Raw genomic sequence first — 56,361 nt, 5'->3', positions numbered from 1 at the left:
GGTTCCCCCAGGACTGGAGCGAGATCGCCACGCCCTGGCCCGGGTAGGGGCTCATGAGGGAGTAGTCGCGGCCCTGGATGAGCAGCGCCAGCGCGTCCACAGCGGCCTGGTCCAGCAGCTCGGGGTCGTAGGTCAGCCACACCGCGCCGTGCTCCATCGAGTGGACCGCGTTGCCGTCGACGATCGGCGCGTCGTACACCGAGCCCGTGCACGTCTGCCACGCGCTCAGGTGATTCCCGCCGGCCGGGGGCTTGAGCTCGTACTCCGGCGGCGTCCCGTCCCAGTCCGCGGCGATGTCCACGTGCTCCTGCTGGGCCACCCACGGGTGCTCCAGCTCCTCGGCCGTCACCTCGCCGCCCTGCATCACGGTCATGAGCGTCGCGAAGTCGCCGTACTCGCCGTAGAAGCTCTCCACACCCGACAGGTCCGCCGGCCCCGCCGAGACCGGGTCGTTCGCGGCGTACCCGTCGCCGCCGAGGACGTCGGAGGTGCAGCCGCCGAGGGCGGCCAGGGCGAGGGTCGCGGCGAGCGCGGTCCAGCGGTGGCGGAGCGGGCGCATGGTCGGGCCTTCCTTCTCGGTTGCCCCTCAACCTACCGACCGGGCCCGCCGCCCCGGCGCACGCACCGGCGCGACCCGCCACAACGACCTTTCTCCGTCGCACGGCCCCGAGCGGGGCGTCTACCATTACCGGGTGACTCCTGAGACGCTCGCAGAGAAAGTGCTGTCCGCTACGCGCGACGCCTTCGAGGCCCTCGGCCTCGACACCGCCGTACTGCCCGCCGCGACGGCGGTGGAGCGACCCAGGGACCCCTCGCACGGCGACTACGCCTCCAACATCGCGCTCCAGACCGCGAAGAAGGCCGGCACGAACCCCCGCGCCCTCGCCGAGCGGATCGCCGAGCACCTCACGAGCACCGACGGCGTCGCCAAGGTCGACATCGCCGGGCCCGGCTTCCTCAACATCACCCTCGACGCCGCCGCCGCGGGCGAGATCGCCGGGAAGATCGTCGCCGCCGGACCCGCCTACGGCGACAACGGCTCCATGAGCGGCCACGAGGTCAACCTCGAATTCGTCTCCGCGAACCCCACCGGTCCCGTCCACGTCGGCGGCACCCGCTGGGCCGCCGTCGGCGACGCCCTCGCGCGCATCCTGCGCGCCTCCGGCGCGAAGGTCACCTCCGAGTACTACTTCAACGACGCCGGCTCCCAGATCGACAACTTCACCGCCTCCCTCCTCGCCAGCGCCAAGGGCGAGCCCACCCCCGAGAACGGCTACGGCGGCCCCTACATCGACGAGATCGCCGCCGAGGTCGTCGCGCGCCGCCCCGCCATCCTCGACGCCGAGGACCCCCAGGAGGAGTTCCGGCAGGTCGGCGTCCAGCTCATGTTCGACGAGATCAAAGCCGATCTCGACTCCTTCGGCACGCACTTCGACGTGTACTTCAACGAGAAGGAACTCCACGACAAGGGCGAGCTCGACGCCGCCGTGGCGCGCCTGACCGCGCTCGGCCACATCTACGAGTCCGAGGGCGCGGTCTTCCTGCGCACCACCACCTTCGGCGACGACAAGGACCGCGCGCTCAAGAAGTCCAACGGCGAATGGACCTACTTCGCCGCCGACTGCGCCTACTACCTCGACAAGCGCGAGCGCGGCTTCGACAAGCTCGTGTTCATGCTCGGCGCCGACCACCACGGCTACGTCGGCCGCATGCAGGCCATGAGCCGCGCCTTCGGCGACGAGCCGGGCACCATGGAGATCCTCATCGGCCAGCTGGTGAACCTCGTGCGCGACGGCAAGCCCGTCCGGATGTCCAAGCGGGCCGGCACCGTGATCACCCTCAACGACATCGTGGAGGCCGTCGGCGTCGACGCCGCCCGCTACACGCTGGCGCGCTACTCCTCGGACTCCCCGATCGACCTCGACGTCAACCTGCTCACCTCGCACAAGAACGAGAACCCGGTCTACTACGTGCAGTACGCGCACGCCCGCACCGCCTCGGTCATCCGCAACGGCGCCGAAAGGGGCGTCGAGACCGGCGACTCCTACGACCCGGCCCTCCTCTCGCACCCGCGCGAGTCGGACCTGCTCAAGGCGCTCGCGGAGTTCCCAGCCGTCGTCGCCACCGCCGCCGAGCTGCGCGAACCCCACCGCATCGCCCGCTACGCCGAGGAGCTGGCCGCGGCCTACCACCGCTTCTACCACGACTGCCGGGTCCTGCCCTTCCCCGACGAGGAGACCACTCCGGTCAACCTCGCCCGCCTGTGGCTGGTCGCCGCCACCCGAACCGTCCTCGCCAACGCCCTGGGCCTCCTCGGCGTCACCGCACCGGAGCAGATGTAATGCGCACCCACGAAGCCGGCGCCCTGCACGGCGACTTCGCCTCCCTGCGACCCTCATGGCTCGGCGTCCCCGAGGACGTCAACGCGATGCTCCCGCAGCTGTGGTCGGCCAACGTCGAGCGCGCCGACACCGGCGCCGTCCACGTCGGCGGCCTCTCGGTCGAGAAGCTCGCCGCCGAGTTCGGCACCCCCGCGTACGTCTTCGACGAGGACGACTTCCGCGCCCGCTGCCGCGCCTGGACCGAGGCCTTCGACGGCGCCGACGTCTTCTACGCCTCCAAGGCCTTCTGCTCCAAGGCCGTGCTCCGCGCCGCCGCCGAAGAGGGCCTGTTCGTGGACGTCTGCACCGCCGGGGAGCTCGCCGTCGCGCTGGCCGCCGGGCTCGACCCGGCCCGACTGGGCCTGCACGGCAACAACAAGTCGCTCGCCGAACTCCACCAGGCCGTGGAGATCGGCGTCGGGCGGATCGTCGCCGACTCGTTCCAGGAGATCGAGCGCCTCGAAGCGATCGCGAGGGAGCTCGGGAAGCGCCCGAACGTGATGGTCCGCGTCAACGTCGGCGTCGAGGCCCACACCCACGAGTTCATCGCGACCGCCCACGAGGACCAGAAGTTCGGCTTCTCCCTCGCCGACGACGTCGCCTACGAGGCCGCCCGCCGCGTCATCGAGGCGCCGCACCTGGAGCTGCTGGGCCTGCACTCGCACATCGGCTCGCAGATCTTCGACACCGCCGCGTTCGAGATCTCCGCGGCCCGCGTCGCCCGCCTCCAGGCGAAGCTCCAGACCGACTTCGGGGTCCGCCTGGCCGAGCTCGACCTCGGCGGCGGCTTCGGCATGGCCTACACGACCCAGGACGACCCGCAGACGCCCGCCGTCATCGCCGAGTCGCTGCGCCGCATCGTCGCCGACGAGTGCGCCGCCGCCGGGATCGACGTGCCGCGCCTGTCGATCGAGCCCGGCCGCAGCCTCGTGGGCCCGTCGATGTTCACCCTCTACGAGGTCGGGACGGTCAAACCCGTCACGCTCTCGGCGGGCGCGTCGCGCCTGTACGTCTCGGTGGACGGCGGCATCAGCGACAACATCCGGACCGCGCTCTACGACGCCACCTACTCGGCGACGCTCGCCTCCCGCGCCTCGGGCGCCGCGCCCGCACTCGCCCGAGTAGTGGGAAAGCATTGCGAATCCGGCGACATTGTTGTTAAAGATGAGTTCCTCCCGGCGGACGTCGCGCCGGGAGACCTGATCGCGGTCCCCGGCACCGGCGCCTACTGCCGCTCCATGGGCTCGAACTACAACCACGTGCCCCGCCCGCCCGTCGTCGCCGTCTCCGGCGGCGAGGCCCGGGTGATCCTGGCACGCGAGACCGTCGACGATCTGCTGCGCCTCGACGTGGGCTGATCGACGACACCGGCCACACCCACACGGAAGAGGGACACCAGCGATGAAACTCGCGCTACTCGGATGCGGCAACGTCGGCAGTGAAGTCGTGCGCCTCATGCGAACGCGCGAGGACGAGCTGGCGGCCCGCATAGGGGAGCCCATCGAGATCGTCGGCATCGCCGTGCGCCGCCTCGACCGCGACCGCTCGCACCTGCCGGTGGACAAGGCGATGTTCACCACCGACGCGCTCGGCCTCGTCAAGCGCGAGGACGTCGACATCGTCGTGGAGGTCGCCGGGGGCATCGAGCCCGCCCGCACCTGGATCACCACCGCCCTCGGCGCCGGCAAGTCGGTCGTGACCGCGAACAAGGCCCTCCTCGCCGAGGACATGCCCGCGCTCGCCGCCGCCGCGAAGACCGGCGGCGCCGACCTCTACTACGAGGCCGCCGCTGCGGCCGCGATCCCGCTCATGCGCCCGCTGCGCGAGTCCCTGCACGGCGACACCATCAACCGCGTGCTCGGCATCGTCAACGGCACCACGAACTACATCCTCAGCCAGATGACGCAGACCGGCGCCTCCTTCGAGGAGGCCCTGTCCGAGGCCACCGCCCTGGGGTACGCCGAGGCCGACCCGAGCGCCGACGTCGACAACTACGACGCCGCCGCGAAGGCCGCGCTCATCGCCTCGCTCGCCTTCCACACCCAGGTCGACCTCGACCAGGTCTACCGCGCGGGCCTGCGGGCCGGGCAGTCCTCCACCGGCGAGTGGACCAAGGGCGTCAGCGCCGCCGACATCGCCTCGGCCGCAGCCGAGGGCCGCGTCGTCAAGCCGCTGTGCATCGCCACCCGGGAGGCCGACGGCGTGTCCGTGCGCGTCCACCCGGCGATGATCCCGGCCACCCACCCGCTCGCGAACGTCAACGGCGCCTACAACGCGGTGTTCGTCGAAGCAGAGTCCGCCGGGCGCCTCATGTTCTACGGAGCGGGAGCCGGCGGCACCGAGACGGCCTCGGCCGTGCTCGGCGATATCGTGGCCGTGGCGCGCAACAAGCGCGGTGGGATCACCGCCTTCCCGCCCGAGGCCGCCTACCAGGACCTCCCGGTGAAACCCATCGACGAGGCCCGCACCCGCTACCACGTCAGCCTCGACGTCGTCGACGAGCCCGGCGTGCTCGCCCGCGTGGCGGCCACCTTCGCCCACCACGGCGTCAGCCTCGCCACCGTCCACCAGTCGGGCCGCGGCGACGACGCCCAGCTCGTGGTGGTCACCCACACGGCCGCCGACAAGCAGTTGTCGGACACCGTGAAAGAACTGTCGCAGCTGACGTCGGTGCACCAGGTCACCTCCGTCATGCGCGTCGAAGGAGAGTAGGACAACGCCATGTCCCTTGCCTCTGCCATGCGCCCCGGCTGGCGCGGCCTCATCGAGGAGTTCCGCGACCGCCTGCCCGTCACCGACGCCACGCCCGTCGTGACCCTCCAGGAGGGCGGCACCCCGCTGCTGCCCGCACCGACGCTCTCCGCCCGCACCGGCTGCGACGTCTACCTCAAGGTCGAGGGCCTCAACCCCACCGGCTCCTTCAAGGACCGCGGCATGACGCTCGCCGTCTCCAAGGCCGTCGAGGCCGGATCGAAGGCCGTCATCTGCGCCTCGACCGGCAACACCTCGGCCTCGGCCGCCGCCTACGCCGCCCGCGCGGGCATCACCTGCGCGGTCCTCGTCCCCGCCGGGAAGATCGCCCTCGGCAAGCTCGCCCAGGCACTCGTCCACGGCGCCAAGCTCATCCAGCTCGAAGGCAACTTCGACGACTGCCTCATGGTCGCCGACAAGCTCTCGCAGGACTACCCGGTCGCCCTGGTCAACTCGATCAACCCGGTCCGCCTCCAGGGGCAGAAGACCGCCGCGTTCGAGATCGTCCAGGTCCTCGGCGACGCCCCCGACCTGCACGTGCTGCCGGTCGGCAACGCGGGCAACATCTCCGCGTACTGGATGGGCTACAGCGAGGACGCCGCCGCCGGCAACGCCACCAAGCGTCCCCGGATGCTCGGCGTCCAGGCCGCCGGGGCCGCGCCGATCGTCAACGGCCAGGTCGTGGAGCACCCGCAGACCATCGCCACCGCGATCCGCATCGGCAACCCCGCGTCCTGGACCAAGGCCGTGGACGCGGAGAAGGAGTCCGGCGGCAAGATCATCGCCGCCACCGACCGCGAGATCCACGCCGCCTACATGCTGCTGGCCCGCTCCGAAGGCGTCTTCGTCGAACTCGCCTCCGCCGCGTCCGTCGCCGGCCTGCTCAAGCAGACCGAGGCCGGATGGGTCGAGCCGGGGCAGACGATCGTGTGCACCGTGACCGGCAACGGCCTCAAGGACCCCGACTGGGCCGTCTCCACCGCGCCGCAGCCGTCCACGGTCCCCGTCGACGTCGCCAAGACCGCCGCCGCGCTGGGGCTGTAGTTTGGGCGCCTTCCCTGTGCCAATTTACGGCTCCGCAAGCATCGCCGAGGGCGGGCCCCGCGCCACCGTGCGAGTCCCGGCGACCTCGGCGAACCTCGGCCCCGGCTTCGACTCGCTCGGCCTCGCCCTCGACCTGTGGGACGAGGTCACCGCCGAGACCACCAGCGGCACCGCCGTCACCGTCGAGGTCGAAGGCGAGGGCGCTGGCACCGTCCCCGACGACGAGCGCCACCTCGTGGCCGCCACCATGCTGCGCACCTTCGCGCACCTCGACCTCGCCCCGCCGGGCCTGCGCCTGAAGTGCCGCAACGCGATCCCGCACGCGCGCGGCCTCGGCTCCTCCTCGGCGGCGATCGTGGCCGGGATCATGCTGGCCGACGCGCTCGCGGGCGCGGGCATGACCCGCAGCGAGAAGCTCGTGCTCGCCGACGCGATCGAGGGCCATCCCGACAACGTGGCGCCGTGCCTGCTCGGCGGATTCACCATCGCCTATTCCACTGGGGACGGTGCGAGGGCGGTCCGGCTCGACCCCTCGCCCCGGCTGCACCCGTGGGTGTACGTGCCCGAGCACCGCGGCCTGACCGCGGTCGCGCGGGCGGCGCTGCCGGCCAAGGTCCCGCACGCCGACGCGGTCTTCAACCTGTCGCGCTCGGCCCTGCTCGTCGCGGCCGTCGCGCACCATCCCTCGCGGCTCTTCGACGCCACCGACGACCGCCTCCACCAGTCGTATCGGGCCGAGGGAATGCCGGAGAGCACGGCGTTGTTGACACGGTTGCGCACCGCCGGCGTCGCCGCGGCGATCTCGGGCGCTGGACCCACCGTCCTGGCCCTCGCCGTCGACGACGCGGGCGTCCCCGAAGCCCCTCCGGGCTTCGAGGCGTCGCGTCTGGACGTCGCCTCCGGTGCCGTCCAGGTCGCGACCTCCCCGAACGAGTGATCCTCGGGTCCGTTGTTGTCAATGGGAAGAGTGCGCTACCATTCCAGTAAGACGACCACCCGGTGTCGTGACTGCTCGAAGCCTTGCTTATGCTTGTAGTCACAACAGCTGCGGCGCATCCAGCGCACGCCTGATCTCTTGTTTGGGTCATCACCCTCAACCATGGATTTGTGACTTTGCATAGCTCCAGCGTGGCATGGCACGGTTTCGACCAAGGAACAGTCGCTGTCCGCTTGTGGCACCGGGTTTGCGCCCGGGGATCGCAAAAGCGAGGATCGCATTCAGCGGAAGTCGCCATCACGTGTCTCACCGTGCACGATCATTCTCCGCGAGCTGTCCAATCACAGGCCCAGAGGCTGTCACCACGACCAGGACCGTCTGCTCAGCGGACAGCCCAGGGGTGTTGCACCCGGCGTCAACCGTCGTCTTCGCCTCCGCCGCGGCCGTCCGGCCCGAGGCGGTCAGGGCGATGGCGGGACGCGGACCAGAACATCGGCATTGCGGCTATTTGAAAGACGCGGAAACTCCTCGAATTCACTTCGAAGTTCCGCCAGGGAAGGAATCCATTGAGCGACACCACCGGCACGACGTCGGACCGGATGAGCGATGCGGCGCCTGCTTCGGGTGAACTCCCCGAGGCCAAGAAGCGCCGCCGGGCAGGAACCGGTTTGGCCTCCATGCTGATGCCCGAGCTCCAGCAGATGGCGCAATCGCTCGGCATCACCGGCGTTGGCCGGATGCGCAAGAGCGAGTTGATCGCCGCCATCCAGGAGCGGCAGGACACGGGCTCGCAGCCCGGCGGTGCCAGCGCAGAACGGGAGGCCCCGCCAGTGCCTGACTCTGAACACACACCGATCGTCGAAGCGCCGTCGACCAATGTCGACGCCGACCACGGCGACAACGGCTCCGAAAGCGCTGAAGCCAAGGGCGGCACGGCCGCCCGCCGGGCCACCCGCCCGGCCGGCCCGCCGCAGCCGCGTCGCCGCCAGGACCAGTTCGCGTCCCGCGAGGGCGGCGAGTCCGAGCGTCCCGCCGAGACCGCCGACGCCGAGGCGCACGGCTCCGCAGGCGAGTCCGATGAGGACCGCCCGCAGCGCCGCCGCCGTGGCCGCGAGAACGGCCGTGACAACAACGGCCGCCAGGACGGCCGCGCCGAGCGTGCGGACCAGTCCGACTCCCGCGGCGACAACCGCGCGGAGCGCCGCGGCGGCGACGACGACTACGACGACCGCCAGCAGGGCGAGGGGGACGGCCGGCGCCGCAAGCGCCGCGACCGCTCCGACCGCCGCCGCAGCGGCGGGGGTCGCGAGGAGAACGAGCGCGCCGGCAGCGGCGGCGGGAGCGGCGTCCAGAACGACGAGCAGCTCGTGCCCGTCGCGGGCATCCTCGACATCCTCGACAACTACGCGTTCATCCGCACCACCGGCTACCTCGCCGGGCCCGACGACGTCTACGTCTCGATGTCGCAGGTCCGCAAGCACCGGCTGCGCCGCGGCGACGCCATCACCGGAGCGGTCAAGCCCACCCGCACCGAGGAGCCCGGCGGCCAGAACAACGGCAAGCAGCGCCGCGAGAAGTACAACCCGCTCGTGCGCCTCGACACCGTCAACGGGATGAACCCGCAGGACGCCACGAAGCGTGACGAGTTCTACAAGCTCACGCCGCTGTACCCGCAGGAGCGCCTGCGCCTGGAGACCGAGCCGAACGCGCTCACCACCCGGGTCATCGACCTGGTGGCGCCGATCGGCAAGGGCCAGCGCGCGCTCATCGTCTCCCCGCCCAAGGCGGGCAAGACGATGGTGCTCCAGGCGGTCGCCAACGCGATCACCACGAACAACCCCGAGTGCCACCTCATGGTGGTCCTCGCGGACGAGCGGCCCGAAGAGGTCACCGACATGCAGCGCTCGGTGAAGGGCGAGGTCATCGCCTCGACCTTCGACCGCCCGCCGTCGGACCACACCACGGTCGCCGAGCTCGCCATCGAGCGCGCGAAGCGCCTCGTGGAGCTCGGCCACGACGTGGTCGTGCTGCTCGACTCGATCACCCGTCTGGCCCGCGCGTACAACAACTCGTCGCCGGCCTCCGGGCGCATCCTGTCCGGCGGCATCGACTCGACCGCGCTGTACCCGCCGAAGCGCTTCCTGGGCGCGGCGCGGAACATCGAGCACGGCGGGTCGCTGACGATCATCGGCACGGCGCTGGTCGAGACCGGCTCCATGGGCGACATGGTGATCTTCGAGGAGTTCAAGAGCACGGGCAACACCGAGCTCAAGCTGGACCGGAAGATCGCCGAGAAGCGCACCTACCCGGCGATCGACGTCCACCAGTCGAGCACCCGCAAGGACGAGCTCATGATGAGCCCCGAGGAGCAGGCGGTCATGCTGAAGCTCCGCCGGGTCCTGTCCTCGCTGGAGCCGCAGCAGGCCATCGACCTGCTCATCGACCGGCTGAAGAAGACCCAGACGAACGCCGAGTTCCTGATGTCCATCGTCAAGAGCACTCCCGGCGAGTAGTCGCCCGGCGTGAGGCCGCCCTCTCTGAGAGCGGCCTCACGCCTTAACATTGAAGATCGGTGCGCAGGTCGCGCACGCCAGGGCGGGCTTTCGAGCCCGCTCGAAGTCCAGTGAGCGCCCCTCCCGGGGGGTCCGACGCGGTTCCGGTTCACGGCTGCACGCAGCCGACCCGGCGACCCAGAGAAAGGGAAGTCATGAAAGACGGGATCCACCCTGAATACGTCGTCACCGAGGTGACCTGTTCCTGCGGGAACGCCTTCACCACCCGTTCGACGGTGACCAGTGGCAAGATCCAGGCTGCGACCTGCAACAAGTGCCACCCGTTCTACACCGGCAAGCAGCGCATCCTCGACACCGGCGGTCGCGTGGCCAAGTTCAAGGCCCGCTACGCCAAGACGCAGGAGAAGGCCCAGGCCGGCAAGTAGCCGTGCTCAGCGGCGTTCGTGTCATTCGACACGGGCGCCGCTTTTTCATCCGTCGATTCGCCGCTTTCTAGGGAACGCACATGACGACCGCCGCCGACAACCGCCTGGCCTCGCTGCTCGCCGAGTACAAGGACCTCGAAGTCCAGATGGGCGACCCCGCCCTGCACGCCGACCCGGCGCAGGCCCGGCGGGTCGGCCGCCGCTACGCCGAGCTGTCCCCGATCGCCAAGACCGCCGAGGACATCGAGGCGGCCAAGGACGACCTGGAGACCGCCGAGGAGCTCGCCAAGGAGGACTCGGACTTCGCCGCCGAGGCCGAGGGCCTGCGCCAGCGCATCCCCGTCCTGGAGGAGAAGCTCGCCGAGCTGCTCGTCCCGCGCGACCCCGACGACGCCAAGGACGTGATCATCGAGATCAAGGCCGGCGCCGGCGGCGAGGAGTCCGGCCTGTTCGCCGGCGACCTCATGCGCATGTACCTGCGGTACTTCGAGCGCCAGGGCTACGCCGTGGAGACCCTCGAAATGGTCCCCACCGACCTCGGCGGCATCAAGGACTCCTCGATCGCCGTGCGCACCAAGGGCACCCCCGAGGGCGGCAACGGCGTGTGGTCGCGCATGAAGTTCGAGGGCGGCGTCCACCGCGTCCAGCGCGTGCCCGTCACCGAGTCCCAGGGCCGCGTCCACACCTCCGCCGCCGCCGTCGTCGTCATGCCCGAGGCCGAAGAGGTCGACTTCGAGCTGAACATGAACGACGTCCGCGTGGACGTTTACCGCTCCTCCGGCCCCGGCGGCCAGTCGGTCAACACCACCGACTCCGCGGTGCGCCTCACCCACGTCCCCACGGGCGTCGTCGTCACCAGCCAGAACGAGAAGAGCCAGCTCCAGAACAAGGAGGCCGCGATCAAGGTCCTGCGCGCCCGCCTCCTCGCCAAGCAGCAGGAGGAGGCCGCCGCCGCGGCCGGGGCCGCCCGCCTCTCGCAGGTGCGCACCGCCGACCGCTCCGAGCGCATCCGCACCTACAACTTCCCGCAGAACCGCCTCACCGACCACCGCGTCGGCTTCACCGCCTACAACCTCGACCAGGTCATGGACGGCGCCCTGGACGAGGTCCTCGACGCCCTCGCCGCCGCCGACCGCGCCGAGCGCATGGCCCGCGGGGCCGAATGACCTGGACCGAGGCGATCGCCGCCGCCGCGAAGCGACTCGCGGCGACGGGCGTCCACTCGCCGCGCAACGACGCCGAACTGCTCGCCGCCCACGTCTCCGGGCTCACCCGCGCCCGCCTCCTCATCGCCGACGACCCGACCGCGGCGCAACTGGCGGAGTTCGACGCGCTCATCGCCCGCCGCGCCACCCGCGAACCGCTCCAGCACCTCACCGGCTCCGCCGCCTTCCGCTACGGCGAACTCGCCGTCGGCCCCGGCGTGTTCGTGCCCCGGCCCGAGACCGAACTCCTCGTGGACTGGGCCCTCGAACACCTCCCCGAAGGCGGCACCGTCGTCGACGCCTGCTCGGGCTCGGGCGCGATCGCCCACGCCGTCGCCACCGAGCGCCCCGACGCCCGCGTCTGGGCCGTCGAAGCCGACCCCGACGCCTTCGAATGGCTCGAATCGAACCTCGAAGGCACCGGAGCGGTCCCCGTCCTCGCCGACGCCGTCGCCGCCTCCACCCTGAACGAACTCGACGGACGCGTCGACCTCGTCACCGCGAACCCGCCCTACGTCCCCTTCGACATCGAAGTGGCCCCCGAGGTCGACTTCGACCCCCGCGGCGCCGTCTACGCCGCCGAAGCCGGACTCGCGGTCATCCAGCCGCTCGCCGTCCGCGCCGCACGCTGGCTCGGGCCCGGCGGCTGGTTCGGCTTCGAGCACGACGACACCCACGGCACCGTCGCCCCCGAGATCCTGCGCGTCACCGGATTCACAGCGGTCGAGGACCACGACGACCTCGCCGGGCGGCCGAGGTTCGCGACCGGAAGGCTAGGCTTGGCGCCGTGAGGCTATTCAACGCCAGGAAGATCAAGGACCGCGCGACCGGGCTAAAGTCGGCAGCCAGGGCGGTGAGCGGCGGCAGGCTCGTCGTCATCCCCACGGACACCGTCTACGGCATCGGCTGCGACGCGTTCAACCACGCCGCCGTCAAGGCGCTGCTCGCCGCCAAGGGCCGCGGGCGCGACATGGCGCCGCCGGTGCTCATCGGATCGAAGCGGGCCCTCGACGGCATCGCCTCCGACGTCCCCGCCTCCGCCACCGAGCTCATCGAGGCCTTCTGGCCCGGCCCGCTCACCGTGGTCGTGCCCTACGCGCCCTCGCTCGCGTGGGACCTGGGCGACACCGACGGCACCGTCGCGGTGCGCATGCCCCTGCACCCCCTCGCGCTCGAACTGCTCAAGGAGACCGGCCCGATGGCCGTCTCCTCGGCCAACAAGCACGGCCTGCCCCCGGCCGAGACCGCCGCCGACGCCAAGGCGCAGCTCGGGTCCGACGTCTCGGTCTACCTCGAAGCCGGCGCGAGTGAGGACAACCTCCCCTCGACCATCGTCGACTGCGTCGCCCACCCCCCGCAGATCCTCCGCGAAGGCGCCCTGAGCCTCGAGCAGATCCGCAAGATCGTCCCCGAGACCCTCGACCGCGACGGCCGCGGCCCCGGCGAGGAGCCTGAGGTCGCCGAGGCTGAGACGGCCGAGGAGGAATCGGCCGAAGCCGAGGCAGTCCCGGACGCGGCGCCGCCCGCCGACGAGGAGACCACCGCGTGACCGCGCCCTTCGCCGTACTCCACGTGTGCACCGGCAACATCTGCCGGTCGCCCATGTCCGAGCGCATCCTCGACGGCCTCACCGGCGACGACGTGCTCAACCACGGCGCGGGGATCTCCGCCTTCCACGAAGGCGAGAACATGCAGCCCAACTCCGTCGGCGAACTACGCGCGCGCGGCTACGACGGCGAAGGCCACCACGCGCGCCACCTCACGCGCGCCCACGTTGAGTCCAGCGACCTCCTCCTCGTCGCCACCACCGGCCACCTCGAATACGTCGCCGAGCGCTTCCCCGAGGCCCTCCCCAAGACCTTCCTCGTGCGCACCCTCGGACGCATCGCCGCCGACCTCGACCCGGCCGTGCTCCCCGACGGCGACGCCGCCGTCCGCGGCAAGGCCCTCGTCGCCCTCGCCTACGAGCGCCGCGGCGACTACGAGGACGTCGACCTCGCCGACCCGTGGGGGATGGGCCAGACCGTCTACGCCCGGATCGCCGACCAGCTCGAAGACGCGCTCAAGCCCGTCGCGACCGCGTTGGAAGGCCCGTCGTGAGGGCCGCGAGGGGCTTCCTGAAGCCGTGCTTCGCCGTCGCCGGAATCGTCGCGGTGATCGCGGCGATCCTCGGGTGGATCACCGCGGGAGGGCCGGGCGCCTGGGGTGCCCCCGCAGGAGTAGCGTTGGCTGCCTTGGGCTTCGCCGGGTCGGTGCAAGCGGTCGCGGCAGCCGAGAAGGTTGACCTGCGTCTCACTTTGCCTATGGCCTTGATCACATACGCAATCAAGCTCATGCTCGCGTTCATTGCATTGTGGACGGTCCAGGCGACCGCTCCGAACGCCTTGCTCCCCTTCGCCTACGGGATCGTCGGCGGAGCGGTCGCGTGGCTCGCGACCCAGGCTGTCTGGGCATACAAGGCGAAGATCCCCTACATCGAGCTCGACCAGCCGTCCTGACGCGTTCTCGACGCCCGCTTCCGATGCGACACGCGGTGTTTCATGGAGGTTGACAATTACGCACCGATGCCTCTCGTCTCAGCGAACCCGCTGGGCAGTTCCTGTGTAGTAGCTGTTAGAGTTCAGCTCGACATGGCCGACAAACACCCCCCTGACCACAAACCGCAACCTGACGGTTCGGATATGGGCTGGCGTGCGCTGGGGTACCTCATTTCCGGAATCGTCTTTTGGGGCGGTGCCGGATTCCTCGTCGACCTGTGGCTCGATCTGCCCAGAGTCGGGCTCCTGGTAGGGATGCTTGTCGGTGCTGCAGCAGGAATGTACCTGCTCATCAAGCAGATGTCGCCGTAGTTTTTTGACCGACACTGACTGAGAGGCGTGGCTCGCGTGACCGACTCAGCCATCGTGCTGGCCGAAGGGGAGTCCCACTTCCCGCCCGGTATCCACAGCTTTGACTTTGCCGACTGGTTCTCCGGGCTCACCGGGACCGCGCTCGCCCACATGTTCACCACCATCACCCTCGGCGTGTGGCTGACGGTCGCGATCCTCATCGTCTTCTTCCTGTGGGCCTACCGCAAGCCCCAGGTCGTCCCCACCAAGAAGCAGTGGCTGGCCGAGTCCGCCTACGGCTTCATCCGGAACACCGTCGCCATCGACCTGATGGGCAAGAAGGACGGCGTCAAGTTCGCCCCGTACCTCGCGACCCTGTTCCTGTTCATCGTCCTCATGAACTTCTGGGCCGTCGTGCCCGGCATCCAGATCTCGCCGAACGCGCACATCGCGTTCCCGGCGATGCTGGCGATCCTCTCCTGGATCATCTACGTCTGGGTCGGCATCAAGCAGCACGGCCTGGCCAAGTGGCTGAAGATCACCGTCGTGCCGCCCGGCGCGCCGATGTTCATCTACCCCCTGCTCATCCCGATCGAGATCCTGCAGAACATCATCCTGCGGCCGGTCACCCTCGCCCTGCGGCTCTTCGCGAACATGTTCGCCGGCCACCTCATCCTGCTGGTGTTCATCCTCGGCGGGTTCGAGATGCTGAACTCCAGCAACTTCCTCATCCAGGGCCTGTCGATCTTCTCGTTCGGCATGGGCATCGCGATGACGCTCTTCGAGCTCATCGTCATCCTGCTCCAGGCGTACGTCTTCACGCTGCTGACGGGCATGTACATCCAGGGGTCCCTCGCGGAAGAGCACTAGAGCTCCCCGAAACTTCCACCCCCACCCACAGATTTCGCAATTGAACAACATCGTGCGCGTGACGGTCACGCCACGCTGACACCTAGGAGAAAACCAGATGGAAGGCTCCGTCAACGTCATCGGTTACGGCCTCGCCGCGATCGGCCCCGGTATCGGTGTTGCCCTCATTTTCGCCGCGTGGATCACCGCCACCGCGCGTCAGCCCGAGTCGGCCGGCATCACCCGCCCGATGCTCTTCATGGGCTTCGCCCTCGTCGAGGTTCTGGCGCTGTTCGGCCTCGTTCTCGCCTTCGCCCTCGGCGGCGCTAACTAACAACCCTTCAAGGGAGTCATCATGATTCACGCCGCCGAAGGAGGCGCCGGGATCCTCTTCCCGATCTGGCAGGAGATGCTGGTCGGCGCCATCGCCTTCGGTCTGCTCTGCTTCGTCCTCATCAAGTTCGTCTTCCCCCGCATGGAGAAGACGTTCGAGGAACGGGTCGACGCGATCGAAGGCGGCATCGAACGTGCTGAGCGGGCTCAAGAAGAGGCCAATCAGACGCTCGAGGAGTACCGCCGCAAGCTCGCCACCGCGCAGGAGGAGGCCGCCGCGATCCGCGACGAGGCCCGTGCCGACGCGGTGGCCGCCAAGGAGGAGATCCTCGTCTCCGCCCGCGAAGAGGCCAACCGCGTGATCGCGGCCGGCCACGCCCAGGTCGAGGCGTCTCGCCAGCAGCTCGTCCGCGAGCTGCGCAGCGAGATCGGCACCCTCGCCGTCGACCTGTCCGAGAAGATCATCGGGCAGCGCCTCGCCGGCGACGCCGACACGACCGCGACCGTGGACCAGTTCCTGGCCCAGGTCGCGGACGAGACCGCCGAGACGAGCGGAGCGCGCTGATGTCGACGACTGGACGCGAGAGCATCGAGGCCGGCCGGGCCGTGCTGGAGGCCTCGGCCTCCGGCACCTCGGCCGAGCAGCTCACCGAGTGCGGCGAACAGCTGCTGGACGTGACGCGGTTCCTCGTCGACCAGCCTCGGCTGCGTCGCGCCCTGTCCGACCCCGCCCGCGCGGCGGACGACCGGGAGGGCCTCATCCGCGGGCTCCTCGCGGGCCAGGTGGGCGCGGCCACCACCGACGTGGTGGCCACGCTGGTGCGGGGCCGCTGGGGCAGCCCGTCCGAACTGGTCGACGGCACCGAGCAGCTCGCCGTGAAGGCGCTGCTGCTCGCCGCCGCCCAGGACGGCACGCTGGCGAACGTCGAGGACGAGCTGTTCCGCTTCGGGCGGCTCGTCGACGGCGACGCCGAGCTGTCCTCGGTCCTCGGCGCCTCGGGCACCGACCCGAAGTCACGGGCCGTGCTGGTCGAGCGCCTGCTCGACGGCAAGGCCGAGCCGGTGACGGTACAGTTGGCGGCCGCCGCGTGCTACGGCATCGGCGGGCGCAGCTTCCACGCGTCGCTGGCCCACCTGGTCGAGGCCGCCGCCGCGGCCCGCGACGAGGCCGTGGCCTACGTGACCGTGGCGAGGCCGCTGGACGAGTCCGGCGAGCGTCAGCTCGGGGCGAAGCTCAGCCTGGTCTACGGCCGCCCGGTGGCGCTCAAGGTCACCGTCGACCCCGTGATCGTCGGGGGCATCCGAGTGCAAGTGGGCTCGGACCTGTGGGACGGCTCCGTCTCGCGCCGCCTCGACGAAGCCCGCCAAGCCTTGGCCGGACGCTGATCCAGCCGGTAACAACAGAAAGGTAAACGTTCAGATGGCTGAATTGACCATCTCCTCTGACGAGATCCGCAGTGCGCTCGACGCCTACGTCTCGTCTTACCGGCCGGAGATCACCCGCGAAGAGGTCGGTGTCGTCACCTCCGCCGGCGACGGCATCGCCGTCGTCGAAGGCCTCCCCTCCGTCATGGCCAACGAGCTCCTCGAGTTCGAGGGCGGCGTGATGGGCCTGGCCCTGAACCTCGACGTCCGCGAGATCGGCGCCGTCCTCCTGGGCGACCCGGTCAAGGTCGGCGAGGGCCAGAGTGTCAAGCGGACCGGCAAGGTCCTCTCGGTGCCTGTCGGCGACAAGTTCCTCGGCCGCGTGGTCGACGCGCTCGGCAACCCCATCGACGACCTCGGCGAGATCGAGGCCGAAGGTGAGCGTGAGCTGGAGGCCCAGGCCCCCAACGTCATCAACCGCCAGTCGGTGTTCGAGCCCGTCGAGACCGGCATCAAGGCCATCGACGCGATGACCCCCATCGGCCGCGGCCAGCGCCAGCTCATCATCGGCGACCGCAAGACCGGCAAGACGCAGGTCGCGATCGACACGATCATCAACCAGCGCGCGAACTGGGAGTCCGGCGACCCGAACAAGCAGCTGCGCTGCATCTACGTCGCGGTCGGCCAGAAGGGCTCCACCGTCGCGGGCATCAAGGGCATGCTCGAAGCCCACGGCGCGATGGAGTACACGACCATCGTCGCGGCCAACGCCGACGAGCCCGCGGGCCTGAAGTACCTCGCCCCCTACACCGGTTCGGCCATCGGCCAGCACTGGATGTACGGCGGCAAGCACGTCCTCATCGTCTTCGACGACCTGTCGAAGCAGGCCGAGGCCTACCGCACCGTGTCGCTGCTGCTGCGTCGCCCCCCGGGCCGCGAGGCGTTCCCCGGCGACGTGTTCTACCTGCACTCGCGTCTGCTCGAACGCTGCGCGAAGCTCTCCCAGGAGCTCGGCGGCGGTTCGATGACGGGTCTGCCGATCATCGAGACCAAGGCCGGCGACATCTCGCAGTTCATCCCGACCAACGTCATCTCGATCACCGACGGCCAGGTCTACCTCGAAGAGGGCCTGTTCAACTCCGGTGTGCGCCCGGCGATCAACGTCGGCACCTCCGTCTCCCGTGTGGGCGGCGCCGCGCAGACCAAGGGCATGCGCTCGGTGGCCGGCTCGCTCCGCCTGGACCTCGCCCAGTACCGCGACCTGGAGGCCTTCGCGGCCTTCGCGTCGGACCTGGACGCCGCGTCCCGCGCGCAGCTGGACCGCGGTCTTCGGATGGTCGAACTGCTCAAGCAGGGTGTGGCCGAGCCGCTCCCGATGGGCGAGGAGACCATCTCGATCTGGGCCGGCACCGCCGGCGAGCTCGACGACATCCCCGTGGGCGAGGTGCGCCGCTTCGAGTCGGAGTTCCTCACCTACATGCGGGCCAACCACAAGGACGTCGTCGCCCAGCTCACCGCGGGCAAGGACAAGGTCGCCGGCGACATCGAGGACACCCTCAAGCGCGCCGCCGCCAAGTTCAAGAAGATGTTCAAGGCCACTGCGGACGACCTGCACGTGACCGACACCGCTGAAGACGCCCTCGAAGGCGACGTGGATGTCGAGACCGTCAAGCGCGTCAAGAGGGGTTAGCCATGTCAGCGCAGCTTCGTAGTTTGCGGAAGCGGCTGAAGTCGACCCAGTCCATCCGGAAGATCACCAAGGCGCAGGAGCTGGTCGCGACCAGCCGCATCGCCAAGGCTCAGGAGCGGGTGGCGGCGTCGCTGCCGTACGCCCGCGCCATGACCAGCGTGATGACCTCCCTGGCGTCGAACGCGTCGATCAACCACCCGCTGCTCCAGCCGCGCGCGCGGGTGCGCCGCGCCGGGGTCCTGGTCGTGACGGCGGACAAGGGGATGTGCGGCGGCTACAACGCCAACGCCATCCGCACCGCCGAGCAGCTCGTGTCGCGCCTCGCCGAAGAGGGCAAGGTGCCGGTCCTGTACGTCACGGGTCGCAGGGGGGTTGACTACTACAACTTCCGCCGCCGCCCGATCGAGCAGTCGTGGACCGGGTTCTCCCAGCTCCCGAAGGTCTCGGACGCGCAGGAGATCACCCGGACGCTGCTCGCGGCGTTCATGTCCGGCGCGGACGACGAGGACGACGGCGCGGGAGCGGACGGTATCCTGGGGGTGGACGAGCTGCACATCGTGCACACCAAGTTCGTCTCGCTGCTGACGCAGACCCCTGAGCCGCGGCAATTGGCGCCTCTCGAAGTCGAGGAGGTGGAGGAGCACGAGCTCGAAGAGCACGTGCTGCTCCCGGACTACGAGTTCGAGCCGAACCCGGAGGCGCTCCTCGACGCGCTGCTGCCGAAGTACTTGACGACTCGCATCTACGCGGCCCTGATCGATGCGGCCGCCAGCGAGTTGGCGTCGAAGCGTCGGGCCATGAAGGCCGCGACCGACAATGCCGATGAATTGATCAAGACCCTGCGGCGGAGCGCGAACGCGGCGCGGCAGGCGGCGATCACGCAGGAGATCAGCGAAATCGTGGGCGGGGCCAGTGCCCTTTCCGCCGCAGGAAGAGAGTAACGATGACTGACACTCAAGGAGTGGGGCGCGTCGTACGGGTCATCGGGCCGGTCGTCGACGTCGAGTTCCCGCGAAACGCCATCCCGCCGATCTTCAACGCACTCCACGTTGACGTGACCTACGGGGCCGAACCCAAGACGCTGACCCTGGAAGTGGCCCAGCACCTGGGCGACAACCAGATCCGCGGCATCTGCATGGCCCCGACCGACGGCCTGGTCCGCGGCGCCGAGGTCACCGACACCGGCTCGCAGATCAAGGTGCCGGTCGGCGACGGCATCAAGGGCAAGGTCTTCAACGTCCTCGGCGACTGCCTCAACCTCCCCGAGGGCGAGGAGCTCCAGGCCGACGACCACTGGGAGATCCACCGCCACGCCCCGGCGTTCGCGCAGCTGGAGCCGAAGACCGAGATGCTGGAGACCGGCATCAAGGCCATCGACCTGCTCGCGCCGTACGTCAAGGGCGGCAAGATCGGCCTGTTCGGCGGCGCCGGCGTGGGCAAGACGGTGCTCATCCAGGAGATGATCATCCGCGTGGCCCAGAACTTCGGCGGGTCCTCCGTGTTCGCCGGCGTCGGCGAGCGCACCCGTGAGGGCAACGACCTCATCGCCGAGATGGACGAGGCCGGTGTGCTGGAGAAGACCTCGCTGGTCTACGGCCAGATGGACGAGCCGCCGGGGGTGCGCCTCCGCGTCGCCCTGTCGGCCCTGACGATGGCCGAGTACTTCCGCGACGTGAAGAACCAGGAGGTGCTGCTCTTCATCGACAACATCTTCCGGTTCACGCAGGCCGGTTCGGAGACCTCCGCGCTGCTGGGCCGCATGCCCTCGGCCGTGGGCTACCAGCCGACCCTCGCCGACGAGATGGGTGAGCTCCAGGAGCGCATCACCTCGCTGCGCGGCAAGGCCATCACCTCGATGCAGGCCGTGTACGTCCCCGCGGACGACTACACCGACCCGGCGCCGTTCACCGCGTTCACGCACTTGGACGCGACGACGAACCTGGAGCGGAAGATCTCCGACAAGGGCATCTACCCCGCGATCGACCCGCTGGCCTCGAACTCCCGCATCCTGGAGCCCGAGGTCGTGGGCGCCGAGCACTACGCGGTGGCCTCCACGGTGAAGCAGATCCTCCAGAAGTACAACGAGCTTCAGGACATCATCGCGATCCTCGGCATGGACGAGCTCTCGGAAGAGGACCGTCTCGTCGTGGGCCGCGCGCGCCGCATCGAGCGCTTCCTGTCGCAGAACACCTTCGCGGCGAAGCAGTTCACCGGCGTCGAAGGTTCGTTCGTCCCCGTCAAGGAGACCGTCGAGGCCTTCAAGAAGATCGCCGAAGGGGAGTACGACCACTTCCCCGAGCAGGCGTTCTTCATGTGCGGCGGCCTGGACGACCTGCACAAGAACGAAGAGGAGCTCCGCAAGAAGGGCTAGCCCTTCGGCACGGACGACTCAGGGCCCCGGAACCGCGCGGTTCCGGGGCCCTTCGCGTTCCCGTCAGCCGTCGTCGCCGTCGTCATCCGTGGCGTCGTCTCCGGCGGAGCCGAGCTGCGGGACGCCGCCGACGCACATGACGGAGTACTCCTCCTCGTCGGACTCGCTCTCGAACTCGATCTCGGCGTCCTCGCCCGGGGCGGTGTCCACATTGCTCACCTTCCAGCCCTGCGCGGGCGCCCACCACTCGATGCGCACCCGCGAGCCCTCGCACGAGGCGAGGAAGGTGCCCCCGTCGCCGCCGAAGACCTCCTCGCCGGTCTCGGCGCCCGCGCTCGGCGCGGACTCCAACTGCCCCGTCGGCTCGGGGGAGGCGGGCGGCGTGGACTCGGCGGCCGCGTCGTCCTGCGGTGCGGGCGTTGAGGACTCGGCCTCGGCGAGCGCGGAGAGCACGCTCTCCTCGGACATCGGTTCGGTCGGCGGGTCGAGGCTGCCGCTCTGCGCCAGCGCCACCGCGCCGATCCCCGCGGCCACGGCCACCGCCGCGGCTCCCGCCCATCCCGCCACTGCCCATCTGCGTTCCATGCCACCAGAGTGCCGGACCGGTGGTTAAGGCCGCGATAAGGGCGCTCTAAGCCTTCTCCGACGGGGCTCCGGGAGTGGATTCGGAGGCCCTCGGCCGCATAGAGTTCCGGCCATGGCCCAACTGCTGCTGATCGAGGACGACGAGCGCGTCCGCTCCGCCCTGATGCGCTCGCTGCGGGACCTGGGCCACCAGGTGTCCTCGGCGCCCGACGCGATGACGGGCCTGCGCGCGGCCGTCGACCACCGTCCCGACCTGGTCGTGCTCGACCTCGGCCTGCCCGACCTCGACGGCTCGCAGATGCTGCGGATGCTGCGGGGCGTCTCGGACGTGCCGGTGATCGTGGCGACCGCCCGCGACGACGAGGACGAGATCGTGCGCGTCCTCGGTTCGGGCGCCGACGACTACGTGGTCAAGCCCTTCACCGCCAAGCAGCTCGACGCTCGGATACAGGCGGTCCTGCGCCGCACCGGCGGCGCGCCCGCCGACCCGGCGGTGACGGTGGGGCCCTTGCGGATCGACCCGCGCGGCCGTTCGGCGCACCTCGAAGGGCGACCGCTCGACCTGAGCCCCAAGGAGTTCGACCTGCTGCACTACCTCGCGGCCCGCGCGGGCGAGGTCGTCGCCAAGCGGCGCCTGCTCACCGACGTATGGGACCTGCCGTTCGGCGGGGCCGACAAGACCGTGGACGTGCACCTCGCGTGGCTGCGGCGCAAGCTCGGCGAGACCGCGCAGGCCCCGCGGTTCCTGCACACCGTTCGCGGCGTCGGCGTCAAGCTCGTCGACCCGAGCGGGGAGGCGCGATGAGGGCCCGGTTGACGCTCCTGGTCGGCGCGACCGCCGCGCTCATCCTGCTGGCCTTCTCGATCCCCCTGGCGATCCTGCTGCGCAACAGCGCCGCGCAGGAGGCCATCGCCGCGGCCGAGCAGGAGGGCACGTTCCTCACGCCGATCGTCAGCTCAGGGGACGTGGCGCGCACGGAGACGGCCGTGCAGACCTACAACGCCCAGGCGTCCCACCCCGTCACCGTGTTCTGGCCCGACGGCACCGTCACCGGCGTCGACGCGCCGCGCTCGGACGCGGTCGAGCTCGCCTCGCACGGGCGCTCGCTGACCGCCGCGACGTCCACCGGCCGCGAGATCCTCTACGGCATCGGGCTTCCGGACGGGAACGCCGTGGTGCGCATCCACGTCTCCGACGAGCGGCTCACCGATGGCGTCGCGCGTTCCTGGCTCCTGCTGGGAGCTATCGCCTTGGCGCTGTTGACGTTCGGTCTCACCGTCGCCACGCTCTTCGCCGGACGGCTGCTGGTGCCGCTCAACGACCTCGCCGCCGTCTCGCACCGGCTCGCCGAAGGCGACCTCGCCGCCCGCGCCGACGCGGCCGGGCCCGCCGAGGTCCGCAACGTCGGCACGGCGCTCAACACGCTCGCCGACCGCATCCGCGAGCTCCTCGAGGGCGAGCGCGAGCGCGTCGCCGACCTCTCGCACCGCCTGCGCACGCCGCTGACGGTGCTGCGACTGGAGACCGAGGCGCTGTCGGACCCGACCGAGCGCGAGACGATCGAGCAGGCGGTGGGCGAGGTCGAGCGGGCCGTGAACGCCGCGATCCGGGACGCGCGCAACCCCGCGGGCGCGGGGTCCTGCGACGCCGCCGCGGTGGTGGCCGAGCGCGTCGAGTTCTGGTCGGCCCTCGCCGAGGACACCGCCCGCGAGTGCCGGGTGCGGCTCGCGCCCGGCCCGCTGCCGGTGCGGCTCTCGGCCCCGGACCTGGCCGCTGCGATGGACTCGCTGCTCGCCAACGTCTTCGCGCACACCCCGGACGGCACGCCGTTCGAGGTGCGGCTGACGCCCCGCTACGAAGGCGGGGCCACTGTGGAGGTCGCCGACGAAGGGCCGGGCCTGCCGAACCTCGCCGTGTTCGCCAGGGGCCGCAGCGAAGGCGGCTCCACCGGCCTGGGCCTGGACATCGCCCGCCGCGCCGCCGCCGCTTCGGGCGGGCAGCTCGTGTTCGGCCAGGGCCCCGGTGGGACGGGCGCCCTCATCAGGCTCGGACTCGGCTAGGAGCGGGTCGAGGAGCCCGCTCCGGGAATCTCGGCGCCCGCCGCATCGCCGGTGACGCCGCACCGCGGCATCCGTTGCGCCGCACCCGTGCGCCCCTCCGAGCCGGCGAATCGGACACCGTTCCGGCATCCGGTCCACCGCGATCCTCAAGCGCCCGTGGGAAAGCAGTCGCGCCGCGCCCGCGCCCACGGGTTCGCGCCGGTGCCCGGTGCGAGCACCGCGACCGCGAGGCAGTACTTCGAGACCGAGACCGGCCGCTGCCCGATCGCCCACAGGAGACGGTCCGCCGACCCGCCGGGCTTCGCCGCCTTGACCTCCACGAGGCACATCGGCCGTGCCACGACCGTGCCCCGGTCGGAGACGCACCGCAGGTCCTCGTCGCACGTGATGCGCACGCCCGCAGCGAGATGCACGAGCGTGTGCCGCCGGTAGTCGGTGCGCAGCCGCGCCTCCAGGCCGGGCGGGACCGCCATCCCGTACGCCTCCCAGAGCGTCGACGCCAGGTGCCCGGCGGCCTCAGGGGTGATGCGTGCGGCGTCGGCGGCGGCGTACGGCAGACGCTCCTTGACCGTGTCCTGCCGCGCCCCTTTGACCTTGACCTCGAACGCGCACTCGCCGGAGTCGGCGTAGAGCCGCGTGCGGACCTTGAAGCGGCGCCGCCGCCCCTGCCGGTGCTGGCGGTACGTCAGGAGGTCGGGGGTGTCGAAGTACACCGACTCGTACGCGAACCGGCGCCTGCCGCCGATGTCGAGGCAGGCCCACTCACCCCCGGCCGTGAGGTACCCGAGGAACCGCCGGTAGGCCTCGGGCTCCAGCAGGTACTTCGTGTCCACTCTGGTCTGGAGGTCGGCCGAAGCGACCACCGCGTCGAGTCCGGCGCCCGGCAAGTACTCCAGGGCGCTCATCGCGTCCTCGCCAGCGGCACGGTGCGCTCGGCGGGGCCGACCGGGGCGGGCAGCGGCCGGAACCGCACGTCCACGGTCATCGTCTCGCGCACGTAGTCGGTGTCGATCACCTCGAACTTGCGGACCGTCGCGTCCAGGCGGTGTTCCAGGTCGGCGTGCAGCCGGGACTCGTCGCGGTGGACGGTGTCGAGGACGACGATCCGGTGCCGCGACCGGTTCGCCAGGCGCGGATGGTCGGCCACGTACATCGTCGCGACCAGGAGCACGCTCAGCCCGATCATGACGGCGGGCTTGGACGCCCCGATCCCGTTGATGAGCCCCAGCGCGAGCGCCGTGAAGTAGTAGCCGACGTCGCGCTGGGAGATCTGGTCGGAGCGCAGCCGCAGGATCGACAGCACCCCGAACAGCCCGAACGCCAGGCCCAGGCTCACCTGCTGCGAGAGCATGAGCGCCGAGACGGCGAAGACGCCGACGTTCAGCGCCACGTAGGCGAGCGCGAGGTCGGTGCGGTGGTGGCGCCGGTAGTAGATCGCGCACGCGAGCACGGTGATCGCGAACAGGTCGACGGGCAGGGCGAGTGCGAGCGCGAGACTCAACGGGTCCTCCTCAGCGGATGCGCCGCCGGTTCCGGCGGCATGTGGAGAACCGTAGGCGCGCAGAGGTTAAGGCCCCGATAAGCCGTGAATAAAGGGCGGACAAGCGGTGAACACGAGGTGCACTAGTTGCGATCCAGGAGCATTGGGTGGGTGTCCGAGGTTCTGGTCGGCAAGCCGAACGAGAGCAACCCGAGTCGGGCGAGCATGGGACGAATCGAGTGACTGGATACTCACGCTAGGTCATGGTTCAGTGAATCATTCAGGTAAAACTTCTGCATCGATCGGAGTGTTGCTCAACACAGTCTTGCAATGATGTGCGATTATCGCACTATGGCAGTCGAAAGTGTGTGGAGCGAGATCGGCAATCGCGTCAAACAGGCACGGCTGGCGGCTGGATTCTCCCAGGAAGAATTGGGCGCCAAAACCCGGCTAGACCGAACGATGATCGTGAAGATCGAAGCGGGTACTCGGCGCATGGACGCGATGGAGCTCGCTCGGATCGGTGCATCCCTCCAGGTGCCCATCGACAGGTTGTTGCAGGACCCACCTCTGGTGGTTTCGCGCCGGAACGGTCTGGAGACCGAAGAGGTCGGTGTGGCCGAGTCGGCTGGGTATCGGGCTGACACCGTCCTCTTCTCGTGGTTGCGGGATGTTCGCCAGCTCATCGATATTCGCCAGTTGTGCGTCAGAACGGTACTGCAGTATCCAGGGGCGGTGAAACAGTCCTCGGACGCGCGGATCGCTGCGCAATGGCTTCGAGACCGACTCGACCTGGGAATTGGGCCCACCGGCAGTTTGATGACCGTGGGAGAGAGCGCAGGGTTGCTCTTCGCAGTCGAGCCGCTGAACGACCCGAAGGACGGATTTCACGATGGTGCGGCAGTACACGACGGCGAGGTCGCGGTATCGGTCGTCGACGTCAGGTCTGATTTCAACCGCCGCAGGACCACCGCCGCACATGAGCTCGGGCATATCGTGCTGGGCGACGAGTACGCGAGCGATATCGGCGTCCACGCATCGAAGAATGAACGCGAAGCCGTCATCGAGGCATTCGCCTCAGAGTTCCTCCTGCCTGGGGCCGCGGTTGCAGTGCCTGACGGGATCCTGCGCCGCTCGGCTCTGGTGAAGCTGGCGGCCGAGTACAAGGTCTCTTGGTCGCTGGCGGTGTTGCAGGCGGGGTTGACAGGTGTGCTTGATGAGCGCGAAGTACGTCGATGGCGCCGAGAGACGCCGACCCGCGCTGATTTCATGGACGCCCTCGGGTGGTCGCCGCAGCCGGATCTAGAGAAGGTCCGGGTTCCTCCGTCCGTGGCAAAGGGGATCATGGGGTCGTATCGCGAAGGGCTCATCACCAAAGCGCGTGCCGTCGAGATGATGCGCGGGCATATCAAAGAGCATGAGCTCCCCGACTTCGATCATGAAGAGGACGACGTCGAGCCGTGACTCGAATGGATGCGGGAACTATGCCCGAGTTGGTTTTCGATGCCACCCCGCTCATACATTTCGCTCGAGCCGACCGTCTCGACGTGCTCGGCGACCTCATGTCTCCACGACGCTGCGCCACCACGAGCGCAGTGAGAGAAGAGATCATGCATGGGGGCTCGATCCATCCGCACCTGCACGACGTGCTCGATCTGGAATGGATCGAGGTCCTCACCCTCGACGATCCGGCGCGGTTGCTGCGATTCTCTGACTGGATGCGACGCGTCGGCGTCACCGATTCCGGAAGGAACATCGGTGAGGCCAGCGTGTTCGCGATAGCTGAAGAGTTTCAGGCGACTGCCGTCGTCGATGATCGGGATGCGGTTCGGGTGGCGCGAAGGCATGGCGTCACGGTGCATGGAACAGTCTGGCTGCTGGCACGCGAGTGCAGCGACGGAAAGCTTACGGAGACCAACGCCTGCAATATCATCGACGCGCTCAAGGATACTGAGATGCGATTGCCGTGCACGGGGATGGAATTCCCCAGATATGCCGCCTCCCATGGACTGAAGAATTGGCGCTGAGAGGTCAGATGCCGCGGCCGCGGCGGTGCAGGGCCGCCATGACCGCCGGGACGCCGACGATCCCGGCCGCCGCGGCCGCGGCGACGGCCGCGCGCGGCTCGCCCGGGTTCGCCCTGGTGGCGCGCAGGGCCCACCGCAGGGCCTCCTTGCGGTCGCCGATCGCCGCGTGCCAGCACGCGATCTGCCCGTAGACCCGCGCGGCGCCCTCGGGGCTGCCGTGGATCTCGGGGTGGCGGTCGAGAATCCACCGCAGCGAGGAGATCTTGGTGTCCCAGCGGGTCTCGAAGTGCGAACCGGCCCAGTTGACAAGGGCGTACGGCACGTCGACGTGCGCGATGGGGCGGCGCCGCGAGGCCCGCAGGAGCATGTCCCAGTCCTCGTTCTGGCTGCCGGGCGCGTCCTCGGCGACGAGCCCGAGCCCGCCGAGGAGGGCCGAGCGGCGGAACAGGAACGTCGAGGAGTGGAGCATCATCATCCGCGACCTGAGCAGGTCGACGTGGCGGACGCTGGTGCGCTGCGCCAGGCGCGGGTTGCGCCGCCCCCGGTAGTCGACCTCGATCGCGGTGGTGCACAGCTCGGCCTCGGTGCCCAGCGCCGTGACCTGCGCGGTGAGCTTGCCGGGGAGCCATTCGTCGTCGTCGTCGAGGAACGCCACCAGATCGGTGTCGAGGGCGGTGATCCCGGTATTGCGGGCCCCGGCGAGCCCGGGGGTGCGGTCGTTCTTGACCACCGTCACCGGTCGCTTCCCGTCGGAGGCGAGCGCCTCCTCGGGCTTGGCGCGGTCGAAGACCACGACGACCTCGACGGCGCCGGGGTAGAACTGCGTCAGGACCGACCGCAGTGCGGCGCGGACCTGCTGGGGGCGGTCGTGGGTGGGGATGACGACGCCGATCGAGGGCCAGTCAGTCACGGGCGCTCACCTCTTCTCGCGCGGGCTCGTCGGCGACGGCCTCGTCCTCGGCGAGGTAGCCGTAGCGCCCGAGCAGGGGGCGGGTCAGGGTCGAGACCATCCGGCGGGTGCCGTCGGGCAGGTCCTCGGTCCAGGCCTCGTCGGGCCGGATGGGGATGCGGCCCACGGTGAACCGCATCGGGTTCCCGGCGGCGGAGTGGCTGGGGCCGAGGTCGGCCCAGCCGTCGCCGAGGAAGTTGAGGTCGGAGTCGGCCAGGTCGAGGCCGCAGAAGCGCGCGAGGGAGGCGATGACCTTGCGCGGGCGCTGGATGACCCGCTCGTAGCGCACGCGCCGCACCGGGACGCCGCGGCGGGCGAGCAGGCTGAACGCGGCGTTCTGCGCGTTCCACAGCAGCGCGGCCTTGGCGGGGGAGTAGCGGGTCATCTGGTCGCCGGTGGGCGACTCGGGGCGGCGCACCTGCTTCGTCCACGAGTAGGCGACGCCGCGCGAGTCGCGCACGACGTGCAGGACCCGCAGGTCGATCTTCGGCGACCAGCGCAGGCAGTAGGCGAGCGAGGCGTGCTTGGAGGAGTCGACCACGACGTTGGCGCGGGTGTCCTTGGCGGCGGCGGTGTAGATCTTCTCGAAGTACTCGGCGTACTCGGTGACCAGCTGGTGCTGGGCGGGGGCGAGCTTCTTGGAGGCGAGCGCGGGGATGTGCCGGGTCCGGTCGACGGTCGCCTTGAGGGCGTTGAGCCGCTCCAGGTCGACCTCGTCCCAGGACCCGAAGGCCCGCTGCCCGATCCGCTGCCAGAACTCGCAGTGGGAGAACGTGGCGCCGCACGCGCACATCTCGTTGCCCACCAGGTCCCGCTCCCACAGGTGGGTGATCTCGCCGAGGGGGACCACGCCCGGCAGCTGCCCGAGCAGCCGCTCCAGGAGCGTCGTGCCGCTGCGGCCGAGTCCTCCGATGAAGACCACCTTGACGGGGTTCTCGGACCGTTCGGCCGTGTCGGCGATCTTGACGCTCACTGGTTTCCTCGCTCACCCTTGCACTGTCGTTCGAACGCGCTGCCGTGCGCGAGCGCCGCCGCGCCCCTGGGGTGGCGCGGTGCGCGGGAGGGGCCGCGGCTGCCCGCGGGAGCCCCCGATGCTCCTATAACGACCCGGGGTGGGGTCGGGGACACGCCCTGCGGTGAAAATTCCCGGAAAAACGCGCGCCGGCCTCTAGCGTCTGTTGGCATGGAGCGCTTGGGCCCTTCGCGCACGAGCCGTGCAGACGGCGCGCACACCCCGCCGCCGTCGCCACCCCGGGGCCGGGTGCGCTTGGGCGGCATCGGCATCGACCCGGTCACCGAAGCCGAGGCGGTGCGGCGCGTCGTGGACGCGCTCGAATCGGGGCGAGGCGGCGCCATCGTCACCCCGAACGTCGACATCGCCGCGGCCGTGCGCCGCGACCCCGACCTCCGTGCACTCGTCCTGGAGGCCGACCTTGTGGTCGCCGACGGGGCCCCGCTGGTGTGGGCCTCCCGCCTCGCCGGCGACCCCCTGCCCGCGCGCGTCGCGGGCTCGGACCTCGTCTGGAGCCTCTCGGCCGCCGCCTCCGAACGCGGCCTGCGCGTCGCGCTCCTGGGCGGCACACCCGACGGCGCCGCCCGCCCCACCGAGCGCGCCGCCGAAGTCCTTGAATCGCGCTACCCCGGCCTCAAGGTCGTCGGCGCCTGGTGCCCCCCCATGGGCTTCGACCGCGACGCCTCCCAATGGAGCGCCCTGGTCGACCGCGTCACCGCCGCCGCCCCCGACCTCGTCTACGTCGGCCTCGGCTTCCCCAAGCAGGAACGCGTCATGTCCCGCCTGCGCCCCGCCGCCCCCACCGCCTGGTTCCTCGGCTGCGGCGCGAGCGTCGACTTCATCGCCGGCTACCGCCGACGCGCCCCGAAATGGATGCAGCGCACCGGCACCGAATGGCTCTTCCGCATGTGCTCCGAACCCCGCCGCCTCGCGAGCCGCTACCTCCGCGTCGGCGTCCCCGAAGTGTGCCGCCTGTTCGCCGAGGCCGTGCGCTCGCGAAGGTAGTCGTCAAGGTATGCCGTTTGGTATACTCGCGATATGAATGCGATGACCACCATCAAGGTGCCGGTCGAGCTTCGCGATCGCATCGCGAAGCTCGCCGAGCACCGTCACCTGACGATGGCCGGCGCCGTGGAGCGCGCCATCGACGTCGCCGAGGAAGAGGAGTTCTGGGCGAGGGCGCGAGCGGTCATGGGCTCGGCCGACGCCCGCGACGACCTCCGCCGCGAGAGCGAGCGGCTGTCGGGGACGATCCGCGACGAACTCGAACCCGAGGACTGGAGCGACCTCTTTTGAACCGCGGCGACATCTACCTCTGCGACTTCGGCGACCCGATCGGCCATGAGCAGGGACACCGCCGACCCGCCGTCATCGTCTCGCGCGACGACATGGCCCGCTTCGGGATACCGGTGGTCGTCCCGATCTCGCGGACCCGCAAGGACTACCCGACCCACGTGGAGCTCGAAGCGGTCCTGCCGGTCACGAGCTACGCCCAGTGCGAGCACCTCCGGACCGTCTCGACGCAGCGGTTCGTCAAACGGGTCGGCGTGGTCGACGGCCTCCAGATGATGCGGATCGAACTCGTGCTGCGCCGGATCCTCGGCCTGACCTGACCGGTCAGCGGCGGCGGGCGATGTAGACGACGTCGGTGGCCCACTTGGACATCGGGGAGGCCAGGGCGCCGTCGGCGGCCTTGGAGAGCCAGCCCCAGGGGGCGCGGTAGCAGCCCTGGGTGAAGAGGGTGAAGCCCTGCATGCCGACGAGTTCGAAGCCGTGGCGGGCGAACAGGTCCCGCATCTCCTCGTGGGAGAGCTCCTGGAACCAGGTGGAGGTGTCCAGGCGCCCGAAGGTCTTGCGCAGATGGCGCAGCGAGGAGGCGTTGCCGTGGTTCTCCACCAGGAGCAGGCCCGCGTCGGCGTCCGGCAGGGCCATGGACGCGAAGTCCATGAGCTGGTCGCGCAGGTGCAGGTCGACGTTGAGGACGAACCGGAACGCGGTCACGAGCGCGGGGCGGCCCGGGTCGGTCGCCGGCAGGGCCAGCCCGGGGTCGACGAGGTGCGCGTGGCCGGGCGTGCCGAGCTCCCTGCCCTTGCGGAGCATGGCCTCGGAGGTGTCGTAGCCGTGCGAGACGGCCACGAGCCCGGCGAGCATCCGGGAGACGCGCCCGGTGCCGCACGCGAAGTCGTGGTGCGTCGGCGGCCTGACGAAGGCGTTGGGCACGAAGCCGCGCAGCCAGCCCGCCTGCCGGTTGGAGACGATCGACGAGAACGTCCCCGGCGCGTAGGTGCGCTCGGCGTACTTCTCTACCGCGGTCGGGTCCCTGAAGACCTCGGTGTAGTTGCTGGCCACGAAGTTCCCCTCAAGATCGGCGAGTCAGATGCTCCTCCGATACCGCAGGAGCGCCACCGCCCACGCGAGGCCCGCGGCCGCCAGCGCGGCCGACGTCCACAGCGGGCCGAGCGGCGCCGCCGCCAGGGGCACGGCCCCGAAACCGAGGCCCGCCGCGAGCAGCGCCCGCCTCGTCAACGCCCCGAAGGGGTGCAAGCCGTACGTACGCCACAATTGCGCGAGTGGAACCAAATTATTGACCAGAACGGCGGCCGACCACGCGATCGCCGCGCCGACTACCCCCATCGTGGGGATGAGGGCCAGATTGAGCCCGACGTTGACGACCAGTGAGATCAGGACGTCGATGAGCTGCCACGAGGTCTTCCCCGCCATCGACAGCATCGAGTCGACCACGCCGCACGCCGAGGAGAACATCATGGCGGGCACCAGGATCCACACCACCATCCGCGCCTCGTCGGTGGCGTACTCGCCGCCGAACAGCCGCAGGTACCAGTCCGCGAGGAGCCCCACGCCGAGGTAGACCGGCCACGTCAGCGACACGATCCACGCCGTCGAGGCCTGGTAGAGCGGCCGGGCCGCGCCCGGGTCGCCCACGGCCATCGCCGCGGCCGCGCGCGGCTGCACCGACTGGCCGACCGCGCCCGAGGCCATCTGACCGACGATCACGAACCGGGTCGCGACGGTGTACACCGCGGCCGGGCCGAGCCCGGCCAGGGCCGCGACCATGATGATGTCGAGGCGCTGGAGCCCCAGCTGCGCCACCCCGGCCGCGGCGCGCGGTGCGGTGAAACCCCAGAACGCGCGGGCCGAGACCCGGTCGGGGAAGCCCGCCTCCGGGCGCGAGGCCCGGTAGCGCCGGTGCAGGTACCATGCCGCGGCGAAGGCCGCAGGCAGGTACGGCAGCACCCACGCGAACGTGATGTGCAGCGCGGTCGCCGTGCCCGCCAACGCGATCACACCGAGCCCGACGAGCTGGGCCACGGTGCGCCCGAGCTTGTCGATGAGGACCGAGGGCCCCATGAGCCGGTAGCCGCGCGTCGCCGCCAGCAGCGCCTCCATGGCGACCGATGCGGGCAGGAACAGCGCGATGAGCCGCACCAGGTCCGGGCGCGCGAACATCGGCGCGACCAGCAGCAGCACGAGGGCCGTTGCCATCGACGCGGCCGCCGCGGGCCACAGGCCCAGGCGCAGGACCGAGCCGATCGCGCCGTCGCGGCCGTTGCGGTGCAGGCGCGCGACCCAGTACACCAGCCCGGTGGGCGTGCCCAGGCGCGCGATCGACCCGGCCAGCAGGAACACCGAGGTCGCCGCGAAGAACGCGCCGGCCTCGGCCGGCGAGAGCGCCACGGCCGCGAGCCAGGTGACCGCCAGGCCCCCGATGCCCGAGACCGCCGCCCCGACCAGGTTCGCGAGCCCGCCGCGGGCGGTGCCGCGCAGCTCGTCCCGGCTCTCCTCGCCCTGGTCGGCGGGCGCCGCCGACGCGGTAAGCGACGCCAACTCGGCACGCTCCCGAGCCAGTCCGCCAAGCGCTCGTCATAGGGCCCGTAGTGATCGGTCAGCAGCTCCCGCAGCGAATCCGACATCGGCGAGGGCCGTCCACGGGCGTTGTGGCGCGCGAACGCGAACTCGCCGAGCCACGGCAGCCCCAGGAACCGCAGGACGCGCTCGAAGGCGTCCTCGGGCCTGGTGAAGAACTCGCCGGAGTCGAGCACCAGCACCCGGTCGCGCCCCACCCGCTCGGCAAGGGGCTCAAGGAAGTCCGCGTACTGCCCGCGCGCGGTGTACGCGTGGTGCTGGTGGTCGAAGCTGTAGTGCCCTGGATCGGAGCGCAGCCGCTCCTCGACGCCCTCCAGCCGGGAGGCCTCGGCCGCCACGGCCTCCTCGAAGTCGGCTATCGGCTCGAAGCCGCGCGCCACCTCGTGCGCGTGGTGCGACCACGCCCGCTCCACCGGGTCGCGCACGAGCACGATCACCTTGACGCCCGGCAGGTCGCGCGCGAACCGCTCGGCCGCCAGCGGGTGGTACAGGTAGTACGGGCTCGACTCGAAGGCCACCGGCGCCAGGCCGGTGTGGTCGGCGATGCGCCGCGCCCCCGCCTGCGTCGGGAAGTGCCCCCGGTACCACGAGGGCCCGCGCCCGTAGTTCGTGTCGAAGTAGTGGACGCCCTTGTGGAACACCGGCTTCAGCACCGCCGGGTGCTGCGCCAGCGCCCGGTACAGGGAGGTCGTGCCGCATCGCTGCCCGCCGCAGACGAGCAGGCCCGGCAGGACCCGCGAGCCGGCCGTCAGGCGCCCGAAGGTGCGCGAGGAGCGGCCGACCACGGCCTTGAGCTGTCCGGGAATCCGCTCCCGCAGGGTTCGCTGGCTCACGTGTCGCTCCTCAACGCCGGCCGTCGGTGGCGCGCTGGCGCGCGATGTGGCGCAGCAGGGTCGGCAGGAGCCAGCGGCCGAGGGCCCCCAGCGCCGCCCCGGCGCGCTCGGCCTGGTCGCCCATGTAGCGGGCGGCGAGGTCCACGAGGTACAGCAGCGCGGTCGGCTCGGCCTCCGAGGGCGCGACCCCCATGGGCGCCAGCACGGCCGGCGCGTCGGCTACGAGCGCGAGCACCGCCGTCGTCGGGTCGTCCCCTTTGGAGACGATGTCGTCCTGGAGGCGGTAGTGCGCGGCGTCGAAGCCGAGCGGGACGCCGGTCTCGAAGCGCTCCAGGTCCCACAGGTACACCGCCTCGGCGGTCTCGCGGGTGTTCCACGGGGCCCAGTCGCCGTGCCAGGCGCCGAAGCGCATCTCGGTGGCGGCGTAGCGGTCCAACAGTGCCGTGCCCGCCGTCTGGAGCGTGTCGGCATCCGGCTCGGCGCGCTCGGCGAGGACCTTGAGGCGGTTGCGCAGTCGCGCGGCGTAGTCGGACTCGCCCAGCGGCGAGCGGTTCGACCCGCAGCAGGCCGCGAACTCGCGCATGGCCGCGAGCCGCCGCGGCGGACCGGCGTCGGCGGGCGCCGCCCAGGCCGGGAGCGCCGAGGCCACCATGAGGTTGTGGCCGTTCCACTCTCCCGAGTGCACCAGCCGCGGGACCCGCACCAGCTTGAGGTCGCACAGCTCGCTCAGCCGCCTGGTCGCCGCAGTCTCGGCCTCGACGAGCTCGCGGGTGAGCGCGTTGACGCCGAGCTTGGCGAACGCGACGGTGTTCGCGTCCCCGTCGAGGATCTGGAGCACCGGCTTGCGGTTCGCCCGCGCCGGTCCGATGTGGATGCTCAAATGCACGTCGTGGCCCAGCACCGACGCCAGGTGGTCGTCGATGCCCTCGGCGCCGCCGACCGCGACGCGGTGCGGCAGCAGCAGCCGGTCCAGACCGAGGCGCAGCGCCCACACCGCCGCGTCCCGCTTGAGCCGCGCGCCCCGCGCGGCCGGCCGCGAATAGCGCGCCAGCGCCGCCGCCGCGACCTTGCGGTCGGCGGCGGGGATGAGCACGCGCGGCTTGCGCCGCCCCGGCACCACGATGTACGGCCTGGCCGTCGCGTCGCGCTTCGCCGCGGCCGGGGCGTGCAGGCCCCCGCCCGGATACAGCTGGTCGACCACCTCGGCGAGGTAGGTCGCCCGCCTGCGAAGGTCGTCGGCGGTCTGGAGGGCTCGGCTCATCGGTACTCCGTCTCTGTGCCTTGAAGTTCGGTGCCGTGAAGAGGCGCCAGGGCCTCGGGTGTTCGGTTGGCGGCGAGGAGGACGTAACTGAGGAGCGTCAACAGCAGCGGCGTGACCAGGGCGTTGTAGTAGAACATCGTGATCAGCGAGAACCCCACGACCGCGCTCCCGGCGATGCCCACCGCGCTGTGGTCGGACCGGAAGCGCCACAGGACCGCCAGCGCGAAGCCCAGGTACGCCACGGTCCCCGCGATGCCGTGGGCGAACATGACCTGCCACAGCTGGCCGTTCCCGCCGAGCGTGCGCCCGCCGCAGCGCGGGCACTCCGGGGTCGGCCCGACCGCGATCGACTCGCCCGAACCGAGGGTCTTGCGCGTCGAACCGAAACCGAGCACCGGCGAATGCGCCACCACCAGCTCCGTCGCGCGCTCCGAGGAGAACGCCCTGCCCTCGTCGGAGTGCCCGTTGTCCATCCGCGCCTGCACAACCGTCCCCAAAGGAGTGAGGACCACCAGGAGGACCGCCGCGCACCCGGCCCCGCCGAGCGCCAGCATCCCTCCCGGCCTGCCCGACACCAGCAGCCGCAACGCGACGAACACCGCGATCGCCGCCAGCCCCAGCCACAGGCCCCGGTTCATCGAGTACACCGCCGGGACCAGCGACACCGCCAGCAGCGCCGCCGCCCCCACCCGCCAACGGGTGCGCACCGGCAGGCAGAACGCCGCGACCACCAGCCACACGGCCGTGATCGCGAAGTTGTTCCCCCACGTGTTCGTGTAACCCCACGGCGCCGCCGGACGCGGCGTCTCGTACCCCAGGAAGTCCATCGTCTGCGCCGCCGCCGGATGCACCAGCGACTGCACGAAGCCGTCCTTCGCCACCGACTTCGGCAGCAGCGCCTCCACAGGGGACGTGTACTCGAAGTGCCCCGCGAACGTCCCCAGCAGCCCGCCCGCCACCGTCACCACGAACAGCCACGCCAGCAGGACGACCAGGCGCTCGCGCCGCAGCCTGCCCTCGACCACCAGGTTGTACGCCCACAACGCGATCAACGTGCAGCAGCAGTAGAACCCGAGCCGGAACGTCGCACCCGGCAGATTGTCCAGCCACGTCCCCGCGACCGTCCCCGGCGGATCCACCCCGAGGTTCGCCAGACTCAGCGTCACCGCGACCAGGAACAGCATCCACCACCCGAACGCCGGCGGCACCGCGATCGAACGCCTGCGCACCAACCGGACCGCGGCCACCGCAGCCGCGAACGGGATCACCAGCACGCCCATGCCGAGCGCCCACCACAGCGGATACGCCGCCAGCAGCAGCGTCAGCGTCGCACCCTCACGGGCCGAGGCCTCCGGGACCCGCCGCAACCCGGCCGAACGCGCGGCCGCCAGGAGCGTCATCGCGGATCGGCAGTCTGCGCCGCCTCCACCGCCGGGAGCACCTGCGTCGACGCCCCCATCGGGTCCTCGCCCTCGACGGCGTCCAGCGCGTCCGTCGGCGTCTCGTCGGCCGACACCACCGGCGCCGGAGCGAGCTCGCGGCGCGCCGTCGGCAGCGGCACCGAGTTCATCGGACCCAGCACGCTCGGCAGCAGGACCGCGCCCAGCAGCGGCGTGTCGATCTGACGCATGCTCACCGCGGCCGCCGCCGTCTCCACGATCGCGTCCCGCCGCGACTGCACCGCCAGGATCACCGCGTCCGCGTGCCCCGCAAGCAGTTGAGCATCCGCCGAACACGACAGCGGCGGCGCGTCCACCACCACGAACCGGCCCGCCTCCGCCAGCTTCGCGAACGTCTCCGCCGCGGCCTCGCTCGTCGGACCGGCCGCCCGCGCGGCCGCCCCCGGGCCGATCACCGACAGGCTCGGCTGCCGCGGCGCCGCCTGCGTCGCCTCCGCGAGGTCGACCCGCCCCGACCAGACGTCGGCCAGGCCCGGGACCGGATCGGTCCCGAACAGCTCGGGCAGCCCGACCGTCGTGCTCGGGTTCGCGGCCACGGCCGTCACGCGGTCGCCCGCGCGCGACATGGCGGTGGCGAGGTTCGCGGCCACGACGCTCGCGGCCGGGCCCGGGGCGACCCCGGCGACGACGATGACGCGCTGGCCGTCGGTCAGCTGGGAGGCCACGACGTTGCGCAGCTGGGAGAAGACCCGGCCGCCGGGGCTGTAGGCGCCGAAGACCTCGCGGCGCTGGAACTTCACCGCGGGCGGCACGGTCGCCAGGACGTCGAGTTCGCACCGCTCCACGAGGTCGGTCGGGTAGGCGACCTTGCGGGCCAGGCGGTGCCGGGCCCAGGCGAGCATGAGGCCCAGCGGGAGGCCGACGCCCAGGGCCGCGGCCAGGTTGAACGGCGCGTTCGGGCTGATGGGCGACTCGGGCGTGGAGGCCTGGTTGATGACCCGGCCGGGCGAGACGGCGCTCTTCTCGGACTCCAGGGCCGCGACGGCGGCCTCGGCCTCGCCCGCCTGGCGCTCCAGCTGGTCCAGAGTGGACTCCAGGGAGGCGCGTCCGCCCGCGTCCGGCTCCATCGCGGCCAGGTCGTCCTCGGCGGCCGCGATGTCCTCGGTGATCGCGTCGAGGCCCGCGGTGCCCGAGGCGATCGCGCTCTCGAGCGAGGCGGTCGCGCCGCCGCGCCGGTGCGCGAGGTAGGCCTCGCTGAAGGCGACCGTCCCGGCCTTGGCGGCCTCGGGGCTGTCGGCGCGGAAGGCGATCTCCAGCACGGCCGTGTTCGGCGGCACCGTGACCGACACGCGCGAGACGAGGTCGGCGGGCGAGTCGGCGCCGAGCGCCTCGGCCGCGGCCTCGGCCACCTCGGTGGACTTGACCAGCTGCGCCTCGGTGTCCAGGTTGACCTGTCCGGCGGTGCGGGCCCCGGTGACGGCGGTGTCGCCCGCGGTCGGCAGGACCAGCACGGAGGCGGTCGACTCGTAGACGCGCTCGCTCGCGGCGGTGTAGGCCACTCCGGCGGCGAGCGCCACGGCCACCGTTCCGACGATGAGCCACCACGAGCGGCGGACGATGACGCCGTAGTCGGCGAGGGTGCGGGCGGCAGGGGTCCTCAACGCGAAGGCCTTTCTCGTTCACTGGATCTCGCAGAAGTAACGAGCGATGGCTCGAAAAGGTGACGGCCGCGCCGCGCCCTCGGGCCCGGCGGCGCGTTACTGGGGTTGTGTTTGCGCGAGCGAACTAGTAGAAACCAGATTGTTCGCTAATATCATGATTCGCGTCATTTGAGACCAAGTCATATTAGACGGAAGAAGGTGGACGATGAGCGAGCCGGAGCAACAGCGACTGCCGCTGAGGACGGGCCGCGGCGTCGTGACCCTCCTCGCGGTCCTCCCGCTGGTCTTGGCGGGGTTCGTGATCGGGTACGGCGTCGGTTCGGGGGACCGCCTCGGACCCGAGGCCCCGAGCGCGTGGGAGGGCGGCGACGGCACGGTCGACCACCGCCCCCTCGCCGCCTCCTTCGTCGCCACCGAGGTCGACGAGCCCGCGCCCGAGGCGCCCGCGGCGCTGCCCGTGGGCAACTCCGAGGACCTCGGGATCGCCGTCACCCACCTCCAGTTCGCCCTGGACGAGTCCACGGTGCGCCCCGACCACACCGCCGAGCTGCGGCTGCCGGTCGCCGTCCCGCCCGACTCGGAGGGCATGATCGTCGAGGTCGCCTCCGTCCACCCGGTCGACTGCCTGTGCGACCTCACCGCGGCCACCGCCCCGCCCTACGGCACGGTCTGGGACGTCGCCGAGATCGATTCGTCCACCGAGGAGATCGTCTTCGACGTGACCGGCGCGATCAACGCGCCCGGCCGGTACGGCTTCGCCGTCACCACGCCCGACCGCAACGCCTACTTCGAGCTCGAAGGCGTCGCGGACGGCTCCGGCCCCGCGCTGCGGACCGTCTCGGTCCCGGTGCCGCCCACCGATCCGGTCCCGCCCACCGCGCCGGCCCCGCACCCGGGCTACGACCCGACCGCGACCGCGACGCCGGGCGAGTCGCCCTCGGACGCGCCGTCCGAGACCCCGAGCGAGAGCCCGACCGCGTCGGACTCCCCGAGCGAGAGCCCGATCGCGTCGGACTCCCCGAGCCCGAGCGACCCGCCAACCGGCCCGCCCGTCGACCCTGCCGACGCGCCGAGCTCGACGCCCGCCGAGGACCCGAGCCCGGTGCCCGGGCTGCCCGCCGACCCGACCGGGCCGCCCGCGCAGCCCGTGGCCGAGTCCGGGCAGGCCGAGGACCAGCTGAGCACCTGCATCACCGGTGAGAAGCTCGTCCCGACCTGCGGCGCGCTCGTCGGCGTCGCGCCCGCGGCGCACACCTCGCTCGACAAGGAGGACGCCCTCCTCGACTTCGAGCGCCGGGTGGAGCACCCGCAGCAGATCTACCACGCGTACGAGCGGGGGACCTCCAAGCTGTTCCCCACCGACGCGCAGATCGCGCTGACCGAGGACCCGGACAACCCGCGGACGCTGTTCCTCAACTGGAAGCCTCAGGGCGCCACCTGGGCCGAGATCGCCGCGGGCGACCCGGACACGGACGCGTTCCTCGACCGGATCGCCGAGCACCTGAAGGCCGACTTCGACAAGCCGTTCTTCTTCACCGTCCACCACGAGCCCGAGAACGACGTCGTCCAGAAGAAGGGCTCGGGCATGGAGGCCGCCGACTACGCCGCCATGTACCGCCACGTCATCGAGCGCCTGCGCGACGCAGGCGTCGACAACGTCGTGTCCGTGATGAACTACATGGGCTACCTCAAGTGGGTGCAGAAGCCCTGGCACGAGGACCTGTACCCGGGCGACGACGTGGTCGACTGGATCGGCCTGTCCGGTTACGGCCAGTCCCTCCACGACGACGGGCGCTCCGACTTCGGGGAGATCGTCGACCAGACCAGGGGCGAGATCGCCTGGCCCGGCTTCTACCACTGGATCGCCAAGGAGCACGGGGACAAGCCGATGATGCTCGCCGAGTGGGGCGTCTTCCACGAGTCGGAGTACCCCGGCCACCAGGCCGCGGTGTTCCAGGCGGCGCGCTACCAGATGGCGCACTACCCGCGGCTGAAGGCGATCGTGTACTTCGAGACGCCGAAGGACTCCAACGGGGGCCGAAACTCCGAGGTGCACCTCGACGACGACACGCTGAAGGCCTTCCGGGAGCTCATGCGCTCCCCGTACTTCGACGTGCGGCTCAGGCTCGACTGACCTGCGGGCTCGCGGGCGGCGCCTTCGGATGGCGCTTGTACGGCGACACGAACCGGTCGTCCGCGAGCCAGAACCGCCACGGCGTGTCCGCGGCCTTGGAGACGCCGGTGCGCGGACCGGACAGCACCCGGGCCGCGGCCCCGGGTCCGCCGACGGACCCGACCATGTCGCGGCCGTCGTCGGACCGGTCCCAGCCCAGCGCCTGCGCCAGCCTCGCCGGTCCCCGCGCGAGGTCGCGGTCGGCGCAGTTCGCGCCGCGCCGGGCCCTCGCCGCGTCCGCGCCCGCGACGACCTCCCCGGCGCGCAGCAGCACCGCCGCACCCGCGCCGGGCACGCCGCAGACCAGGTTGGCGCAGTAGTGCATCCCGTAGGTGAAGTAGACGTAGAGGAAGCCCGCCGGGCCGAACATGACGGCCGTGCGGGCGGTCCTGCCGCGGAAGGAGTGCGAGGCCGGATCGTCCTCGCGGTACGCCTCGACCTCCGCCAGGCGGATCGTGACGCCGTTCGCGGTCACCGTGCGGCCCAGCAGCTCGGGAGCCACTTCCACCGGGTCCCGGGAGAAGAACGAGCGCTCGGGCGCGCTCACTCGCACCCGGTCGGCGCGTCCTCGGCCGTCTCGATCTTGTCGGCGATCACCGTCGACAGGTCGTTGAGCACGTCCACCGGCTGGTCGACCTCCTCGGGAACCGACACCGACACCGGCACCGCCCGGTCGAGCGTCACCCAGTCCAGGCCCGCCTCGTCGGAGTACCAGCACACGCCGTTGAGCTTGAAGACCGCCGCGGTGTCCTCCACCGCGACCGGCTCGGCCCCGCAGGTCGCCACCGTCGCCGGGTCGCCGTACGCCATGACCGCCTCGGCCGCGCCGGCCCCGCCCTCGACGGGGCGGGCCTCCAGGCCGCCGGCCTCGTGCGGGGCGGTCGCGGTGAGTGCCAGGCACACCACCGCGTCCTCCTCGGACAGCTCGGGGACCGCGACGGTCACCGGCGAGAGGTCCTCCTGCACCAGGACGTCGCTCTCGGCCGCCGGGGCGATCGCGTTGAACACCAGCACGCCGGCGACGACGGCCACCGGCACGGCCACGGCGGTCGCCACGACCGCCGGGAGCCGGGACTTGCCCTTAGAGACCACCAGGACCGCGCCCCTCAGCACTTGAGAATCGAACAGGTCAGCGTGCGGGTGATGCCCGCGACCCGCTGGATTTTACCGACCACCGCCGCGCTGAGCAGATCGGCGGTGGCGGCCTCGGTGAGGGCCACCACGTCGTACGGTCCCGCGACCGAGTCGACCCGCACCACGCCCTCGATCGCGGCCACGGCCGCGGCGACCTGATCGGCCGTCCCGACCTCGGTCTGGATCAGCATGTACGCCTGTACCATCACAGGCCTCCTCAGCAGCCGGGCGGCCACGGGGACCGGGGGACGAACCCGACACGGGCGGGCCTGACGCCTTCCCGATCGCCGTTGCGCGAAGATAACCCAGTGTGCCACCGACCTTCAAGCGCCCGAGGACTGATCCGAACGTGAGCGAGACCGTCGCCGAGGTCGGCGAGTTCCGACTGATCGAACGCTTCACCCGCCATTTCGGGACCACCCCGGCCGTCGTGCTCGGACCGGGCGACGACGCCGCGGTGGTGGCCGCGCCCGACGGGCGCGTCGTCGCCTGCACCGACATGCTCGTCGAAGGCCGGCACTTCCGCCGTGACTGGTGCTCGGCCGCCGACGTCGGCCACAAGGCCGCCGCCGCGAACCTCGCCGACATCGCCGCCATGGGCGCCCGCCCCACCGCGCTCCTCGTCGCGGTCGCCGCGCCCCAGGACACGCCCGCCGAATGGCTCGAAGGCCTCGCCTCCGGCCTCGCCGCCGAAGCCGCCGCGACCTCCTCGGCCGTCGTCGGCGGCGACACCACCAGAGGCGACCAGCTCACCGTCACCGTCACCGCCCTCGGCGACCTCGAAGGCCGCGAACCGGTCACCCGCGCCGGCGCCCGCCCCGGCGACACCCTCGCCCTCGCGGGCCGCACCGGCTGGGCCGCCGCCGGCCTCAACATCCTCTCCCGCGGCTTCCGCTCCCCGGGCGCCCTCGTCGGCGCCTACCGCCGGCCGCAGCCGCCCTACGCGGCCGGACGCGACGCCGCTCTCATGGGCGTGAACGCCATGATCGACGTCTCCGACGGCCTCCTCGCCGACCTCGGCCACATCGCCGCGGCCTCCGGCGTCTCCATCGACGTCGACGCCCCCTCCCTGCCCATCCCCGAGACCATGCGCAACGCCGCCGAAGCCCTCGGCTCCGACGCCCGCCGCTGGGTCCTGACCGGCGGCGAAGACCACGCGCTGGCGGCCACCTTCGCCGCCGACGCGATCCTCCCCGAAGGCTGGAGAAGCATCGGCACCGTCGCCGAAGGCACCGGCGTGACAGTGAACGGCCGCCGTTGGACCGGCCCGACCGGCTGGGACCACTTCGCCGAATCGACCTGACCGACCTGCGGGAACCGAACGAGAGCACCGGCCAGGTCGCCAGAGCCCCGTTGGGGGGGGTGTGGGGCGGGGGAGCGGTGGGCGAGAAGGGGTTCTCCCACCCAGGGTGGGTAAGCAAAGCACCCTTCCGCCACTTTCACGCCCGGGTGCGACATTTTCGCTGCTCCAGCTCGAATCTGTCGCGTGAATCACAGGCGGCGCGGGTCGCTTGGGCTGCGACGTACGACCTTCCTGCGGGGACGACAAATCGCCGCCGGGGAGAACCCCGGCGGCGTAAGTCTTTCGCGGCGTCAGCCCTTAGCGGGTGACCTTGCCGGCCTTGATGCACGAAGTGCAGACCTTGGCGCGGCGCTTGTTGTCACCGGAGCCGGTCGCGATGCGGATGGTCTGCAGGTTCGGGTTCCAACGGCGGCGGGTCTTCTTGTGGGACCACGGGACGTTGTTGCCGAAGCCCGGGCGCTTGGCGCAGACTTCACACACGCTCGACATAATCCATAACTCCTGCATTGACGTTCAATCGGCCCGCCCGGACGGCGGACAACCCGGCAATTCTAACGGACCCCGGAGACCCGCGGCCATCCAGGTGGCGGGACCTGCGCCACAGCGGCTGCCGGTCCGTGCCGGGCACCGGGCGCGTCGCCGCGGGACCGGGCCCCCGCGCGCCCGCCCCCTGCCGAGTTCACCGGGGCGATGCGCGTGCGCCGCAAGCGGTCCCGAGCCCGGATTGCACCGATCGCTCGGTCCTCCCAGGACGCTCGGGGGCAGCTCTGTACTGTGGCGGCTGCCGCGGGCGGCTACGGTCGGTGACTCTAGGATGGGCGGTAATCCCGTAGGCTGGCCGCATACAAGTGATGTGCCGATGCCCATATATTCTTTGGTGAGTCGAACATGAGCAACACCCCGCAGCAGCCCGCCGACGGCTGGCAGCCCTCGCAGCAGCAACAGCCTCCGGTGTACCGCCCCCAAGAGCAGCCGCCGACCGAGGAACCGCCGCCGTGGTCGCCGGAGAGCCAGCGCATGTCTCCGATGAGCCAGCAGGTCCCGGTCGAGGACGTCGACGGGACCGTCAAGTACGTGGGTGCCCCCGGCGCCCCCTCCCCGCAGTACGGGCCGCCTCCCGGCGTCCCCGTCTCCCCCTTCGACGCGCCCCCGCAACCCCACCCGGGGATGCCCGCGGCGCCGTTCGACGCCCCGCAGCAGTATCAGGCGATACCCGCCTCGGACCCGTTCGGCGGCGGCGGCGGGATGCCCGTCTCCGGCATGCCGGTCTCGGGGATGCCGCCGGTCTCCTCGATCCCCGCCTCCGGAATGCCCGTCTCAGGGATGCCGGGCCAGCCGCCCTACGGCCAGCCTCCTTACGGCGGCGGCCAGTTCGGCCCGCAGGGCGGCCAGCTCGTCCCCGTCTCCGGCGGCGGCGCGCAGCCGTGGGGCGCCCCCGACGCCATCCAGCGCAAGAAGAAGGGCGGCAAGGGCCTGATGTGGCTGCTGCTCGTCGGAGTGGTCGTCATCGCCGCGGCCCTCGGCGTCGGCGGCTTCGTGCTCTTCGGTCCCAAGGACGGCGACCCGGACGCCCAGCAGACCGGCACGATCGAGTCCCCGGAACCCGCGCTTCCGGCCGATGTCGTCGTCGCGAACGACGCCTCCGGCCTGAGCGTGCTCACGACCTCGGCCTGGGCCGAGAACACCGAGATCCCGGGGGTCTTCGAGAACGCGACCGGCACCGCCGTGGACGAGGGCGCGGCGTCGGCTTACGTGGGCGTATTCGACCCCGCGCAGTTGGGCGTCACCGAGGAGTCGAGCCTCCCCGAACTCAGTGAGGCGCTCGGACTCAAGGTCGCCGAAGGGCTCGGCGGGGAGGTCGGCGGCGACGTCGCCACCACCTCGTACCGCGTCGACGCGCGATCGGCCGAGTTCCGGTCCTTCACGGTGGGTGACCAGACCGTGTTCACGGCCATCATCGACAGCGCCGACGGCTACCTCGGCTTCGTCGGCATCGCGAGCGGCGACCACGTCGGCGCCGTCGAGGCGATGCGATTGAGCCTGTCCTTCGGTCCCTGACCGATCGGGCGCGTGAGCGCCGCATGAACGGCCCCCGGGAGTCCGGCCGAGCGATCGGCCCGACTCCCCGGGTTCGTTCTCGGGGCCGACCCGGCGGCCTCCGCGCTTCCCCCCATTGCGCCGGGTACTACCGCCGGTCGCGACCGAGGCGTATCCTCATGGCCCGTGGTGGAAATCCCTGAGACCGGACGCCAGGCCCTGGACGCGGACGTCATGCGCGAATGGGCCGCGCGCGGCATCGACACGTTGACACGCCACCGGCGCGGCGTCGACGAGCTGAACGTGTTCCCCGTCGCCGACTCCGACACGGCCACGAACATGCTCGCGACCCTCCAGGCGGCCTTCCAGGGCGCCACTCCCGGGCTCGGGCTCGAAGCGCTCCTTGACGAGGCCGCGGGTCGGGCGCTGCTGTCGGCGCGGGGGAACTCGGGGGTGATCCTCGCCCAGATGCTCCGCGGGCTCGCGGACGCGTGGAACGGCGACGAGATCGACGCGAAGGGCTTCGCGGGCGGCCTGCGCACGGCCACCGACGCCGCGACCGCCGCGGTCGCCGTCCCCACCGCCGGGACGATCCTCACCGTCGCCGAGGCGGCCGCCTCGGCGGCCGCGAAGGCCGCCCCGTTCGGGTTCGTCTCGGCCGCGCGCGCCGCCGCCGAGGCGGCCGCCGAAGCGGTGGCCGCGACCCCGGGCCAGCTGCCCGCACTCGCGCGCGCCGGTGTGGTCGACGCCGGGGGGCTCGCACTGACGCTCCTGCTCGAAGCACTGGTCGAGACCCTCACCGGGTCGGTGTCGACCGGCGCACTCGACCTTCTCGAACGCCACCGCGTCCGTGCGGTCTCCGAAGTCGAGGAGGTCCCGCGCGAGTCCGGTTCCGAAGCGTTCGGGTACGAGGTCCAGTACCTGCTCGAATCGAACGCCCCGGCCGCCGCCGAGCTGCGCCACCGGCTCACCGACCTCGGCGACTCGGTGGTCATCATCGGCTCGCGCGCCGCCGCCGACGTCACCACGTTCAACGTCCACGTGCACGTCAACGACATCGGCGCCGCGATCGAGGCGGGCATCGAACGCGGGCGGGTGCACCGCATCTCGGTGACCCGTTTCGACGACACCGCGCCCCCGCGCCCGGCCCGCGCGGACCGGCCCGCCACGCCGCGCACCGTCCTCGTCGCCACCGCGGCCGCCCGAGTCCGCGAGTTCCTCGACCGCGACGGCGCCACCACCACCGGGCCCGACCGCGTGCGCGAGGCCCTCGCGGCCGTGCGCGCCGCAGGCGGCCGGAGCACCGTCGTCCTCGCCGACGGACCCGACGCCGCCCGCGCCGCGCGAGAGGGCGCGCAGGGCGCCCGCGGCGACGGCTACCGCGTCACCGTCATCCCCACCGGATCGGTCGTGCAGAGCCTCGCCGCGCTCGCCGTCCACGACCCCGAACGCCACTTCGACGACGACGTGGCCGCGATGGCCGAGGCCGCCGCCGCCTGCCGCACCGGAGAGCTGCGAGCCGAGGCCGAAGGGGTCGCCGTCGTCGTCGGCGAGGCCGACTTCGGCGTCTTCGACACCGCCCGCGAGGCCGTGCGCGACCTCGCCGACCGGCTGTGCGCCGGCGGCGCCGAACTCCTCACCGTCCTGCCCGGCGCCGGGTCGGACACCGAAACTGTCACAGCCTTGAGCGATCATGTCCGCGAGGCGTGGCCGCTGGTGGAGGTCCAGCAGCTGCCCGCCGGAGACGACGAACCGCTGCTGCTGATCGGAGCCGAATGACCATCGGCCTGGAGACCCGCCTGCGCGAGGTCCTGGACAAGAAGTCCGCGGAGAAGCTCGCCGAGGAGCTGGGCCTCCACACCATCGGCGACCTCCTCGGCCACTACCCGTTCCGCTACATCGGCCAAGGCGAGCGCCCCGACCTCGGCCGCCTCGCCATCGGCGAGGAGGTCACCGTCTTCGCCGAGGTCCGCGCCGCCGTCGCCCGCAAATACCAGCCCAAGCGCCCCGGCCAGAAGGCCCGCCGCGCCGAACGCCTCGAAGTGGTCATCGCCGACGAGGACGGGCGCACCCTCACCCTCGTCTACTTCAACCAGCCCTGGCTCAAAGAGCACCTCACCGCCGGCAAGCAGGGCCTCTTCGTCGGTAAGGTCGGCCAGTTCAACGGCCGCCTCCAGCTCAACTCCCCGCAGCACTTCCTCGTCGACGAGTGGAACGTCACCAGCGGCCTCCTCCCGGTCTACCCCGGCACCGCCGAACTGCCGTCCTGGAAGATCATGAAGGCCGTCCACACCGTCCTCGGCCTCGTCCCCGACCTCGCCGACCCCCTCCCGTGCGAGCTGCGCTCGCGCCTGGGCCTCCTCGGCTACGGCGAAGCCCTGCACCGCATCCACCGCCCCGAGGACCACGAGGTCCTCGGCGCCGCCAAGAAGCGCCTCAAATGGCAGGAGGCGCTCGTCCTCCAGACCGTGCTCGTGCGCCGCAAGGCCGCCGCCGCCGACGAGGCCGCCGACCCCTACCCCGCCGGAGGCGCGATCCTCGACGCCTTCGACGCCCGCCTGCCGTTCACCCTCACCGACGGCCAGCGCGAGGTCGGCGAGGAGATCGCCGCCGAACTCGCCGCCGAGCACCCGATGCACCGCCTCCTCCAAGGCGACGTCGGCTCCGGCAAGACCCTCGTCGCCCTGCGCGCCATGCTCCAGGTCGTCGCCCACGGCGGCCAGGCCGCCCTCCTGGCCCCCACCGAGGTCCTCGCCGCCCAGCACCACCGGTCGATCGCCGAGATGCTCGGCGACCTCGCCCGCGGCGGCGAACTGGGAGCACCGCAGGAAGCGACCCGCGTCGCCCTCCTCACCGGCTCCGCCACCGCCGCCCAGCGCCGCACCGTCCTCGACCTGATCAAGACCGGTGCCGCCGGGATCGTCATCGGCACCCACGCCCTCCTCTACGACGGCGTCGACTTCGCCGCCCTCGGCCTCGTCGTCGTCGACGAGCAGCACCGCTTCGGCGTCGAGCAGCGCGACGCCCTGCGCGCCAAGGCCGAGCACACCCCCCACACGCTCGTCATGACCGCCACCCCCATCCCTCGCACGGTCGCGATGACCGTCTACGGCGACCTGGAGACCAGCCGCCTCACCGAACTGCCCGCCGGACGCATCCCCATCGCCACCCACGTCGTGCCCTACACCGACCAGCGCTGGATGCAGCGCACCTGGACGCGCGTGCGCGAAGAGGTCGCCGCCGGACGCCAGGCCTACCTCGTGTGCCCACGCGTCGGCGGCGACGAGGAGGACGACGCCTCCGCCGAGCGCCGCCCGCCCCTGGCCGTCACCGACACCATCGAGTACCTGCGCAACGGCCCCCTCCAAGGCCTGCGCCTGGGACTGCTCCACGGCCGCCTCGACGCCGACGAGAAGGACCGCGTCATGCGCGCCTACGCCGCCGGCGACCTCGACGTCCTCGTCGCCACCACCGTCATCGAGGTCGGCGTCAACGTCCCCAACGCCACCGCGATGGTCGTCCTCGACGCCGAACGCTTCGGCATCTCCCAGCTCCACCAGCTGCGCGGCCGCGTCGGCCGCGGTGCCCACGCCGGACTGTGCCTCCTCGTCTCCGAGGTCCCCGAGGGCACCACCTCCCGCGAGCGCCTCGACGCCGTCGCCTCCACCACCGACGGCTTCGCGCTGGCCGAGCTCGACCTGGAGCAGCGCCGCGAGGGGGACGTGCTCGGGGCCGCGCAGTCGGGCGTGAAGTCGCACGTGCGGCTCCTGTCGCTGCTCAAGGACGCCGACATCATCGCCGCCGCGCGCGCCGAGGCCGCGTCGCTCATCGCGGCCGACCCGGACCTGAAGGCCGAGCCCGCGTTCGCGGCGCTCGTCGACGACCTGGCCGCCGACCGCGGGGAGTACCTGGAGAAGGGCTGAGGCCTTCGCGCCCCGCCGCCGCGTCGAGGGCGCGCGCGTCCGGCGGAGTCGGATTACAGTAGGGCTCAAATGACTAGGATCATCGCCGGCAGCCTCAAGGGCCGCCGCCTCGCCACGCCCCCGGGGGACCGCACCCGGCCCACCTCGGACCGCGTCCGGGAAGCCCTGTTCAACTCGCTCGCCCCCGGCGGCGACCTCGACGGACTGCGCTTCGCCGACCTCTACGCCGGCTCCGGCGCGGTCGGCATCGAGGCGCTCTCGCGCGGCGCCGCCGCGGCGCTGTTCGTGGAGTCGCACGCCCAGACCGCGAAGCTGCTGCGCGGCAACCTCGCCGATCTCAACCTCGCCGACCTTGGCGCCGCTGGCGCCGAGGTGGTCTGCGCGCCGGTCGAGAAGGCCCTCCAGCACGCCCCCGCCGCGCCGTACGACATCGTCTTCGCCGACCCGCCCTACGCCGTCACCGACGCGGAGGTGGGCGCGGTCCTCGAAGCGCTCGTCGCGAACGGCTGGCTCGCACCGGACGCCGACGTGGTCGTCGAACGGGGCGGAAAGGACGCCTCGGTGCCCTGGCCGCCCCAGATCGCAGAAGACCGCGTCCGCCGCTACGGCACCACCGCCCTTTGCTACGGTCACGCCCTGTGAAACCTGAAGCGCGAATCGCCGTCTGCCCGGGGTCATTCGATCCGGTGACGTACGGTCATCTCGACATCTTCGGACGGTCCGCCCAGCTGTACGATGAGGTGTGGGTCGCGGTCTTCCACAACGCTTCCAAGAACGCGCTGTTCAGCGTCGAGGAACGCGTGGAACTCCTCCGCGAGACCACCCGGGACCTGCCGAACGTGCGTGTCGCCTCCTTCCAGGGCCTGGTCGTCGACTTCTGCAAGGAGCACGGCGCCGGCGTCCTCGTCAAGGGCGTCCGAGCGGTCTCGGACTTCGACTACGAACTACAGATGGCCCAGATGAACTACGGGTTGGGAGGCATCGAGACGGTGTTCATTCCGACCAACCCCCTGTACTCCTTCCTGTCCTCCTCGATGGTCAAGGACGTCGCGAAATGGGGCGGCGACATCACGCCCCACGTGCCGCAGATCGTCCAGACGCGACTCGTCGAACGACTACGGGACTGAATTCCGGCTCGAAAGCACCGTCATAAGCCGGATCAACCACGTTTCCAACCCTCATCCGGGACAATGTCCCCATGAATGACATCGACGGGAGCAAATCGGTGGGTGCGCTCGACCGTATAGAAGAGATCATCGCCTACGTGGAGCAGGCCAAGGCCGTTCCCATGTCCCGAGCCTGCAAAGTGGACCGGGCCGAGATGATCGCCATGCTGGAGGAACTCCAGAACGAACTCCCCGGCGACCTCCGCCGCGCCGAGGCCATGCTCCAGGAGCGCGACAAGATCATCGACGCGGGCGAGCGCGAGGCCGAGCGGATCATCGCCGAAGGCGAGTCCGAGCACGCCCGCCTCGTCTCGCGCCACGAGATCACCGTCTCTGCCGAGCACGAGGGCAACCGGATCGTCACCGAGGCCCGCGGCGAGGCGCAGCGGCTGCGCGACGAGGTCGACGAGTACGTCGACACCACGCTCGCGAACTTCGAGCAGTTCCTCCACCGGGCCCTCTCGGGCGTCGAGCGCGGGCGCGACAAGATGCACACCCTGCGCGAGATCGGCACCTTCACGCCCCAGCAGGAGCAGTTCGAAGAAGAAAAGCCGCTGCCGCAGATCTAGGGCGCGCCCGCCGGACCGGCCGCTCCGATCTGACCGCCTGCGGCGACGCCGCGGGCCGAGACGGCAGGGCCGCAGACGACAGCGCGCTCGGGGGGATGCTCCGAAGCGGTCGTAGACGCGCATCTCGCGGACCGCGCGCCCGGGGGAGGCTTGCGAGCCCGGGTGCGGCCGGGTCTGCCCACCCTTGGGTGGGTAGACCCACCTTTCCCCTCGGGTCCGACAGAACCGGCGCCCGGCGGCTCCCGGTATCGCCGAACTCACACCGCCCGGCGGCGGCCTCCCCGCGGCGACCTGCGTTGGGAGCGACCGCGTCGCTGATGTAGCATTACCGGTCGGCCTCGATCGAGGCGCATCTCCCTGACGAAGGACCGCAGTACACCCATGACGACGACCGCTCCCGACCCCGCCGCGCCGCTGGTGTTCGACACCGCGGTGCTGGGGCGCACCTCGGGCACGACGATGCACGTCGCGCGCGAGATCGCCGCGCCCGAGGCGTACGGCCTGGAGGTCTACGCGGTGCAGCGGTCCTCGGTCATCGACCTCGACCTCCACCTGACCGCGGTCAGCGAAGGCGTCCTCGCCGACGCCGAGGTCGAAGCGGTCGCGGAAGGCGAGTGTGCGAGGTGCCTCGCACCGGTGCAGGACACTCTCAAGGTCCACGTGCAGGAGCTGTACGCTTACGAAGGCTCCGTCACCGATGCGACCACCGATGCCGACGAGATCATGCGGCTCGATGGGGACCTGCTCGATCTGGAGCCCGCGGTTCGGGACGCGCTGGTGCTGGCAATGCCGGTCACTCCGCTGTGCCGACCCGACTGCCCGGGGCTGTGCGCCGACTGCGGCGTCCCCTGGGACGACCTGCCCGAGGACCACGGTCACGAGATCGTGGACCCCCGTTGGGCGGGTCTGGAGAAGCTTCGGCTCGCCGACACCGACGGCGAATCGAAATAGCATGGCCTCGGCGAAGCTTGCGAGCCGTAAATGAGCACGATCTCGGCGAAGCTTGCGAGCCGTAAATGAGCACGGTCTCGGCGAAGCCCGCGAGCCGTGAATTTGCACAGCGTATAGGTATGGAGTTCTGAAGTGGCTGTTCCGAAGCGTCGTATGTCGCGCAGCAACACCCGGCACCGTCGGTCGCAGTGGAAGGCTGCGCCGATCCAGCTGGTCGAGTGCCCGCAGTGCCACGCCAAGAAGCGCGGCCACCAGGTCTGTGAGGTCTGCGGCACGTACAAGGGCCGCCAGGTCCTCGAAGCCTAAGTCCTCCCGCGCATGGGCGACAAGGCGATACTGCATTTCGAAGCGGTGTTCGGGGTTCGAGATCTCGACCCCGAGCTGCTGCGCCTCGCCCTGACCCACCGCTCCTACGCCTACGAGCACGGCGGACTGCCCACCAACGAGCGCCTGGAGTTCCTCGGGGACTCCGTGCTCAGCCTGGTGGTCACCACCGCGCTCTACCAGGACCACCCGGACCTGCCCGAAGGGCAGCTCGCGCGCCTGCGCGCGTCGGTGGTCAACATGAAGGCGCTGGCCGGTGTGGCCCGCCGCATGGGCGCGGGCGGCATCGGCCCCCACCTCATGCTGGGCAAGGGCGAGGAGACCTCGGGCGGCCGGGGCAAGAACTCGATCCTCGCGGACGCGGTGGAGGCGCTGCTCGGCGCCGTCTACCTCCAGTACGGGGTCGAGGTCGCCAAGCGCGTGGTGCACCGCTTCTTCGACCCCCTCATGGAGGCGGCCGCGGGGCAGGGCGCGGCGCTGGACTGGAAGACGAGTCTCCAGGAGCTGACGGCGGACGCGGGGTTGGGCGTGCCCGAGTACCGGATCAGCGAGTCGGGACCCGACCACGCCAAGGAGTTCACCGCCTGGGCCGTCGTGGCCGGCGAGGAGTTCGGCGAGGGCACCGGCGGTTCCAAGAAGGACGCCGAGCAGATCGCCGCCAAGCTCTCCTGGCAGGTCCTGTCCGAGCGACTGGGCGTCAAACAGCGATAAGACACGACACGAGGGGCGGCACCGGTTTCCGGTGCCGCCCCTCGTTCGCGTTCAGCGCTGGCATTTCGGGCAGTAGTGGGCCGAGCGGTCGCCGATGACTTCGCGGACGATGGGGGTGGCGCAGCGTTTGCAGGGTTGGCCGGCGCGGCCGTAGACGGCCAGTTCGCGTGCGAAGTAGCCGGCTTCGCCGCGGGCGTCGACGTAGAGCTCGTCGAAGGAGGTGCCGCCGACCGCGAGAGACTCGGTGAGGACGTCGCCGACGTGGCCGAGCAGTTCGAGGGCCTTGCGGCGGGTGAGGGAGTCGCCGGTGCGGCGCCCGCGCAGGCGAGAGCGCCAGAGCGCCTCGTCGGCGTAGATGTTGCCGACGCCGCTGATCCAGGTCTGGTCGAGCAGGGCCTTCTTGACCTCGATGCGCCGGCGCAGGAGCCGGTCGGCGCTCAGGCCGGGGTCGAAGGCGGTCTCGAAGACGTCGGGGGCGATGTGCGCCACGGTCGCGGGCACCGCGCCGTCCATGTCGACCAGGTCCCAGTACCCGAAGGTCCGCTGGTCGATGAACCACAGCTCGCGGTCGTCGCTGAAGCGCATCCGGCCGCGCAGGTGCTTGTGGGCCTCGCGGCCGTCGGTGACGACGTGCAGCTGCCCGCTCATCCCCAGGTGGCACACGAGCGCGCGGCCGTCGTCGAGGCCGAGCCACATGAACTTGCCGCGCCGTCCGCTGCCGGTGACCTCCAGGCCCGCGAGGCTGCGCTGGAAGTCGGCGACGCCGGTGGCGTGGCGGCGCACGGTGCGCGGGTTGTAGACCTCGACGGCGCTGATGCGGCCGCCGCGGAAGGCCGCGTCGACACCGCGGCGGACCGTCTCGACTTCGGGTAGTTCTGGCACGGTTCAAGTATGCCCAGGGGCGGCGCCCGCGCCGCCCCTCGGGCGCCCTTCAACTGAGCTGCGGGTGCTTCTCCCTGACGGTGTCGATGCCGTAGTTGATCGCGAAGGCGATGGCCGCCAGCCGCGAGTTGACGCCCAGCTTGCCGAGCACGTTCTGGACGTGCGAGCGGACGGTGGAGACCGAGACGCCCATCTGCGAGGCCATGTGGCTGGTCGGTTCGCCGCGCACTATGCGCCGCAGCACGTCGTCCTCGCGGGGCGTCAGGTGGTGCGCGAGTTCGAGCGCGTCCTGGTCGCCGAGCAGCGGCGCGGGCTGGAGCGCGGCGCGCAGCAGTTGCGGGTCGTAGTACGGCGGGCTCGCGAGGCCGCAGTCGATGGCCTCGAGCAGGTCGTCGGGCATGATGTGGGTGTTGGCTATCCCCGCGGCGGCGACGGAGACGGCCTTGCGCAGCACCGAGCCGTCGTCGCGGTCGGTGATGAGGAAGACCGGCCGCTTGCAGTCGGTCAGCACCCGGTTCCGGGAGACCGCCTCCAAGGCGACCAGGCAGCAGTCGATCTGCGCGTCCGCCCCCGCGAGCGCCCTGGCGCTGCGGGCTTCGACGGGGATGTCACCGCGTCGGTGGAGCAGCGGCCGGATGCTGGCGGAGAACACCTGATTCGGGTCGTACAGCATGACACGCACGGTTGGCACCTCGTCCTTCAGGTTTTTCGGTCGCCTCCCCAGATGCGCGCCCGTTCAGGCGGCCATCCCAGCATGACTGTTGGTAATCGCCCAGTCCAGAGTTGAGTCGGATGGACGACAGTAAGAGGTAGCGGCGAGGTTCACCTGCGATAATGCGGTGCCTATTGCGGACTAGCCGAAGTTCTGGACCCAGTAGAGGGTGCCGTCCCGGTCGGCCACGCCGATGCCGATCACGTCGTAGCCGCAGTTCAGGATGTTCGCGCGGTGCCCTTCGGAGTCCATCCAGCCCTGCATGACCGCTTCGGCGTCGGGGTAGCCCGCGGCGATGTTCTCGCCGACGCCGCCCTGGTAGCCCTGCTCGGCGGCGCGCTCGGTGGGGCCGCGCCCGTCGAGCGAGGTGTGGGAGAAGTAGTCGTTGGCGGCCATGTCCTCGGCGTGGAGGCGCGCGGCGGCGTCGAGCTTGGCGTCGCGTTCGAGGGCGCCGCAGCCGGCGTCGGACCTGTTGGCGTTCACCAGGTCGAGCACGGCGGCCTCGGCGTCGGCGTAGGGCGCGTCGCTCCCGCCGTCGTCCCCGCCTCCGTCGTCGCCGCCGCCGGAGCCGCCTTCGTCGGCGTCGTCTTCCTCTTCGGCCGCGGCGGTGGTGGCCGCCTCGGTCGTGGGGGCTTCTTCGGCGTCCTGGGGCCGGATGCCGGCCTCCTGGAGGTCGGCGAGGAGGGGCGCGGGATCGGCGGCGGCCGCGGTGGTCGGGCGCTCGGCCGCGGCGGGCTCGCCGTCCAGTGGCGAGTCGAGCGCCCACAGTGACGTCGCGGCGGCGGCGAGGGCGAAGGTCGCCAGGATCGCAAGGAACATCCGGCGGCGGCTCTCGGCGGGATCGCGGTGGCGCCCGCCCTGGAGTCTGCGCATGGGGTATGGCCTCGTCACGGGGGGTTACGTGTGCGTTATTCGCATTTGCCGCGCACCCTACCAGGTTCGGGTCCCGAGCGCATCGGGCGCAGGCGCGCAGCGGGCGTGATGTACCCCCGCAGGTGTGACCCCCGTCGAATTCGGTGCGCAAACGATGTGCAAAGCTTGACGAAGACCGCCGATCAGGCGGATGATGTTGAGAGACGGCCAGTGTTCACGAGCCGTGCTCCACTGGTCCGGCGAGGGGCAATCGGCCCCGGCGGCTAAAAAAATTCACTCAGCTAGATGCGACGTTATTCATGGTGCGTACGCCAACGCCACCGAACGACGCGATCGCAAGGAGAAACCATGGCGAAAGCCCTCTACGGCCACATCGGCCAGGCTCCCGACAAGCGCCTGCTCGAAGAAGTGGTCCAACTACGCGCGCGAGTACGCAATCTCGAGACCGAGCTCGCCGAGCTCCGGTCCCGGGAGGACGAGATCGAGCACGGACACGTCGAGGAGTTGATGCGGCTGCAAGAGCCCGCATTGACCTGACGTTCCGTCACTCGCGACAAGTGAACACCAGCGCGCCAGCTGCGAGACGGCCGGCGCGCATCGCCATGTCCGGGCCCGAAATCACCTGTTCCGCCCCTGAAGCTCGGGCCATCCGCCCCGACGGGGCCGCGGTTCGTCCCCTTTGGGGCCTTTGATGTACCCGGTTCGGTCACACCGGCCTTGTAGGCTGGGACGGTCCCGTACCACGCCGACGCACATCGAGCCCGGAGCGACCGTTGTACCTCAAGAGCCTCACGCTGAAGGGCTTCAAGTCCTTCGCCTCGGCCACCACCCTGCGCTTCGAACCGGGGATCACCTGCGTGGTCGGCCCCAACGGCTCCGGCAAGTCCAATGTCGTCGACGCCATCGCCTGGGTCCTCGGCGAGCAGGGCGCCAAGTCCCTGCGCGGCGGCAAGATGGAGGACGTCATCTTCGCCGGCACCACCGGCCGCCCCGCCCTCGGCCGCGCCGAGGTCACCCTCACCATCGACAACTCCGACGGCGCCATCCCCATCGACTACTCCGAAGTGTCGATCACCCGCCGCATGTTCCGCTCCGGCGAGGGCGAGTACGAGATCAACGGCGACCGCTGCCGCCTCCTCGACGTCCAGGACCTCCTCTCCGACGCGGGGATCGGCCGCGAGATGCACGTCCTCGTCGGCCAGGGCAAGCTCGACTCCTACCTCCACGCCCGCCCCGAGGACCGCCGCGCCTTCATCGAGGAGGCCGCCGGGGTCCTCAAGCACCGCAAGCGCAAGGAGAAGGCCCTCCGCAAGCTCGAAGGCATGCAGGGCAACCTCGACCGCCTCGCCGACCTCACCGGCGAGCTGCGCCGCCAACTCAAGCCCCTCGGCCGCCAGGCCGAACTCGCCCGCCGCGCCCAGACCATCCAGATGGACCTGCGCGAGGCCCGCCTGCGCCTCCTCGCCGACGACCTCGCCTCCCTGCGCGGCAACATCGCCAAGGACCTCGCCGACGAAGAGGCGCTCAACGAGCGCAAGGCCGTCCTCGCCGACGAACACGAGCGCCTCGCCGCCCAGGTCGGCGAAGTCGACGCCGCCCACACCGCCGACAAGCCGCGCCTCGCCCGCCTCCAGGAGACCTGGTACCGCCTCCAGGCCGTCGCCGAGCGCCTGCGCTCGACCGCCCAGCTCGCCGCCGAGCGCCGCCGCTACCTCTCCGAGGAGCAGGACGACCGCGCCGGACGCGACCCCGAGGTC

General features: G+C 71.0%; 58 protein-coding genes and 1 pseudogene (1 of these 59 only partly in view). 40 read left to right on the top strand and 19 right to left on the bottom strand.

Annotation, left to right across the window (positions count from 1 at the left end; all coding sequences use genetic code 11):
* Positions 1-559, bottom strand: partial view of a DUF3105 domain-containing protein gene (locus E9998_RS11125; RefSeq protein WP_240037570.1) — the 5' portion only. The gene continues 134 nt to the left of window position 1, outside the view; 559 of the gene's 693 nt are visible here — the first part of the coding sequence; it begins with the start codon at positions 557-559; its stop codon lies off the left edge, out of view.
* A 133-nt stretch (positions 560-692) separates the two neighbouring features.
* Here E9998_RS11125 and argS point away from each other — a divergent pair, with 133 nt between their 5' ends.
* From argS to atpD, 20 genes are all read left to right on the top strand, one after another.
* A complete protein-coding gene (argS, locus tag E9998_RS11120; protein ID WP_136529771.1) occupies positions 693-2,342 on the top strand; it encodes an arginine--tRNA ligase in 1,650 nt (549 codons plus the stop codon).
* Positions 2,342-3,739, top strand: a complete 1,398-nt coding sequence (gene lysA / locus E9998_RS11115; protein ID WP_136529770.1) for a diaminopimelate decarboxylase — start codon at positions 2,342-2,344, stop codon at positions 3,737-3,739. Before argS ends, lysA begins: the two co-directional genes overlap by 1 nt.
* 43 nt (positions 3,740-3,782) lie before the next feature.
* Positions 3,783-5,093 (top strand): homoserine dehydrogenase, encoded by a 1,311-nt coding sequence (locus E9998_RS11110; RefSeq protein ID WP_136529769.1) that lies wholly within the window; start codon positions 3,783-3,785, stop codon positions 5,091-5,093.
* A gap of 27 nt (positions 5,094-5,120) precedes the next feature.
* On the top strand, positions 5,121-6,176 hold the full coding sequence (gene thrC, locus E9998_RS11105; RefSeq protein ID WP_136529882.1) for a threonine synthase: 1,056 nt from the start codon (positions 5,121-5,123) through the stop codon (positions 6,174-6,176).
* A 16-nt stretch (positions 6,177-6,192) separates the two neighbouring features.
* On the top strand, positions 6,193-7,113 hold the full coding sequence (gene thrB, locus E9998_RS11100) for a homoserine kinase (protein ID WP_240037568.1): 921 nt from the start codon (positions 6,193-6,195) through the stop codon (positions 7,111-7,113).
* A gap of 566 nt (positions 7,114-7,679) precedes the next feature.
* A complete protein-coding gene (gene rho / locus E9998_RS11095) occupies positions 7,680-9,626 on the top strand; it encodes a transcription termination factor Rho (protein WP_136529768.1) in 1,947 nt (648 codons plus the stop codon).
* 194 nt (positions 9,627-9,820) lie between these two features.
* On the top strand, positions 9,821-10,051 hold the full coding sequence (gene rpmE / locus E9998_RS11090) for a 50S ribosomal protein L31 (protein WP_030157650.1): 231 nt from the start codon (positions 9,821-9,823) through the stop codon (positions 10,049-10,051).
* Between the two features lie 80 nt (positions 10,052-10,131).
* On the top strand, positions 10,132-11,217 hold the full coding sequence (prfA, locus tag E9998_RS11085) for a peptide chain release factor 1 (protein ID WP_136529767.1): 1,086 nt from the start codon (positions 10,132-10,134) through the stop codon (positions 11,215-11,217).
* Positions 11,214-12,047: a peptide chain release factor N(5)-glutamine methyltransferase gene (gene prmC / locus E9998_RS11080; protein ID WP_136529766.1), complete on the top strand. Its 834-nt coding sequence runs from the start codon at positions 11,214-11,216 to the stop codon at positions 12,045-12,047. The genes prfA and prmC overlap by 4 nt, the downstream gene beginning before the upstream one ends.
* The gene (locus E9998_RS11075) at positions 12,044-12,805 is read left to right on the top strand and encodes an L-threonylcarbamoyladenylate synthase (RefSeq protein WP_136529765.1); all 762 of its coding nucleotides are present in this window, start codon (positions 12,044-12,046) and stop codon (positions 12,803-12,805) included. The genes prmC and E9998_RS11075 overlap by 4 nt, the downstream gene beginning before the upstream one ends.
* The gene (locus E9998_RS11070; RefSeq protein ID WP_240037567.1) at positions 12,802-13,356 is read left to right on the top strand and encodes an arsenate reductase/protein-tyrosine-phosphatase family protein; all 555 of its coding nucleotides are present in this window, start codon (positions 12,802-12,804) and stop codon (positions 13,354-13,356) included. The genes E9998_RS11075 and E9998_RS11070 overlap by 4 nt, the downstream gene beginning before the upstream one ends.
* A gap of 209 nt (positions 13,357-13,565) precedes the next feature.
* Entirely contained in the window at positions 13,566-13,754 is a 189-nt protein-coding gene (locus tag E9998_RS11065) for a hypothetical protein (protein ID WP_136529764.1), read from the top strand.
* Between the two features lie 132 nt (positions 13,755-13,886).
* The gene (locus E9998_RS11060) at positions 13,887-14,105 is read left to right on the top strand and encodes an AtpZ/AtpI family protein (RefSeq protein ID WP_136529763.1); all 219 of its coding nucleotides are present in this window, start codon (positions 13,887-13,889) and stop codon (positions 14,103-14,105) included.
* A 36-nt stretch (positions 14,106-14,141) separates the two neighbouring features.
* Positions 14,142-14,954: a F0F1 ATP synthase subunit A gene (gene atpB, locus E9998_RS11055; RefSeq protein ID WP_136529762.1), complete on the top strand. Its 813-nt coding sequence runs from the start codon at positions 14,142-14,144 to the stop codon at positions 14,952-14,954.
* A 97-nt stretch (positions 14,955-15,051) separates the two neighbouring features.
* A complete protein-coding gene (locus E9998_RS11050) occupies positions 15,052-15,267 on the top strand; it encodes an ATP synthase subunit c family protein (RefSeq protein ID WP_136529761.1) in 216 nt (71 codons plus the stop codon).
* A gap of 18 nt (positions 15,268-15,285) precedes the next feature.
* Positions 15,286-15,831 carry a F0F1 ATP synthase subunit B gene (locus E9998_RS11045; protein WP_420842429.1) on the top strand — a complete coding sequence of 182 codons (546 nt, stop codon included), beginning with the start codon at positions 15,286-15,288 and terminating at the stop codon, positions 15,829-15,831.
* Positions 15,828-16,652: a F0F1 ATP synthase subunit delta gene (locus E9998_RS11040; RefSeq protein ID WP_420842428.1), complete on the top strand. Its 825-nt coding sequence runs from the start codon at positions 15,828-15,830 to the stop codon at positions 16,650-16,652. The genes E9998_RS11045 and E9998_RS11040 overlap by 4 nt, the downstream gene beginning before the upstream one ends.
* Before the next feature lie 34 nt (positions 16,653-16,686).
* On the top strand, positions 16,687-18,321 hold the full coding sequence (atpA, locus tag E9998_RS11035; RefSeq protein WP_136529758.1) for a F0F1 ATP synthase subunit alpha: 1,635 nt from the start codon (positions 16,687-16,689) through the stop codon (positions 18,319-18,321).
* A 2-nt stretch (positions 18,322-18,323) separates the two neighbouring features.
* The gene (locus E9998_RS11030; protein ID WP_136529757.1) at positions 18,324-19,262 is read left to right on the top strand and encodes a F0F1 ATP synthase subunit gamma; all 939 of its coding nucleotides are present in this window, start codon (positions 18,324-18,326) and stop codon (positions 19,260-19,262) included.
* A 2-nt stretch (positions 19,263-19,264) separates the two neighbouring features.
* Positions 19,265-20,692, top strand: coding sequence for a F0F1 ATP synthase subunit beta (gene atpD / locus E9998_RS11025; RefSeq protein WP_136529756.1), 1,428 nt, complete (start codon positions 19,265-19,267; stop codon positions 20,690-20,692).
* A 63-nt stretch (positions 20,693-20,755) separates the two neighbouring features.
* Here atpD and E9998_RS11020 read toward each other — a convergent pair whose 3' ends face one another.
* Complete coding sequence (locus tag E9998_RS11020) at positions 20,756-21,277, bottom strand: septum formation initiator (protein ID WP_136529755.1); 522 nt, start codon at positions 21,275-21,277, stop codon at positions 20,756-20,758.
* A 112-nt stretch (positions 21,278-21,389) separates the two neighbouring features.
* Here E9998_RS11020 and E9998_RS11015 point away from each other — a divergent pair, with 112 nt between their 5' ends.
* A complete protein-coding gene (locus tag E9998_RS11015) occupies positions 21,390-22,082 on the top strand; it encodes a response regulator transcription factor (protein ID WP_136529754.1) in 693 nt (230 codons plus the stop codon).
* Positions 22,079-23,338, top strand: coding sequence for a HAMP domain-containing sensor histidine kinase (locus E9998_RS11010; RefSeq protein WP_136529753.1), 1,260 nt, complete (start codon positions 22,079-22,081; stop codon positions 23,336-23,338). Before E9998_RS11015 ends, E9998_RS11010 begins: the two co-directional genes overlap by 4 nt.
* 146 nt (positions 23,339-23,484) lie before the next feature.
* On the opposite strand, the gene E9998_RS11005 is transcribed toward E9998_RS11010, so the two are convergent.
* Positions 23,485-24,243, bottom strand: coding sequence for a polyphosphate polymerase domain-containing protein (locus tag E9998_RS11005; RefSeq protein ID WP_136529752.1), 759 nt, complete (start codon positions 24,241-24,243; stop codon positions 23,485-23,487).
* Complete coding sequence (locus E9998_RS11000; protein ID WP_136529751.1) at positions 24,240-24,839, bottom strand: DUF4956 domain-containing protein; 600 nt, start codon at positions 24,837-24,839, stop codon at positions 24,240-24,242. The genes E9998_RS11005 and E9998_RS11000 overlap by 4 nt, the downstream gene beginning before the upstream one ends.
* 330 nt (positions 24,840-25,169) lie before the next feature.
* Between E9998_RS11000 and E9998_RS10995 the strand changes: the two genes are divergently transcribed.
* Positions 25,170-26,282, top strand: a complete 1,113-nt coding sequence (locus tag E9998_RS10995) for a helix-turn-helix domain-containing protein (protein ID WP_136529750.1) — start codon at positions 25,170-25,172, stop codon at positions 26,280-26,282.
* Between the two features lie 20 nt (positions 26,283-26,302).
* On the top strand, positions 26,303-26,845 hold the full coding sequence (locus E9998_RS10990; RefSeq protein ID WP_136529749.1) for a PIN domain-containing protein: 543 nt from the start codon (positions 26,303-26,305) through the stop codon (positions 26,843-26,845).
* 4 nt (positions 26,846-26,849) lie between these two features.
* Here E9998_RS10990 and E9998_RS10985 read toward each other — a convergent pair whose 3' ends face one another.
* Complete coding sequence (locus tag E9998_RS10985) at positions 26,850-27,755, bottom strand: glycosyltransferase family 2 protein (protein WP_136529748.1); 906 nt, start codon at positions 27,753-27,755, stop codon at positions 26,850-26,852.
* Positions 27,748-28,767 carry a sulfotransferase gene (locus E9998_RS10980; protein WP_240037566.1) on the bottom strand — a complete coding sequence of 340 codons (1,020 nt, stop codon included), beginning with the start codon at positions 28,765-28,767 and terminating at the stop codon, positions 27,748-27,750. Before E9998_RS10980 ends, E9998_RS10985 begins: the two co-directional genes overlap by 8 nt.
* A 210-nt stretch (positions 28,768-28,977) precedes the next feature.
* On the opposite strand from E9998_RS10980, the gene E9998_RS10975 reads away from it, so the two are divergent.
* From E9998_RS10975 to E9998_RS25290, 3 genes are read left to right on the top strand one after another with little or no spacing between them, the layout of a single operon-like run.
* Positions 28,978-29,811, top strand: a complete 834-nt coding sequence (locus tag E9998_RS10975; protein WP_192907080.1) for a WecB/TagA/CpsF family glycosyltransferase — start codon at positions 28,978-28,980, stop codon at positions 29,809-29,811.
* Between the two features lie 33 nt (positions 29,812-29,844).
* Positions 29,845-30,102: a hypothetical protein gene (locus E9998_RS25295; RefSeq protein ID WP_158299778.1), complete on the top strand. Its 258-nt coding sequence runs from the start codon at positions 29,845-29,847 to the stop codon at positions 30,100-30,102.
* On the top strand, positions 30,099-30,419 hold the full coding sequence (locus E9998_RS25290) for a type II toxin-antitoxin system PemK/MazF family toxin (RefSeq protein ID WP_158299777.1): 321 nt from the start codon (positions 30,099-30,101) through the stop codon (positions 30,417-30,419). The genes E9998_RS25295 and E9998_RS25290 overlap by 4 nt, the downstream gene beginning before the upstream one ends.
* 4 nt (positions 30,420-30,423) lie before the next feature.
* On the opposite strand, the gene E9998_RS10965 is transcribed toward E9998_RS25290, so the two are convergent.
* The 6 genes and pseudogenes from E9998_RS10965 to E9998_RS26745 all read right to left on the bottom strand — a co-directional run bounded on the left by E9998_RS10965 (position 30,424) and on the right by E9998_RS26745 (position 37,846).
* Positions 30,424-31,155 carry a class I SAM-dependent methyltransferase gene (locus E9998_RS10965; protein WP_136529746.1) on the bottom strand — a complete coding sequence of 244 codons (732 nt, stop codon included), beginning with the start codon at positions 31,153-31,155 and terminating at the stop codon, positions 30,424-30,426.
* Between the two features lie 24 nt (positions 31,156-31,179).
* Positions 31,180-32,652: an MATE family efflux transporter gene (locus E9998_RS26265; RefSeq protein WP_136529745.1), complete on the bottom strand. Its 1,473-nt coding sequence runs from the start codon at positions 32,650-32,652 to the stop codon at positions 31,180-31,182.
* Between the two features lie 152 nt (positions 32,653-32,804).
* Positions 32,805-33,476 (bottom strand): annotated as a pseudogene (locus E9998_RS26260) (sulfotransferase domain-containing protein); the annotation flags it as partial.
* A 58-nt stretch (positions 33,477-33,534) separates the two neighbouring features.
* Positions 33,535-34,785, bottom strand: coding sequence for a hypothetical protein (locus E9998_RS10950; protein WP_136529744.1), 1,251 nt, complete (start codon positions 34,783-34,785; stop codon positions 33,535-33,537).
* The gene (locus E9998_RS10945) at positions 34,782-36,185 is read right to left on the bottom strand and encodes a hypothetical protein (RefSeq protein ID WP_192907079.1); all 1,404 of its coding nucleotides are present in this window, start codon (positions 36,183-36,185) and stop codon (positions 34,782-34,784) included. The genes E9998_RS10950 and E9998_RS10945 overlap by 4 nt, the downstream gene beginning before the upstream one ends.
* Complete coding sequence (locus E9998_RS26745; RefSeq protein ID WP_136529743.1) at positions 36,182-37,846, bottom strand: Wzz/FepE/Etk N-terminal domain-containing protein; 1,665 nt, start codon at positions 37,844-37,846, stop codon at positions 36,182-36,184. Before E9998_RS26745 ends, E9998_RS10945 begins: the two co-directional genes overlap by 4 nt.
* 205 nt (positions 37,847-38,051) lie before the next feature.
* On the opposite strand from E9998_RS26745, the gene E9998_RS10935 reads away from it, so the two are divergent.
* On the top strand, positions 38,052-39,980 hold the full coding sequence (locus E9998_RS10935) for a glycoside hydrolase family 26 protein (protein ID WP_136529742.1): 1,929 nt from the start codon (positions 38,052-38,054) through the stop codon (positions 39,978-39,980).
* On the opposite strand, the gene E9998_RS10930 is transcribed toward E9998_RS10935, so the two are convergent.
* Genes E9998_RS10930 through E9998_RS10920 form a run of 3 tightly spaced genes read right to left on the bottom strand, consistent with a single transcriptional unit; the run spans position 39,967 to position 41,359 of the window.
* Positions 39,967-40,566 (bottom strand): DNA-3-methyladenine glycosylase, encoded by a 600-nt coding sequence (locus E9998_RS10930; protein ID WP_204745383.1) that lies wholly within the window; start codon positions 40,564-40,566, stop codon positions 39,967-39,969. The two genes, E9998_RS10935 and E9998_RS10930, sit on opposite strands and share 14 nt — an antisense overlap.
* Complete coding sequence (locus tag E9998_RS10925) at positions 40,563-41,132, bottom strand: DUF3515 family protein (protein WP_158299776.1); 570 nt, start codon at positions 41,130-41,132, stop codon at positions 40,563-40,565. The genes E9998_RS10930 and E9998_RS10925 overlap by 4 nt, the downstream gene beginning before the upstream one ends.
* Positions 41,126-41,359 (bottom strand): Lrp/AsnC ligand binding domain-containing protein, encoded by a 234-nt coding sequence (locus tag E9998_RS10920; protein ID WP_136529739.1) that lies wholly within the window; start codon positions 41,357-41,359, stop codon positions 41,126-41,128. Before E9998_RS10920 ends, E9998_RS10925 begins: the two co-directional genes overlap by 7 nt.
* A 143-nt stretch (positions 41,360-41,502) precedes the next feature.
* Between E9998_RS10920 and E9998_RS10915 the strand changes: the two genes are divergently transcribed.
* Positions 41,503-42,456 (top strand): thiamine-phosphate kinase, encoded by a 954-nt coding sequence (locus E9998_RS10915; protein WP_136529738.1) that lies wholly within the window; start codon positions 41,503-41,505, stop codon positions 42,454-42,456.
* Positions 42,457-42,753: 297 nt separating this feature from the next.
* Here the strand turns inward: E9998_RS10915 and rpmB are convergent, their stop codons facing one another.
* Positions 42,754-42,945, bottom strand: coding sequence for a 50S ribosomal protein L28 (rpmB, locus tag E9998_RS10910; protein WP_030157716.1), 192 nt, complete (start codon positions 42,943-42,945; stop codon positions 42,754-42,756).
* 399 nt (positions 42,946-43,344) lie between these two features.
* On the opposite strand from rpmB, the gene E9998_RS10905 reads away from it, so the two are divergent.
* The 9 genes from E9998_RS10905 to rnc all read left to right on the top strand — a co-directional run bounded on the left by E9998_RS10905 (position 43,345) and on the right by rnc (position 52,137).
* Positions 43,345-44,514, top strand: a complete 1,170-nt coding sequence (locus tag E9998_RS10905) for a hypothetical protein (protein WP_136529737.1) — start codon at positions 43,345-43,347, stop codon at positions 44,512-44,514.
* 165 nt (positions 44,515-44,679) lie between these two features.
* Positions 44,680-46,272, top strand: coding sequence for a DAK2 domain-containing protein (locus tag E9998_RS10900; RefSeq protein ID WP_136529736.1), 1,593 nt, complete (start codon positions 44,680-44,682; stop codon positions 46,270-46,272).
* Positions 46,269-48,416: an ATP-dependent DNA helicase RecG gene (locus tag E9998_RS10895; RefSeq protein ID WP_136529735.1), complete on the top strand. Its 2,148-nt coding sequence runs from the start codon at positions 46,269-46,271 to the stop codon at positions 48,414-48,416. Before E9998_RS10900 ends, E9998_RS10895 begins: the two co-directional genes overlap by 4 nt.
* A gap of 69 nt (positions 48,417-48,485) precedes the next feature.
* Positions 48,486-49,058 (top strand): 16S rRNA (guanine(966)-N(2))-methyltransferase RsmD, encoded by a 573-nt coding sequence (gene rsmD, locus E9998_RS10890; RefSeq protein WP_136529734.1) that lies wholly within the window; start codon positions 48,486-48,488, stop codon positions 49,056-49,058.
* Positions 49,055-49,543, top strand: a complete 489-nt coding sequence (gene coaD, locus E9998_RS10885; protein ID WP_136529733.1) for a pantetheine-phosphate adenylyltransferase — start codon at positions 49,055-49,057, stop codon at positions 49,541-49,543. The genes rsmD and coaD overlap by 4 nt, the downstream gene beginning before the upstream one ends.
* Before the next feature lie 98 nt (positions 49,544-49,641).
* Complete coding sequence (locus tag E9998_RS10880; RefSeq protein WP_136529876.1) at positions 49,642-50,151, top strand: hypothetical protein; 510 nt, start codon at positions 49,642-49,644, stop codon at positions 50,149-50,151.
* A gap of 381 nt (positions 50,152-50,532) precedes the next feature.
* Entirely contained in the window at positions 50,533-51,102 is a 570-nt protein-coding gene (locus tag E9998_RS10875) for a YceD family protein (protein WP_136529732.1), read from the top strand.
* 132 nt (positions 51,103-51,234) lie between these two features.
* The gene (gene rpmF / locus E9998_RS10870; RefSeq protein WP_136529731.1) at positions 51,235-51,408 is read left to right on the top strand and encodes a 50S ribosomal protein L32; all 174 of its coding nucleotides are present in this window, start codon (positions 51,235-51,237) and stop codon (positions 51,406-51,408) included.
* A 12-nt stretch (positions 51,409-51,420) separates the two neighbouring features.
* Positions 51,421-52,137, top strand: coding sequence for a ribonuclease III (rnc, locus tag E9998_RS10865; RefSeq protein WP_136529730.1), 717 nt, complete (start codon positions 51,421-51,423; stop codon positions 52,135-52,137).
* Between the two features lie 51 nt (positions 52,138-52,188).
* Here the strand turns inward: rnc and mutM are convergent, their stop codons facing one another.
* The 3 genes from mutM to E9998_RS10850 form a co-directional block, all read right to left on the bottom strand.
* Positions 52,189-53,019, bottom strand: coding sequence for a bifunctional DNA-formamidopyrimidine glycosylase/DNA-(apurinic or apyrimidinic site) lyase (gene mutM, locus E9998_RS10860; protein WP_136529729.1), 831 nt, complete (start codon positions 53,017-53,019; stop codon positions 52,189-52,191).
* Between the two features lie 49 nt (positions 53,020-53,068).
* Entirely contained in the window at positions 53,069-53,692 is a 624-nt protein-coding gene (locus E9998_RS10855) for a helix-turn-helix transcriptional regulator (RefSeq protein ID WP_240037582.1), read from the bottom strand.
* 180 nt (positions 53,693-53,872) lie between these two features.
* Entirely contained in the window at positions 53,873-54,604 is a 732-nt protein-coding gene (locus E9998_RS10850) for a CAP domain-containing protein (RefSeq protein WP_136529727.1), read from the bottom strand.
* 348 nt (positions 54,605-54,952) lie between these two features.
* Here E9998_RS10850 and E9998_RS10845 point away from each other — a divergent pair, with 348 nt between their 5' ends.
* Together E9998_RS10845 and E9998_RS26740 are read left to right on the top strand one after the other, a co-directional pair.
* The gene (locus E9998_RS10845) at positions 54,953-55,141 is read left to right on the top strand and encodes a hypothetical protein (RefSeq protein ID WP_136529726.1); all 189 of its coding nucleotides are present in this window, start codon (positions 54,953-54,955) and stop codon (positions 55,139-55,141) included.
* Between the two features lie 236 nt (positions 55,142-55,377).
* The coding region (locus tag E9998_RS26740; protein WP_275669502.1) for a chromosome segregation SMC family protein at positions 55,378-56,361 on the top strand (984 nt) is incomplete at its 3' end.

The organism is Glycomyces paridis (assembly GCF_004912155.1).
GTDB lineage: Bacteria > Actinomycetota > Actinomycetes > Mycobacteriales > Micromonosporaceae > Glycomyces > Glycomyces paridis.
The sequence above is the reverse complement of the archived record's forward strand: the minus strand, read 5'-3'. Positions and strand labels throughout refer to the sequence as shown.

Excerpts from the sequence above, each read along its gene's own strand:
- lysA (WP_136529770.1), top strand. The coding sequence starts at position 2,342 with ATGCGCACCCACGAAGCCGGCGCCCTGCACGGCGACTTCGCCTCCCTG.
- E9998_RS11110 (WP_136529769.1), top strand. The coding sequence starts at position 3,783 with ATGAAACTCGCGCTACTCGGATGCGGCAACGTCGGCAGTGAAGTCGTG.
- thrC (WP_136529882.1), top strand. The coding sequence starts at position 5,121 with ATGCGCCCCGGCTGGCGCGGCCTCATCGAGGAGTTCCGCGACCGCCTG.
- rpmE (WP_030157650.1), top strand. The coding sequence starts at position 9,821 with ATGAAAGACGGGATCCACCCTGAATACGTCGTCACCGAGGTGACCTGT.
- prfA (WP_136529767.1), top strand. The coding sequence starts at position 10,132 with ATGACGACCGCCGCCGACAACCGCCTGGCCTCGCTGCTCGCCGAGTAC.
- prmC (WP_136529766.1), top strand. The coding sequence starts at position 11,214 with ATGACCTGGACCGAGGCGATCGCCGCCGCCGCGAAGCGACTCGCGGCG.
- E9998_RS11060 (WP_136529763.1), top strand. The coding sequence starts at position 13,887 with ATGGCCGACAAACACCCCCCTGACCACAAACCGCAACCTGACGGTTCG.
- E9998_RS11050 (WP_136529761.1), top strand. The coding sequence starts at position 15,052 with ATGGAAGGCTCCGTCAACGTCATCGGTTACGGCCTCGCCGCGATCGGC.
- atpA (WP_136529758.1), top strand. The coding sequence starts at position 16,687 with ATGGCTGAATTGACCATCTCCTCTGACGAGATCCGCAGTGCGCTCGAC.
- E9998_RS11030 (WP_136529757.1), top strand. The coding sequence starts at position 18,324 with ATGTCAGCGCAGCTTCGTAGTTTGCGGAAGCGGCTGAAGTCGACCCAG.
- atpD (WP_136529756.1), top strand. The coding sequence starts at position 19,265 with ATGACTGACACTCAAGGAGTGGGGCGCGTCGTACGGGTCATCGGGCCG.
- E9998_RS11020 (WP_136529755.1), bottom strand. The coding sequence starts at position 21,277 with ATGGAACGCAGATGGGCAGTGGCGGGATGGGCGGGAGCCGCGGCGGTG.
- E9998_RS11015 (WP_136529754.1), top strand. The coding sequence starts at position 21,390 with ATGGCCCAACTGCTGCTGATCGAGGACGACGAGCGCGTCCGCTCCGCC.
- E9998_RS11010 (WP_136529753.1), top strand. The coding sequence starts at position 22,079 with ATGAGGGCCCGGTTGACGCTCCTGGTCGGCGCGACCGCCGCGCTCATC.
- E9998_RS11005 (WP_136529752.1), bottom strand. The coding sequence starts at position 24,243 with ATGAGCGCCCTGGAGTACTTGCCGGGCGCCGGACTCGACGCGGTGGTC.
- E9998_RS10995 (WP_136529750.1), top strand. The coding sequence starts at position 25,170 with ATGGCAGTCGAAAGTGTGTGGAGCGAGATCGGCAATCGCGTCAAACAG.
- E9998_RS10990 (WP_136529749.1), top strand. The coding sequence starts at position 26,303 with ATGCCCGAGTTGGTTTTCGATGCCACCCCGCTCATACATTTCGCTCGA.
- E9998_RS10975 (WP_192907080.1), top strand. The coding sequence starts at position 28,978 with ATGGAGCGCTTGGGCCCTTCGCGCACGAGCCGTGCAGACGGCGCGCAC.
- E9998_RS25295 (WP_158299778.1), top strand. The coding sequence starts at position 29,845 with ATGAATGCGATGACCACCATCAAGGTGCCGGTCGAGCTTCGCGATCGC.
- E9998_RS10950 (WP_136529744.1), bottom strand. The coding sequence starts at position 34,785 with ATGAGCCGAGCCCTCCAGACCGCCGACGACCTTCGCAGGCGGGCGACC.
- E9998_RS10945 (WP_192907079.1), bottom strand. The coding sequence starts at position 36,185 with ATGACGCTCCTGGCGGCCGCGCGTTCGGCCGGGTTGCGGCGGGTCCCG.
- E9998_RS10935 (WP_136529742.1), top strand. The coding sequence starts at position 38,052 with ATGAGCGAGCCGGAGCAACAGCGACTGCCGCTGAGGACGGGCCGCGGC.
- E9998_RS10920 (WP_136529739.1), bottom strand. The coding sequence starts at position 41,359 with ATGGTACAGGCGTACATGCTGATCCAGACCGAGGTCGGGACGGCCGAT.
- rpmB (WP_030157716.1), bottom strand. The coding sequence starts at position 42,945 with ATGTCGAGCGTGTGTGAAGTCTGCGCCAAGCGCCCGGGCTTCGGCAAC.
- E9998_RS10905 (WP_136529737.1), top strand. The coding sequence starts at position 43,345 with ATGAGCAACACCCCGCAGCAGCCCGCCGACGGCTGGCAGCCCTCGCAG.
- E9998_RS10895 (WP_136529735.1), top strand. The coding sequence starts at position 46,269 with ATGACCATCGGCCTGGAGACCCGCCTGCGCGAGGTCCTGGACAAGAAG.
- rsmD (WP_136529734.1), top strand. The coding sequence starts at position 48,486 with ATGACTAGGATCATCGCCGGCAGCCTCAAGGGCCGCCGCCTCGCCACG.
- E9998_RS10875 (WP_136529732.1), top strand. The coding sequence starts at position 50,533 with ATGACGACGACCGCTCCCGACCCCGCCGCGCCGCTGGTGTTCGACACC.
- rnc (WP_136529730.1), top strand. The coding sequence starts at position 51,421 with ATGGGCGACAAGGCGATACTGCATTTCGAAGCGGTGTTCGGGGTTCGA.
- E9998_RS10855 (WP_240037582.1), bottom strand. The coding sequence starts at position 53,692 with ATGCTGTACGACCCGAATCAGGTGTTCTCCGCCAGCATCCGGCCGCTG.
- E9998_RS10850 (WP_136529727.1), bottom strand. The coding sequence starts at position 54,604 with ATGCGCAGACTCCAGGGCGGGCGCCACCGCGATCCCGCCGAGAGCCGC.
- E9998_RS10845 (WP_136529726.1), top strand. The coding sequence starts at position 54,953 with ATGGCGAAAGCCCTCTACGGCCACATCGGCCAGGCTCCCGACAAGCGC.